69 protein-coding genes and 2 pseudogenes (1 of these 71 only partly in view) are annotated in these 55221 nt (G+C 49.2%); 7 read left to right on the plus strand and 64 right to left on the minus strand.

Features of this window, described 5'->3' with window-relative positions; genetic code table 11:
• A partial coding sequence (locus BN54_RS10015) for an ATP-grasp domain-containing protein (RefSeq protein ID WP_081583819.1) occupies window positions 1-611 on the minus strand: 611 nt, incomplete at its 3' end.
• A 567-nt stretch (window positions 612-1178) separates the two neighbouring features.
• On the opposite strand from BN54_RS10015, the gene BN54_RS04660 reads away from it, so the two are divergent.
• Window positions 1179-2039 carry a TrmH family RNA methyltransferase gene (locus tag BN54_RS04660; RefSeq protein WP_019205997.1) on the plus strand — a complete coding sequence of 287 codons (861 nt, stop codon included), beginning with the start codon at window positions 1179-1181 and terminating at the stop codon, window positions 2037-2039.
• Between the two features lie 107 nt (window positions 2040-2146).
• Here BN54_RS04660 and BN54_RS04665 read toward each other — a convergent pair whose 3' ends face one another.
• Window positions 2147-3022: an alpha/beta fold hydrolase gene (locus BN54_RS04665; RefSeq protein ID WP_019205998.1), complete on the minus strand. Its 876-nt coding sequence runs from the start codon at window positions 3020-3022 to the stop codon at window positions 2147-2149.
• Window positions 3023-3235: 213 nt separating this feature from the next.
• On the opposite strand from BN54_RS04665, the gene BN54_RS10220 reads away from it, so the two are divergent.
• Complete coding sequence (locus BN54_RS10220; protein ID WP_155818282.1) at window positions 3236-3487, plus strand: hypothetical protein; 252 nt, start codon at window positions 3236-3238, stop codon at window positions 3485-3487.
• Between the two features lie 371 nt (window positions 3488-3858).
• Here BN54_RS10220 and BN54_RS04670 read toward each other — a convergent pair whose 3' ends face one another.
• On the minus strand, window positions 3859-4923 hold the full coding sequence (locus tag BN54_RS04670) for a hypothetical protein (RefSeq protein ID WP_019206000.1): 1065 nt from the start codon (window positions 4921-4923) through the stop codon (window positions 3859-3861).
• 414 nt (window positions 4924-5337) lie between these two features.
• Here BN54_RS04670 and BN54_RS10590 point away from each other — a divergent pair.
• Window positions 5338-5478 (plus strand): annotated as a pseudogene (locus BN54_RS10590) (IS3 family transposase); the annotation flags it as partial.
• Between the two features lie 146 nt (window positions 5479-5624).
• Here the strand turns inward: BN54_RS10590 and BN54_RS04675 are convergent.
• Window positions 5625-5939: a helix-turn-helix transcriptional regulator gene (locus tag BN54_RS04675; RefSeq protein ID WP_081583802.1), complete on the minus strand. Its 315-nt coding sequence runs from the start codon at window positions 5937-5939 to the stop codon at window positions 5625-5627.
• On the opposite strand from BN54_RS04675, the pseudogene BN54_RS10025 reads away from it, so the two are divergent.
• Window positions 5896-6075 (plus strand): annotated as a pseudogene (locus BN54_RS10025) (IS30 family transposase); the annotation flags it as partial. The gene BN54_RS04675 and the pseudogene BN54_RS10025 sit on opposite strands and share 44 nt — an antisense overlap.
• Window positions 6076-6371: 296 nt before the next feature.
• Here BN54_RS10025 and BN54_RS04680 read toward each other — a convergent pair.
• The 4 genes from BN54_RS04680 to BN54_RS04695 form a co-directional block, all read right to left on the minus strand.
• Complete coding sequence (locus BN54_RS04680) at window positions 6372-7010, minus strand: Crp/Fnr family transcriptional regulator (protein WP_019206002.1); 639 nt, start codon at window positions 7008-7010, stop codon at window positions 6372-6374.
• 24 nt (window positions 7011-7034) lie between these two features.
• Entirely contained in the window at window positions 7035-7577 is a 543-nt protein-coding gene (locus tag BN54_RS04685; RefSeq protein WP_019206003.1) for a DNA-binding protein, read from the minus strand.
• Window positions 7570-7806 (minus strand): heavy-metal-associated domain-containing protein, encoded by a 237-nt coding sequence (locus tag BN54_RS04690; protein ID WP_019206004.1) that lies wholly within the window; start codon window positions 7804-7806, stop codon window positions 7570-7572. Before BN54_RS04690 ends, BN54_RS04685 begins: the two co-directional genes overlap by 8 nt.
• Window positions 7807-7868: 62 nt before the next feature.
• On the minus strand, window positions 7869-9725 hold the full coding sequence (locus BN54_RS04695; RefSeq protein ID WP_019206005.1) for a heavy metal translocating P-type ATPase: 1857 nt from the start codon (window positions 9723-9725) through the stop codon (window positions 7869-7871).
• Window positions 9726-9892: 167 nt separating this feature from the next.
• Between BN54_RS04695 and BN54_RS04700 the strand changes: the two genes are divergently transcribed.
• Complete coding sequence (locus BN54_RS04700) at window positions 9893-10852, plus strand: IS30 family transposase (protein ID WP_019206006.1); 960 nt, start codon at window positions 9893-9895, stop codon at window positions 10850-10852.
• Window positions 10853-11162: 310 nt separating this feature from the next.
• Here BN54_RS04700 and BN54_RS04705 read toward each other — a convergent pair whose 3' ends face one another.
• The 48 genes from BN54_RS04705 to BN54_RS04935 all read right to left on the minus strand — a co-directional run bounded on the left by BN54_RS04705 (window position 11163) and on the right by BN54_RS04935 (window position 45571).
• Window positions 11163-11777, minus strand: a complete 615-nt coding sequence (locus BN54_RS04705) for a helix-turn-helix domain-containing protein (RefSeq protein WP_019206007.1) — start codon at window positions 11775-11777, stop codon at window positions 11163-11165.
• A gap of 108 nt (window positions 11778-11885) precedes the next feature.
• Window positions 11886-13256: a 23S rRNA (uracil(1939)-C(5))-methyltransferase RlmD gene (gene rlmD / locus BN54_RS04710; protein WP_019206008.1), complete on the minus strand. Its 1371-nt coding sequence runs from the start codon at window positions 13254-13256 to the stop codon at window positions 11886-11888.
• Window positions 13257-13346: 90 nt separating this feature from the next.
• Window positions 13347-14348, minus strand: coding sequence for a diacylglycerol kinase (locus tag BN54_RS04715; protein ID WP_019206009.1), 1002 nt, complete (start codon window positions 14346-14348; stop codon window positions 13347-13349).
• 16 nt (window positions 14349-14364) lie between these two features.
• Window positions 14365-15789 carry an Asp-tRNA(Asn)/Glu-tRNA(Gln) amidotransferase subunit GatB gene (gene gatB / locus BN54_RS04720; protein WP_019206010.1) on the minus strand — a complete coding sequence of 475 codons (1425 nt, stop codon included), beginning with the start codon at window positions 15787-15789 and terminating at the stop codon, window positions 14365-14367.
• Window positions 15790-17262, minus strand: coding sequence for an Asp-tRNA(Asn)/Glu-tRNA(Gln) amidotransferase subunit GatA (gatA, locus tag BN54_RS04725; RefSeq protein WP_019206011.1), 1473 nt, complete (start codon window positions 17260-17262; stop codon window positions 15790-15792).
• A 3-nt stretch (window positions 17263-17265) separates the two neighbouring features.
• Window positions 17266-17571: an Asp-tRNA(Asn)/Glu-tRNA(Gln) amidotransferase subunit GatC gene (gatC, locus tag BN54_RS04730; RefSeq protein ID WP_019206012.1), complete on the minus strand. Its 306-nt coding sequence runs from the start codon at window positions 17569-17571 to the stop codon at window positions 17266-17268.
• Between the two features lie 150 nt (window positions 17572-17721).
• A complete protein-coding gene (locus BN54_RS04735; RefSeq protein ID WP_019206013.1) occupies window positions 17722-18828 on the minus strand; it encodes a CamS family sex pheromone protein in 1107 nt (368 codons plus the stop codon).
• Between the two features lie 3 nt (window positions 18829-18831).
• Window positions 18832-20865, minus strand: a complete 2034-nt coding sequence (gene ligA, locus BN54_RS04740; RefSeq protein ID WP_040469952.1) for an NAD-dependent DNA ligase LigA — start codon at window positions 20863-20865, stop codon at window positions 18832-18834.
• A 2-nt stretch (window positions 20866-20867) separates the two neighbouring features.
• The gene (gene pcrA, locus BN54_RS04745) at window positions 20868-23141 is read right to left on the minus strand and encodes a DNA helicase PcrA (RefSeq protein ID WP_040469732.1); all 2274 of its coding nucleotides are present in this window, start codon (window positions 23139-23141) and stop codon (window positions 20868-20870) included.
• 98 nt (window positions 23142-23239) lie between these two features.
• Window positions 23240-24391, minus strand: a complete 1152-nt coding sequence (locus BN54_RS04750) for an ATP-grasp domain-containing protein (RefSeq protein WP_019206016.1) — start codon at window positions 24389-24391, stop codon at window positions 23240-23242.
• A gap of 2 nt (window positions 24392-24393) precedes the next feature.
• Window positions 24394-24972, minus strand: coding sequence for a xanthine phosphoribosyltransferase (locus BN54_RS04755; RefSeq protein WP_019206017.1), 579 nt, complete (start codon window positions 24970-24972; stop codon window positions 24394-24396).
• Between the two features lie 25 nt (window positions 24973-24997).
• The gene (locus tag BN54_RS04760; RefSeq protein WP_040469733.1) at window positions 24998-25603 is read right to left on the minus strand and encodes a glycoside hydrolase family 73 protein; all 606 of its coding nucleotides are present in this window, start codon (window positions 25601-25603) and stop codon (window positions 24998-25000) included.
• Between the two features lie 203 nt (window positions 25604-25806).
• Entirely contained in the window at window positions 25807-26202 is a 396-nt protein-coding gene (rpsI, locus tag BN54_RS04765; protein WP_019206019.1) for a 30S ribosomal protein S9, read from the minus strand.
• Window positions 26203-26215: 13 nt separating this feature from the next.
• The gene (gene rplM, locus BN54_RS04770) at window positions 26216-26659 is read right to left on the minus strand and encodes a 50S ribosomal protein L13 (RefSeq protein ID WP_019206020.1); all 444 of its coding nucleotides are present in this window, start codon (window positions 26657-26659) and stop codon (window positions 26216-26218) included.
• 106 nt (window positions 26660-26765) lie between these two features.
• Window positions 26766-27536 carry a tRNA pseudouridine(38-40) synthase TruA gene (gene truA / locus BN54_RS04775; protein WP_019206021.1) on the minus strand — a complete coding sequence of 257 codons (771 nt, stop codon included), beginning with the start codon at window positions 27534-27536 and terminating at the stop codon, window positions 26766-26768.
• A 9-nt stretch (window positions 27537-27545) separates the two neighbouring features.
• A complete protein-coding gene (locus BN54_RS04780) occupies window positions 27546-28349 on the minus strand; it encodes an energy-coupling factor transporter transmembrane component T family protein (protein WP_019206022.1) in 804 nt (267 codons plus the stop codon).
• The gene (locus BN54_RS04785; RefSeq protein WP_019206023.1) at window positions 28339-29208 is read right to left on the minus strand and encodes an energy-coupling factor transporter ATPase; all 870 of its coding nucleotides are present in this window, start codon (window positions 29206-29208) and stop codon (window positions 28339-28341) included. The genes BN54_RS04780 and BN54_RS04785 overlap by 11 nt, the downstream gene beginning before the upstream one ends.
• Window positions 29175-30014, minus strand: a complete 840-nt coding sequence (locus BN54_RS04790; protein ID WP_040469735.1) for an energy-coupling factor transporter ATPase — start codon at window positions 30012-30014, stop codon at window positions 29175-29177. Before BN54_RS04790 ends, BN54_RS04785 begins: the two co-directional genes overlap by 34 nt.
• A gap of 214 nt (window positions 30015-30228) precedes the next feature.
• Complete coding sequence (gene rplQ, locus BN54_RS04795) at window positions 30229-30609, minus strand: 50S ribosomal protein L17 (protein WP_019206025.1); 381 nt, start codon at window positions 30607-30609, stop codon at window positions 30229-30231.
• Window positions 30610-30639: 30 nt separating this feature from the next.
• Window positions 30640-31581 carry a DNA-directed RNA polymerase subunit alpha gene (locus BN54_RS04800; protein ID WP_019206026.1) on the minus strand — a complete coding sequence of 314 codons (942 nt, stop codon included), beginning with the start codon at window positions 31579-31581 and terminating at the stop codon, window positions 30640-30642.
• 83 nt (window positions 31582-31664) lie between these two features.
• Window positions 31665-32054: a 30S ribosomal protein S11 gene (rpsK, locus tag BN54_RS04805; protein WP_019206027.1), complete on the minus strand. Its 390-nt coding sequence runs from the start codon at window positions 32052-32054 to the stop codon at window positions 31665-31667.
• A 33-nt stretch (window positions 32055-32087) separates the two neighbouring features.
• Window positions 32088-32453 carry a 30S ribosomal protein S13 gene (gene rpsM / locus BN54_RS04810; RefSeq protein WP_019206028.1) on the minus strand — a complete coding sequence of 122 codons (366 nt, stop codon included), beginning with the start codon at window positions 32451-32453 and terminating at the stop codon, window positions 32088-32090.
• A gap of 26 nt (window positions 32454-32479) precedes the next feature.
• A complete protein-coding gene (gene rpmJ, locus BN54_RS10030) occupies window positions 32480-32596 on the minus strand; it encodes a 50S ribosomal protein L36 (protein ID WP_006916637.1) in 117 nt (38 codons plus the stop codon).
• A gap of 27 nt (window positions 32597-32623) precedes the next feature.
• On the minus strand, window positions 32624-32842 hold the full coding sequence (infA, locus tag BN54_RS04815) for a translation initiation factor IF-1 (protein WP_006500601.1): 219 nt from the start codon (window positions 32840-32842) through the stop codon (window positions 32624-32626).
• 139 nt (window positions 32843-32981) lie between these two features.
• The gene (locus BN54_RS04820) at window positions 32982-33632 is read right to left on the minus strand and encodes an adenylate kinase (protein WP_019206029.1); all 651 of its coding nucleotides are present in this window, start codon (window positions 33630-33632) and stop codon (window positions 32982-32984) included.
• 18 nt (window positions 33633-33650) lie between these two features.
• Window positions 33651-34958 carry a preprotein translocase subunit SecY gene (secY, locus tag BN54_RS04825; protein WP_019206030.1) on the minus strand — a complete coding sequence of 436 codons (1308 nt, stop codon included), beginning with the start codon at window positions 34956-34958 and terminating at the stop codon, window positions 33651-33653.
• Window positions 34958-35395 (minus strand): 50S ribosomal protein L15, encoded by a 438-nt coding sequence (gene rplO / locus BN54_RS04830; protein WP_019206031.1) that lies wholly within the window; start codon window positions 35393-35395, stop codon window positions 34958-34960. Before rplO ends, secY begins: the two co-directional genes overlap by 1 nt.
• 30 nt (window positions 35396-35425) lie before the next feature.
• Window positions 35426-35608: a 50S ribosomal protein L30 gene (gene rpmD / locus BN54_RS04835; RefSeq protein WP_019206032.1), complete on the minus strand. Its 183-nt coding sequence runs from the start codon at window positions 35606-35608 to the stop codon at window positions 35426-35428.
• 11 nt (window positions 35609-35619) lie between these two features.
• A complete protein-coding gene (gene rpsE / locus BN54_RS04840; RefSeq protein WP_019206033.1) occupies window positions 35620-36129 on the minus strand; it encodes a 30S ribosomal protein S5 in 510 nt (169 codons plus the stop codon).
• A 21-nt stretch (window positions 36130-36150) separates the two neighbouring features.
• Window positions 36151-36516, minus strand: coding sequence for a 50S ribosomal protein L18 (rplR, locus tag BN54_RS04845; RefSeq protein ID WP_040469739.1), 366 nt, complete (start codon window positions 36514-36516; stop codon window positions 36151-36153).
• Between the two features lie 47 nt (window positions 36517-36563).
• On the minus strand, window positions 36564-37100 hold the full coding sequence (gene rplF / locus BN54_RS04850; protein WP_019206035.1) for a 50S ribosomal protein L6: 537 nt from the start codon (window positions 37098-37100) through the stop codon (window positions 36564-36566).
• A gap of 28 nt (window positions 37101-37128) precedes the next feature.
• Window positions 37129-37527, minus strand: coding sequence for a 30S ribosomal protein S8 (rpsH, locus tag BN54_RS04855; RefSeq protein ID WP_019206036.1), 399 nt, complete (start codon window positions 37525-37527; stop codon window positions 37129-37131).
• Between the two features lie 32 nt (window positions 37528-37559).
• On the minus strand, window positions 37560-37745 hold the full coding sequence (locus tag BN54_RS10035) for a type Z 30S ribosomal protein S14 (protein ID WP_081583803.1): 186 nt from the start codon (window positions 37743-37745) through the stop codon (window positions 37560-37562).
• Window positions 37746-37760: 15 nt separating this feature from the next.
• A complete protein-coding gene (rplE, locus tag BN54_RS04860) occupies window positions 37761-38303 on the minus strand; it encodes a 50S ribosomal protein L5 (protein WP_019206037.1) in 543 nt (180 codons plus the stop codon).
• Between the two features lie 29 nt (window positions 38304-38332).
• Window positions 38333-38641 carry a 50S ribosomal protein L24 gene (gene rplX / locus BN54_RS04865; protein ID WP_019206038.1) on the minus strand — a complete coding sequence of 103 codons (309 nt, stop codon included), beginning with the start codon at window positions 38639-38641 and terminating at the stop codon, window positions 38333-38335.
• Window positions 38642-38672: 31 nt separating this feature from the next.
• The gene (gene rplN / locus BN54_RS04870) at window positions 38673-39041 is read right to left on the minus strand and encodes a 50S ribosomal protein L14 (RefSeq protein ID WP_019206039.1); all 369 of its coding nucleotides are present in this window, start codon (window positions 39039-39041) and stop codon (window positions 38673-38675) included.
• 58 nt (window positions 39042-39099) lie between these two features.
• Entirely contained in the window at window positions 39100-39366 is a 267-nt protein-coding gene (rpsQ, locus tag BN54_RS04875) for a 30S ribosomal protein S17 (RefSeq protein ID WP_019206040.1), read from the minus strand.
• Between the two features lie 24 nt (window positions 39367-39390).
• Window positions 39391-39597, minus strand: a complete 207-nt coding sequence (gene rpmC / locus BN54_RS04880; RefSeq protein ID WP_019206041.1) for a 50S ribosomal protein L29 — start codon at window positions 39595-39597, stop codon at window positions 39391-39393.
• Window positions 39587-40021, minus strand: coding sequence for a 50S ribosomal protein L16 (rplP, locus tag BN54_RS04885; protein WP_019206042.1), 435 nt, complete (start codon window positions 40019-40021; stop codon window positions 39587-39589). Before rplP ends, rpmC begins: the two co-directional genes overlap by 11 nt.
• Window positions 40022-40024: 3 nt before the next feature.
• Window positions 40025-40672 carry a 30S ribosomal protein S3 gene (gene rpsC / locus BN54_RS04890; protein ID WP_019206043.1) on the minus strand — a complete coding sequence of 216 codons (648 nt, stop codon included), beginning with the start codon at window positions 40670-40672 and terminating at the stop codon, window positions 40025-40027.
• A 12-nt stretch (window positions 40673-40684) separates the two neighbouring features.
• A complete protein-coding gene (gene rplV / locus BN54_RS04895; RefSeq protein ID WP_019206044.1) occupies window positions 40685-41032 on the minus strand; it encodes a 50S ribosomal protein L22 in 348 nt (115 codons plus the stop codon).
• Between the two features lie 15 nt (window positions 41033-41047).
• Window positions 41048-41332 carry a 30S ribosomal protein S19 gene (gene rpsS, locus BN54_RS04900; protein WP_019206045.1) on the minus strand — a complete coding sequence of 95 codons (285 nt, stop codon included), beginning with the start codon at window positions 41330-41332 and terminating at the stop codon, window positions 41048-41050.
• Between the two features lie 31 nt (window positions 41333-41363).
• Entirely contained in the window at window positions 41364-42209 is an 846-nt protein-coding gene (gene rplB, locus BN54_RS04905) for a 50S ribosomal protein L2 (RefSeq protein ID WP_019206046.1), read from the minus strand.
• A 26-nt stretch (window positions 42210-42235) separates the two neighbouring features.
• Entirely contained in the window at window positions 42236-42529 is a 294-nt protein-coding gene (gene rplW / locus BN54_RS04910; protein WP_019206047.1) for a 50S ribosomal protein L23, read from the minus strand.
• Window positions 42529-43152, minus strand: coding sequence for a 50S ribosomal protein L4 (gene rplD, locus BN54_RS04915; RefSeq protein ID WP_019206048.1), 624 nt, complete (start codon window positions 43150-43152; stop codon window positions 42529-42531). The genes rplW and rplD overlap by 1 nt, the downstream gene beginning before the upstream one ends.
• Window positions 43153-43171: 19 nt before the next feature.
• On the minus strand, window positions 43172-43834 hold the full coding sequence (rplC, locus tag BN54_RS04920; protein WP_019206049.1) for a 50S ribosomal protein L3: 663 nt from the start codon (window positions 43832-43834) through the stop codon (window positions 43172-43174).
• Window positions 43835-43890: 56 nt separating this feature from the next.
• On the minus strand, window positions 43891-44199 hold the full coding sequence (gene rpsJ / locus BN54_RS04925; RefSeq protein WP_019206050.1) for a 30S ribosomal protein S10: 309 nt from the start codon (window positions 44197-44199) through the stop codon (window positions 43891-43893).
• 334 nt (window positions 44200-44533) lie between these two features.
• On the minus strand, window positions 44534-45571 hold the full coding sequence (locus BN54_RS04935; protein WP_019206052.1) for a DUF5692 family protein: 1038 nt from the start codon (window positions 45569-45571) through the stop codon (window positions 44534-44536).
• 211 nt (window positions 45572-45782) lie between these two features.
• On the opposite strand from BN54_RS04935, the gene BN54_RS04940 reads away from it, so the two are divergent.
• Complete coding sequence (locus BN54_RS04940) at window positions 45783-46769, plus strand: aldo/keto reductase (protein WP_019206053.1); 987 nt, start codon at window positions 45783-45785, stop codon at window positions 46767-46769.
• A gap of 161 nt (window positions 46770-46930) precedes the next feature.
• Here BN54_RS04940 and glmS read toward each other — a convergent pair whose 3' ends face one another.
• The 5 genes from glmS to murB all read right to left on the minus strand — a co-directional run bounded on the left by glmS (window position 46931) and on the right by murB (window position 53029).
• The gene (gene glmS / locus BN54_RS04945) at window positions 46931-48751 is read right to left on the minus strand and encodes a glutamine--fructose-6-phosphate transaminase (isomerizing) (protein ID WP_019206054.1); all 1821 of its coding nucleotides are present in this window, start codon (window positions 48749-48751) and stop codon (window positions 46931-46933) included.
• 213 nt (window positions 48752-48964) lie between these two features.
• Window positions 48965-50314, minus strand: coding sequence for a phosphoglucosamine mutase (gene glmM, locus BN54_RS04950; RefSeq protein WP_019206055.1), 1350 nt, complete (start codon window positions 50312-50314; stop codon window positions 48965-48967).
• A gap of 52 nt (window positions 50315-50366) precedes the next feature.
• A complete protein-coding gene (locus BN54_RS04955) occupies window positions 50367-51236 on the minus strand; it encodes a CdaR family protein (protein ID WP_019206056.1) in 870 nt (289 codons plus the stop codon).
• On the minus strand, window positions 51233-52063 hold the full coding sequence (gene cdaA / locus BN54_RS04960) for a diadenylate cyclase CdaA (RefSeq protein WP_019206057.1): 831 nt from the start codon (window positions 52061-52063) through the stop codon (window positions 51233-51235). Before cdaA ends, BN54_RS04955 begins: the two co-directional genes overlap by 4 nt.
• A gap of 66 nt (window positions 52064-52129) precedes the next feature.
• Window positions 52130-53029: a UDP-N-acetylmuramate dehydrogenase gene (gene murB, locus BN54_RS04965; protein WP_019206058.1), complete on the minus strand. Its 900-nt coding sequence runs from the start codon at window positions 53027-53029 to the stop codon at window positions 52130-52132.
• Window positions 53030-53175: 146 nt separating this feature from the next.
• Between murB and BN54_RS04970 the strand changes: the two genes are divergently transcribed.
• Entirely contained in the window at window positions 53176-53712 is a 537-nt protein-coding gene (locus tag BN54_RS04970) for a 3'-5' exonuclease (protein ID WP_019206059.1), read from the plus strand.
• Window positions 53713-53758: 46 nt separating this feature from the next.
• Here BN54_RS04970 and BN54_RS04975 read toward each other — a convergent pair whose 3' ends face one another.
• The 3 genes in view from BN54_RS04975 to pta are tightly spaced (at most 10 nt apart) and all read right to left on the minus strand, a layout consistent with a single transcriptional unit that may run on beyond the window.
• Window positions 53759-54259 carry a GNAT family N-acetyltransferase gene (locus tag BN54_RS04975; RefSeq protein WP_019206060.1) on the minus strand — a complete coding sequence of 167 codons (501 nt, stop codon included), beginning with the start codon at window positions 54257-54259 and terminating at the stop codon, window positions 53759-53761.
• Entirely contained in the window at window positions 54252-54710 is a 459-nt protein-coding gene (tsaE, locus tag BN54_RS04980; RefSeq protein ID WP_019206061.1) for a tRNA (adenosine(37)-N6)-threonylcarbamoyltransferase complex ATPase subunit type 1 TsaE, read from the minus strand. The genes BN54_RS04975 and tsaE overlap by 8 nt, the downstream gene beginning before the upstream one ends.
• Window positions 54711-54720: 10 nt before the next feature.
• Window positions 54721-55221: the 3' portion of a phosphate acetyltransferase gene (gene pta, locus BN54_RS04985; RefSeq protein ID WP_019206062.1), read on the minus strand. Its footprint extends 474 nt past the window's final position; only the last 501 of its 975 coding nucleotides appear in the window; its start codon lies beyond the right edge, outside the window; the stop codon is at window positions 54721-54723.

Here is a 55221-nt window from a genome sequence, read left to right on the forward strand (position 1 = left end):
AATAGTGTTTGTCCATCTTTGGTAATGCCAAAGTCAAGTGAATAGCTGGCTGGTTGATCTTGATAATCCTGAAGACAATCTTCAATAACTTGCGGATCATAATGATAGTACCAATCACCAGTATATGGTCGAACACCTTCAATTTGCCCATAACGAACATAAACACGCCATTCAGCCACAAAATCAACAACTTCACTACAAATTACCGTTGGATTTTCATAACTCGATCCTAAGCCAATCAAATCCTTTGGTGTTCGAATTACTTTTCCCGTAATTCGCTTTCCTTCAACAGACTTAACAAATATCGGCCAAGTTTCTGGATGATGGTTAATGGTATTAATTTGTGAATACCAAATTTGACGGCCTAAGTATTGTCGTAATGACTTAGGGTAATTGAGCTCGCTACAATCAATTTTTAAGAATTTCAATCGTTGACAAACACTTCTAAGCCCTCCAACCACAAGATCAACTTGCGTCATGTGTGGCAACACTTCGGTTAATTGTTGAAATGGTACCACTTCAAATCCCATTTGGTGAAAGCCGCTCATCGCCGCATAACAATTAATACTAAGGGGGATATTATGAGAATTACTTTGGATATATACTTTCATTTATACCTCCATTGCGTCGCTCTTTAGCGCCAAATAATTAACACAAAACTAACTAAGAGAAGGAAGCGACTGCACCCAATTTCCTTTTTTTCAGTCGTCAAACTTACATACTTGCTCCAATTTTAACTGCTTAAAACATCCCTGTACAATTTCACCGGTACCAATCCATCATGACGTGGCGTAATATCAAAAATTCGTTGTCAAGATTGCTCCTTAGGATTTTGGTGTTTAGTGAAAGACAAATTATCAAAATTTTCTACTACTTGTTATCATTCTTCTTTGCTAGTTACCACCGGACAGTACACGCTGAAAGTTTTTGCTCGGATACCAAGCCAATTAGTTTAATCATCCACTGGTAAGCAGCCTTGAAATTTTCATTATCGCTTAAATTAATGACCTTCCTTGCATCACAGTGAAAAATCACGGTTTGACGCAATTGTAAATAAACCGTGTATGGTTGAATTGTCCACATAATTACGAAAGTAGCCTCCGAAAGATCCCCCTACAATAGCTTCTTAAATGTGCTACAATGTGACACATTAACAATTAAAGCAAGGTAGACAGCTAATGCACAACTTAATTTTTCTCAATGATCTCACCGCCCCCGAACTTGCGCCTTACGTTAAGTTCAACGAGGCACAACTCTTCCATGCCTTAGAACCACACCCCGGTCTTTTTATCGCCGAAAGTCCTAAGGTAATCGAACGGGCCTTGCGCGCCGGCTATCGTCCCGCTTCACTGCTGGTTGAAGAAAAGGTCCTGGCTCGTGATTTAGCCGAATTAGACCGCGAAATGGCGGCCAATCAAACGACTGGCTTGGGCCAAACCCCGATTTACGTTGCCAAGCGGGAAGTCCTGCAGCACTTGGCCGGCTACAACCTTTTGCGCGGGGCCTTAGCGGCGATGCACCGGATTAAACGGCCGGACCTCACCACCTTCTTAGCGGCCCTGCCTACCCCCCAGCCCCGGATCGCCGTCTTGGAAAGCGTGGTTAACCCCGCCAACATCGGCGCCATTTTCCGCTCGGCGGCCGCACTAGGCATTGATGGGATCATTGTCACCAGTGATTCGGCGGATCCCTTCTACCGGCGGGCCTCCCGGGTGGCAATGGGGACGGTCTTTCAAATCCCGTGGACTTACGTAGACGCCCAGACTTGGTACACCACCGGAATTGAATTGCTGCACCAGGCCGGTTTTCAAACGGCGGCCATGGCCCTACGTCACAATACCATTAAAATTGACGATCCACAGTTACACCAAGTCGAAAAATTAGCCATTATCCTCGGTTCAGAGGGGCCGGGCCTACAGGAAACCACGATCGATCACAGTGACTTTACAATTAAGATTCCGATGACGGCAGGGGTCGATTCCCTGAACGTCGCCGCGGCCTCAGCACTGGCCTTTTGGGAATTGGGCCAGCGACGCTAATCAGTTGCTCAGACTTACCGCCCTCAACGAGGCTAGTTGGGGCGGCTTTTTTTGTACCGGCCAAGGCCCTCCAGTAGCTCAAAGCGGTTAAACTTAGGGCCACTCCGTTACTGTCCCTGTGGTGGCTGGCGAGCACAGTTTTGGTCAAGCCAGTTAACAATATCTTGCTTGACTACCATGGCATTCGCTTCAAACAGAATCTCATGCCGCATGTTCTGATAGCGTTTGAAAGTGAGGTCGTGATAGCCAGCGTTTTGCAATACATGCGCGGTCTGCTTTACTTGGGCCATATTTCCTGCGCAAGGATCATCCGCCCCATTCAGAAATAAGATGGGCACCGGATGTGGACTAGTAAAATGACGTAACTTGCCTAGTTCGCGCATGCCCTCATATAGATCGTGATAACCCTGGCTAGTAAACGGGTGACCACACGCCGCATCATGAATATACGCTTGCACATTCAAACGATTATAACTTAACCAGTCAACATCAGTGAGGGGATGGCTAATCTTTCGGTTAAATCCGCCAATTGTTAGCTTGGTCAAAAGGGGGCTGATGTGCCGAGGACCTTTCCATTGAATCACTATCTTGCTAAGCAATTTACCGCCCCGCCATAATGGATTGTAGTACGGGACGCCGGTCAAGATCATCCCGTCAAAGTCATGATAGTGCTGCAAGTAACTACGAATAACAATCGTCCCCATCGAATGACCAAACAACATCACCCGCTGCCCGGGAAACCGCACATGGGCCTGCTGAACATACTGGTGAAGTTGGTGCACCAGATTCTGCCAACCACTTTGGCCGAAGTAGCCCCGTTCGGCGGCGGGTAATTCTTTCCCATGTCCCAACAGATCATAGCGAAGCGTACTATAACCACAGCCATTCAAATATTTACAAAAGTCCGCATAGCGCTCACTATACTCCTGCATCCCGTGAACCAGGATCACAACCGCCTTGGCCTGTGGTGCTTCTGAAATCAAACCAATTCACCTTCCCGCCTTATCATTGTCACCGCTTTCATAATTGGGTAATTCTTATCTTAACAATTTGCAATTCAAAAAGCAAAATTACCATTGATCAACGCTCTAGCGAGTTCATGTTTAAAGATGGTGAAGGTGTGCGCCAATCCAAGAAAAGGAGAGCAATTGCGATGAATCAAAAAAAGTTGGACATCGATATTGGGATTATTGCTGATGACAGGAGTACAATTTGGCGTAGCGGGGCTAGGAAGTACTATTGTTTGTATGCTTCGAAAAGAGAAATTTAAATCTTTTGGCTTAACGCGAAAAAACATTGTTAAAGCAATTATCGAAACAATTGGATGCTTTCTCCCGTATATATGCTATGTATTTGCATCCGGTCAATTTGACGGCTTCCATCCTTTCCACATTGCCATCACGGATGAAGTAATTGCAAGTGGGATTCCTGCCCCAATTTCGTCTTGAAACTTACAAGGAATTGATAGCCTCAATAAAGGAGTCCTTCAACTTTTACAACCACAAGCGATCTCAAACGCAATTAGGCAGCCGTGCACCCGCCGAATATCGAGCACTGGCTGCCTAAGCGTTTACATAATTCAATTTTCCCCTTGACCGGGACCAGACCAATTCATCCCTGGCTTATTGAAGCGGAGGGATTCTCGCCCATTTACGATAAATTATTTTTTCGTATTCCCACCAACCACAGGCTCCAATATCACTAATTTCTCGTATGAAAAGATTCCCTTAATAAATTTGGACACCAGTAGGGCGATAAAAATATATATTAGCGAATAAACCTCACCTTATCTATAAATTACCTATTTTAAGCACGCTAGTTAATCGTCCTCATCGTCGCGGTAATGTAAATCATCGAATTTGGTGTTCTTATTTTGCTGCGCTTGACTTGGGGTTTGGTAATAGATGCTATCAGTCCATGGTCTAGCACCACTGGCCGCAACTAATACTTTGACTTGCTGGCCATCAATGGTTTCAGTGTGGACTGCGTAATCGACACCAGCACCAGCACTCTGACACCAACCTTCCATGTGAAGCCAGTGTATTCCATCATGATCAAAGAAGTCGGTTCGCCTCCAGTTCTGGGTGGCATCCTGAATCGCCTGATTGGTCATATTACCTTCATCATACATAAATGAGCTATCTTGTTTATAAAGATGGATAACGTCATTAGTAGTATTATCACCGCCATGATATTGCATCGTGTTCTTACCAAAAGTAATGGAAGGAGCATCAGAGGTGTAATCATCAACGGAGTACCAAGTCCCCTGCATCTCATCTGGGACGTTCACTGGACCCTGATTACCATATTTACCAGAAGTATCAGATGCGGAATGACTGTCTGGAGAACTAGTGGCACCGTTACCACGCTTATCATTGACTTGGGCGTTTTGTGCTAGCTGATTAACGAAATCAGCCTGTCCCTGATTATTAACGTCTTTAACCATGTCTGCTCGGCTAACGGTGGTGAGCTTTTTACCACTCTTGCTAGCACTGGCTCCTTGGTAGATATTAACACTATTGCCCTGAATAGTATAAACCAAGTTAGATGACTTACCACTCGCCTTAACGTTGTAAGCAACCCCTTGCCCATCATCCGCTAATTTATAGTTGGATGCGGGATAAAGATCCACCTGAAGACCGTTCTTTTTAGCATCCTTGGCAGTTTGATACCATTGCTGACCATACTTATTGCCAGCATAGGTGGTAACCAGGCTAACCATCTGTTGCGGTGTTAAGTTATCTGCACTAATTTTGGTACTCGACTTGCTAGTCAGTAGGCTTGAGGAATTGCTACTATGATTCGATGAGCTTTGTTGACTACATCCTGCTAACATCAATGCTAACCCTGTAGCAGTTAACACAAGCATGTGCTTTTTATTCATTAGACACCCTCCCAATTATTGATTCTTCTTAATCATACAACGAATCATAGAACGAAAAAAGCGTTCTACGCCTACTCCAACCTATATCTACCAAGGCTTTCCGCTGATTAGCTAGAACTTCCTACCACTTCCCTATTTGTCTGAAGAATGCACATTATCTGTCTGCAGAAACCGATCGACTTAAAGATCACAAGCGCCGATATTTCAACATTCTTTTAAAAAAAGTCATCAAAAAAGAGTCTCCTTTGCGAAAGGTTTCTTCTCAAGTTAGGTACACTCAAAATTTTAATAAAACCCGCCATGACGCGGTTTAGTTAGTTTTCTCCAGGACGGGCACACTCTCCACGTGTCTCGAATGGCAAGTGCATTGACAATGCCCCAATAGAAAGTTTCTGAAATCCCTATAAGGATGAAACCTATTACGATTACAGATTTGAACCTTACGAAGAGTTGATAACCTCAATAAAGAAATATATCGACTTCAATAATCACAGACGATCCCAAACGAAATTAGGCAGCCGCGCACCCGCCGAATATCGAGCACTAGCTGCCTAAGCGTTTATATAATTCAATTCTCCCCCTTGACCGGGACCAGACCAGTACTTCTTACAGTAACAAATAACCGTTACTGAGGGCCCACAGAAGATCCACAGCAACGCCCTCCACTAGCCAACAAAGAATAATTGGTTTTTTATTACTTATCAGGAAAGACAATCCTGTCGAAATTGATGAATGGTTTGCCCAGTCCATATATTAAATGCCCGTTGAAACGAATTCGTTTCCTGATAAGCTAGTAAAAATGCAATTTCATCGGTTGACAAGTTTGTATTAAGCAAATAGTTTTTTGCCAACATTTCACGGGTTTCATTTAATTGTTGTTGAAAGTTGGTTGCTTCTGCTTTTAAATTTCGTTGCAGCGTTCGTTTGCTAATGCCTAATTTCTTGGCCACATCATCAACACCGGCAAAGCCGCGCGGCAGTAATGAAAATCGCAACCGAGTACTACGCCGCTTCATTCCCAAAGGTCAACCGATTGATGAGATTACCGATGATGAATTGATTCAAATTAACTGGTATTTGAATTCCCGACCACTCAAATGTTTAAATTGGCGAACACCGATTGAGATCTTTTTGCGTAATCTGCGTTACTAAATTTATTCAAGTTATTTCTTGCAATCTGCCAAATGAAAAGGAAAAGTATATTATTCCGGCTAAATATAAACGTCCCATCCTTGATGAACTAGCCAAACTAGGCATTGATTACAGTTTCATCTACCCTGAAGATCATGCTAAGAAAGCCGAAATGATTAAAGATAAATATTTAGGGCTATAAGCTATGGCGGCTTGAATGGCTAGCATCCCCCACGGGTGAGTTAAAAATAGGCATTAAGCGTTCAAAACTTTTGAATGCTTAATGCCTTTTGTATGTGTATTGGACTCATTTCCTTTTACAAATGAATAATTTGGATCGTTCGCAAATGACGCGTGAGTTTACTATCCGCTTCCAATTGAGCAAGCGTCCGCGATAATGTTTCGGGGGTTGTCCCAAGGTATGAAGAAAGGTCCTTGAGTTTCAAGGGTAGCTTAACTTCCGAACTCTGTTGATCAACCATCAATTGTTTCAGATAAGTCACTACCCGTTCTTCAATGTTTGGCAGTCCCATCAGCCGTGTTTGCTGACGAAGACTTTCAATCATTGCCGCCTGTCCTGCCATTAGTTTTAAGGCAATTTCGCTTCGGTGGTGAATCAATTGGATAAAGTCTTGCCGATTAAGAATACAGATATCACTGTCTGTAGTCATTTCTACATAACTACTATGGTTGGCAACCCCCAGGAGCCAGGTTTCACCAACATAATCACCTGTCTTCAGCATTCGTTGCACCCGTTCTTCACCATCTTCACTTAGTTGGTACATTCGACCATGGCCACTTTTTACAATCACTAACCGGTCATCCTTGTCTGGACTCACAACAATTGTTCCGCGCTTAATACGCTGGTGATGAACCAGCTGTTCCACTTGGCGCTGGCGTTCTAAACTTAACTGATTAAAGAGCGGAACCAGGTGAACACAAAGTTCTTCTTTCATTAGAGTATCCTCCATCATTTAATGTTAGAAGTCATCATCTTCTTCAGTATACAACCCCGTCCGTAAATCATGCCCCAAGAAGCGCTGGGTTAAAGCAATTTGCTTTTTGATCCATGACAATAATTCCGTTAAATCTACTGCTAATTCAGACCATTCTTCTTTATTGCCAAGAGCAATGGCCTTCGTGATAAAGAGAATCTGCGTGTCAAAATCCTTTACCAAGGCAAATAATTGGTCATCCCCTGGCAAATACTTATCAGCACCACTTTCTTCTAGCATGGTAAATTCACGAAAATGATCCGTCGTCGTTGGGATACTCTCACCATTCTGAACTAGCAGCTGATTCAGGTGATTAAATGCTTCCTGTTCATGCGCAATCCAATCATCGCCATATTGGGATAAAAACAATGCCGCATTCCCTTTCGTAAACAGCTTTGCCTGACTAATCTTTAGTGAATGAATTAATAAGTTGGCAATGATATGACCCGTCATCGCCCCTGCCGTTGGTGTATGGTGATCAATATCGCTCTGTTTTAGTTCCTGTTGATACTGTTCTTCACTAGTCATCTGATAGCTCCTTTACCTTAATTCCCTGAACCGTGTATCCCATTTTTTCAATATTTGCTTGAACATCATCGGGTGAAGCTTTGGCCAAATCTAGTGTAAATTTAACCTTTCCCGCATTGAACAGTACCTTCACGTCATCGGTCCCGTCAATGCTTTCAACACTTTTTTGAATCTTAGCTAGGCATGATGGACAAGTTAAACCATCAAGTTTCATCACTACTTTTTCCATGGTTATCACTCCTTTGTTATTTTCATTGTAATTTAGCCACCGTAAATAAAAATTGATTGTCATCAATTTTGAGAAATTCGTTTCATCAATCGCATACTGTTCAAAATAACAATCAGAATACTAAGCTCATGAATCAGCATTCCTGATGCCATTTCGATATAACCAACAAAAAGTCCAATAAACAATAGCACTACCGTCAGTAAGGCAATCAAGATGTTTTCATTCATATTGGTAATGGTTCGCCGTGCCAAGCGAAAACTGGTGACTAGACTATTCAGATCTGATTTCACAAGTACTAGGTCGGCTACATCCATTGCAACATCAGTACCGGAACCCATTGCTACTGCAACATCAGCTACGGAGAGTGCCGGACTATCATTAATCCCGTCACCAATAAATGCGATCCGATGACCGTCAGCCTGTTGCTGTTTGAGATAGTCAGCTTTCCCTTGAGGAAGCATCGCTGCGTGAACTTCATCGATTGGTAGGTTAGCTGCGATCTGATGAGCGGTTCCTTCATTATCGCCAGTCAACATTATGAGTCGTTTGACCCCTAACGCTTTTAATTGTCGTAACGCCGATTGTGCCTGTGATCGTAACTGATCTTTGATACCAAAGATTGCCAATTCATGGTGATCCATGCTGGCAAAAATAACAATCGAATTTCCATCACTCGTCAGTTGATCAATGAGTTGGTCGAGAGTTGAACTGGTACCTAATAAGTCTTTAATCAGGGTTAGATTACCTAATAAGTACTCACCTTCACCAATTTGCGCTCGGATTCCCTGTCCCTTAATCGTTTGAATATCGGTTGGCTGATAATCGTACTTCCTATCTAGCTTGCTAATTGCTTGTGCCAACGGGTGGTCCGATCGTTGTTCAACTGCTACCGCTTGATCAATAATCGTCTGTCGGTCTCCGTTCAGAACATTGACACTGGTAACTACTGGCTTCCCGACAGTTAAGGTACCCGTCTTATCAAAGGCAATCGCGTCAATATGCTTCATCCGGTCCATGACATCGGAACCCTTAAAGAGAATCCCCTGACGAGCACCATTACCGATTCCAGCAACAGTAGATGCAGGGACACCAATCACAAGCGCACCTGGACAGCCAAGAACCATTACGGTAATTGCTAACCGCACGTCTCGTGTAATCAAGCCAACCATAATTGCTACCAATAGCACAACTGGCGTGTAATAACGTGCGAAGCGATCAATAAAGCGTTGCGTCTTCGCTTGCGAATCCTGAGCTTCTTCCACTAGTTCAATAATTTTACCGAACGTAGTATCTTCGCCTGCCGCGGTAGTATTCACCGTCACCGTCCCATTTTCCAAAATGGTTCCCGCAAAAACTGCATCTCCAGGATGTTTCTTAACTAACCGGGACTCCCCAGTAATACTGGCTTCATTTAGAACGGCAGTCCCAGTCTTGATCGTGCCATCGACTGGAACCTGATTTCCGGTCTTAATCAAGACCATGTCCCCTGGATCAATGAAGTCCACATCCTCGTCACTGGTATTGCCATCTTCATCAATCACCACCGCGGTTTGAGGAGCAAGTTCGGTTAGCTGCTTAATTGCCGACCGTGTCTTCCTTAAAGTAGCGTTTTCTAATACCTCACCAACCATAAAAAGCCAGGTAACAATCGCCGCTTCGTTATATTCGCCAATGATAAACGCACCGATCACCGCAATACTGACGAGAACATCAATCGATATCAGCCGTACCTCTAATGACGAGATGGCTGTGAATAAAATCGGCAATAGACCGATGACCCCTGCAATGGCCATTAGGATCTGATACATTAAGTTATTTGAGCTGATAAAGCGAAAAGCTTCTGCCAGAATTAATAAAACGGTCAAGCCGATCACCAATGCTTGCCGTTGCTCAGTCAGGAATCGTTGTACTTTTACCATATCGGTACCTCCTTTTACTGTCCTTAGTATAAGAAAAGAAGCTAGTAAGTTACTTGACCGTCATCAAGTTTGGTAATTTCGCGGTTTGTAAAATTAAGTTAGAAAAATAAAAAGCCATTTGTGGTAGACTTTTGAATACCCATACATCAAAAGAAAGGACACCACAAATGACCTACCATCATCTTACCATAGACGAACTAACGATGATCGCTAATTTTCGTGACCAAGGAGTAAAAGCCTACCGAGCTGCCAAACTTTTGCACCGGAGCTTAGAAACCGTCTACCGAGTTTATCGCTTTCTGGCCGCCGGCCACACGCTCCAAGAGTATTGCCAACACTATCGTAAAAACAAGGCTCATTGCGGTCGGAAGGCCATTCAATTGCCCACTGATGAGGTAACTTATATCAAAGCCAAGGTGGCTCAAGGCTGGACGCCAGACACAATCATGGGACGCGCTGAACGACCACTCAGCTGTAGTATGCGGACGCTTTACCGCCTTTTTGAGCGGGGTACCTTTGATGTGCGTACTTTGCCGATGAAAGGCAAACGTCGCCCCAATGGTTACGTAGAACGGCGGGGGAAGGCTGGTCAACTTGGCCAAAGCATTCACCAACGGGCTGTTGACTTTCCCAACTTTAACCGTGAATTCGGCCACCTTGAAGCCGACACCGTCCAGGGCAAAGGACATCAGGGCGCCGTTATGACTTTGGTCGAACGGATTTCCAAAGTCGAAGTGATTCTTAACGTCCATAGTAAGACGGCCACCAGTGTGATCCAGCACTTACAGGAATGGCTGGCAAAGTTTCCACCCCACTACTTCAAGTCGATTACCTTCGACAATGGGAAGGAGTTCGCTGACTGGCGAGCAATTGCCAACCAATTTGACCTCCAGACCTACTTTGCCGAGGTGGGGGCACCTAACCAACGGGGGTTAAACGAGAACAACAACGGCCTTCTGTGGCGCGATGGGCTCCACAAAGGTCGCGATCTCCGCCACCTAGCTGATGAAGAGGTTGCTCAAATAATGAGCTACCGGAACAACATTCCTCGCAAGTCATTGGGCTATCAAACACCTTACGAGGTATTCATGAAGTATGTCACTGATGAGCAACTACTTTTTTTCTAACTTAAATTGACATTTTGTGACAAGAAAAAGCGGAAGCTCCTTTTACTCAAAAATGAAATAATTTAGTTATACCTTCTGTTAACTTTTTTAAAAGGTGACCGTACTAAAAGTAATATTTTGGAAGGATCGATTCCCGCTAGGTGGTTATTTTGAGGTGCTAAGTGGTTAGGAAAACCCGCTACCACCCCTACTAAAATGCGTTCCAGATCGACAGGTCCGGCTGTAAGCCAACGGACTTAAGACCCCCAATCCATAAAAAAAGCTCCTCGTCACCAGCTCATTTGCCGGTAGTAAGGAGCCTTAGTCTATCCTAGCCTTCTTTTGTGAGAGCTTTTTTCTGCCAACTTCGTTTTCCACATTCCGGGCATTTCATATACCTTGTCCGTCCCCTATGCATCGCAAGAATTGTCTGCCAGTAAGTAGGGACATATCTGTGGTGGCAATTCTGGCATTCATAATAGCCGGCCGTTTGTTCAATCCCCACGGCGATCAAGGCAACCGTAAGGATAATCACGAGTGCAAACCCGGTGAGTAAAATTCGTAGCCAAACCGGTATCTCTATGAATGCCGCCACTAACACCATGGCCAACCCAGCAATCAGAGCCGGATAAGAAAGCCAGTATTCCATCCTAAGCATCTGGCGGTTCTTTTTCTCAACCTCTTGCCTCATCGCCAGCAGGTTTGCCTCTGCCCGTTTGTCATATGCCTCGGTCATAATTCTTTCGCCCGACAGAAGTTCGTTGACGTTAATCTTTAAAAGATCACAAAGCTCCAACATGAGCCCTGAATCAGGCATCGACTTGCCTGTCTCCCATTTTGATATTGCCCGATCACTAATTCCGAGCTTCTCAGCAAGGTTTGCCTGAGTCATGCCCAATTCTTTTCTACAGGATGCTATGAATTTTCCAATTTTGATTTGATCCATATCGGGCCCTCCTTTCATGACTCAAGCATAACTGGAACCATCGTTTTTTTACACAAACTGTAGGTTGAGTCCGCTAAAATCAGATCTTTTCCAAGGCCTTGAGCGTGACTACTCGTCACGCTCAAGGACAGAAACGCTCTCCACATGGGTCGTTTGTGGAAACTGATCAACGGGCTGAATTGGTTTGGTAACCTGATAGCCCACCGCCGCCAAGCGCTGCAAATCGCGGACCAGCGTGGCTGGATTGCACGAGACGTAAATAATCTTTTTGGGACCCATTTGACCCGCGGCTTCAATCAGACTTTCCGCTAACCCCTTGCGTGGTGGATCAACAATCAAAACATCCGGCTTTAGGCCCGCGGCCTGCCACTTGGCCATTTGTTCTTCCGCCTTGCCCACCACAAATTCAGCGTTATCAATCCCATTTAAGGCCGCATTTTGCTTGGCATCGGCAATCGCGGCCGGTACGATTTCAACCCCGTAAACCTTTTTGGCGTGCTTAGCTACCGCCAAAGAAATCGTCCCGATTCCACAATAGGCATCAATCACGGTCTGACTACCGTCCAATTTGGCTTGCTCAATTGCAGTTTGATACAGCTTTTCGGTTTGTTGGGGATTAACCTGGTAAAAGGATAGTGGGGAGATCTTAAAGTCGATCCCCAAGAGCTGATCATTAATCGTGGCTTGGCCCCATAAGACCCGGTTCTGATCCCCCAACAGCTTATTCGTCTGCTTTTCGTTAATGTTGTGCACCAAACTCTTTAGTTCTGGCACGGCGGCAACAATTTCAGCTGTCAGGGCTTGTTGGGCCGGCAAGTGCTTGGTCTTGGTAATCAAGACCACCATCACCTCGTGGGAATAATACCCCCGCCGCACCATCACCGTCCGGATCACGCCGTGCCCGGTTTGTTCATCATAGGCTGGAATCTGGTGGCGGCGTAAAACATCCCGGACCGCCGCGATCGTTTGGTCAATCACCGGATCTTGAATCAAGAAGTCTTCAATTGGCACCAAATCATGGCTGCCCCGCTTGTAAAACCCGGTCTCTAAGCGTCCCCGGATTAATTTCACCGGCACTTGGGCCTTGTTGCGATAACGCACAGGGGTTTTCATCCCCAAGGTCGGTGCCACTTCCAACGGCAGATGGGCCTTGGCTAGGAGGTCGACCAGCAACTTCTGCTTAAACTTCAGCTGGGCTGGATAACTTAAATGCCCCAAGGGCGCAATCCCGGTCTGCAAGTAGCGCTGATCGGCCAGCTCAACCCGGTCGGCACTCTTGGTTTGCCAAGCCAGCGCCCGCCCCCAAGCAAAGTTCTTACTAACTTTGGTGACGACGTACTCAATCGTTTCCCCCGGCAGGGCGTTCGGGATAAAAATCGGGTAATGGTCAACTTTGATCACCCCGTTGCCTTCGTAGGTCAGATCCGTTACGGTCCCCGTGCGGTGTTCGTTCTTGTGGACCGGTAGCTGTAACTTCATGCGTGGTTCCTCCTGTTTTCCTATGTACGCAAAAGAGCTGGGAAAATCCCAGCCCTTCTATTCTACTAAGTTCCCGGTGGAATGTCCAAACTAGTGGGCCGTTTGATCCGCTAGTTCATCAACCCCGCGCACAAAGTCGTCTTCATACTTCTTCATATCGGCCGTCAAGGCATCATTCGGAATTTCGTCCAGGTTGGCGATCACTTCCAAGTGTTGCTTGAGGTTGACAAAGTGCATTGGCGCATCGCCACCGTACTCGCCATCGAGGTTGATCATTAAGCGATCTTGGTCGTCTAGCGGGGTGACCATGACGTCCTTGGCCTTAGCGTAAATAATCCGCGGATCATCCACGTGCGTTCCCTTTAAAGCCTTGGTCATCAGCTGCAACATCCCCACCAGCGAGCTGTCCTTGACGATAATTAAAGAAAAGTTCCCGTCATCAAGGGAAGCATCGGGAACAATCTGTTCAAAGCCCCCCACCGAATTGGTCAAGGCCAAAAAGATCGTCGAAGCCTTGCCCCGGAATTCCTGGCCGTCGTATTTGATGCTCATCTCAACTGGCTTGATCTGGGGCAATAATTCAGCCCCCTTGGCAAAGTAGGCCGCATAGCCAAACAAAGACTTCATTTGCGACGGAACTTCATAGGTCAACTCCGTTAAAGTTCCCCCCGCCGCAATGTTCATAAAGTAGTTGTCATTGGCCTTGCCGACATCAATCTTAAAACGGTTGTTGGCCTTGAGAATCAACTTCGCGGCCGCAATTGGGTCCTCACGCGGTACCCGCAGGGCCCGCGCATAGTCATTGGTCGTGCCGGCCGGGATCACTGCCAAGGTAGGACGCTGTTTTAACCCCGCAATCCCGTTGATAACTTCGCTTAGGGTCCCATCACCCCCGGCCGCCACAATCAAATCAAAGCCCTCCTTGGCCGCCCGGGTGGCTTCATTTTTAGCCGAATTGGGTTCCGGCGTCGTTGCGTAGGCGCTGGTCTCATACCCCGCCTGTTCGTAAACAGCCAGGATGTCCACCAGGTCGCCACGCAATGCTTCCCGCCCCGAAGTTGGGTTATAGATAATTCGCGCGCGTTTGTGCATGACCATCCCTCGTTTCTTACCGTTCGTTTAAGGCTTGCATCAAGATTTGGTTGACCACCTTCGGATTAGCCTTCCCGCGGGTTTGCTTCATGATTTGACCAACCAAGAAGCCAATTGCCCGGTCTTTCCCGTTCTTAAAGTCAATGATCGATTGTTCATTGTTATCCAAGACCCCATCGATGATTGGCTTTAATTCAGCGGGATCAGACATTTGAACTAAGCCGTGGGCCTTGGCAAAGGCAGCCGGTTCTTCCCCGTCAATAATCCCGGCAAAGACCTTTTTGGCCATCTTCGAAGAAATCGTACCGTTGTCAATCAACTTCACCATCCCGGCCAAGTGGTCCGGCGTCAGCTTAGTGTCTTGCAGATCAACGTGTTCATCATTTAAGTAGGAGTTGACGTCGTTCATCAAGTAGTTGGCAATCCGCTTGGCATCGGCACCAGTAGCCACCGCCGCTTCAAAGAAGTCCGCCATTTCCTTGGTTTGCGTCAAAACCATCGCATCGTAATCCGTCAGGCCCAGGTCGTTGACGTAGTGTTCCCGCCGTTCACCGGGCATTTGCGGCATGGCTTGGCGAATTTCATCAATCCATTCATCAGAAACTTCCAGTGGCGGCAAGTCTGGTTCGGGGAAGTAACGATAGTCATCGCTCCCTTCCTTGGAGCGCATCGAAATGGTTCCCTTCGTGGCTTCATCATACCGCCGGGTTTCTTGGACAATCGTGCCCCCGGAGAGAATCACTGCTTGGTGCCGCTTTTCTTCAAATTCCAGGGCATTGCGCACGTAGTTAAAGGAGTTGATGTTCTTCATTTCCGTCTTGGTCCCGAACTTATCGCTCCCAAATGGCCGCACGGAAATGTTGGTATCCACCCGCATCGACCCTTCTTCCATCTTCACATCCGAAATCCCGGTAAATTGAATGCGTTGTCGCAAGGCTTCTAAGTAGGCCACTGCTTCTTCTGGCGACGCAATGTCGGGCTTAGAGACGATTTCGATCAACGGCGTACCCTGCCGGTTTAAGTCGACGTAGGAATACTGGCCCGTGTGGGTGTTTTTCCCGGCGTCTTCTTCAATATGCATTTCGGCAATCCCGATCTTCTTCTTTTTGCCGTTCACTTCAATTTCAACCCAGCCGTCGTGGGCAATTGGCGTTTCTGATTGGGTAATTTGGTATGCCTTCGGGTTGTCCGGGTAGAAATAGTTCTTCCGGTCAAAGTGCATCTGCTTGGTAATTTCAGCATGCAAGGCCAAGCCGGCCATGATCCCGGCTTTGACTACCCCCTTGTTCAGACTTGGTAAGACCCCGGGGTACCCCCAGTCAATCACATTGGTATTTTCGTTTGGTGCCGCCCCAAAGTTAACCGGGGACGGGCTATAAATCTTGGAGTTGGTCTTTAATTCCACGTGGACTTCCAGACCAATAGTGGTTTCAAAATTCATTTAGTTTTGCCCCCCTAATTGTGGCGTTTGCTTGTGGAAATCAGTCGTTTGTTCAAAGACGTACCCGGCATCGTAAACGGTTTGTTCATCAAAAGCCTTCCCGATAATTTGCAGCCCAACTGGCATCCCGTTAGCCTTAGAGAAGCCAGCCGGAATTGACATCCCCGGCAGACCAGCCATGTTGACGGACACCGTCAGCAGGTCGTTTAAGTACATCTTGGTTGGATCGGTAATTTCCGCACCGACCTTGAAAGCCGTCGAAACCGCCGTTGGCCCCATAATGACGTCATGATCCGCCAAGACCTGGTTAAAGTCATCTGCAATCAAGCGCCGGACCTTCGCCGCCTTGGCAAAGTAGGCATCATATGACCCCGCGGATAAGGAGAAAGTCCCCAGCATGATTCGGCGCTTTACTTCTGGTCCAAACCCTTCGGAACGCGTCTTAACATAAACGTCTTCCAGATTCTTCACATCATCAGCCCGGAAGCCGTAACGAATCCCGTCGAAGCGTTGCAAGTTTGAGGACGCTTCGGAGGAAGCCAAAATGTAGTAAGCAGGAATCCCGTACTTGGTGTGTGGCATCGAGACTTCATCAATCTGGGCCCCTAAGGATTCATAATGGGCCAAGGCCGCCTTGATGACTTCCTTGACGTCTTCATCAATCCCCTCACCTAAGTATTCCTTTGGCACGGCAATCTTGAGCCCCTTAACGTCAGCCTGGGCGAGATTAGCGGCGTAGTGTGGCACGGCCAGGTGCGAACTGGTCATGTCCTTGGCATCAAGGCCGGCAATCGCTTCTAACATGTAGGCGTTGTCCTTAACGCTTTGCGACAACCACCCAACTTGATCAAAGGAGGAACCAAAGGCGATGACCCCCCAACGGGAAACCCGCCCGTAAGTTGGCTTCATCCCCACGACCCCAGTAAAGGACGCCGGTTGGCGAATCGAGCCCCCTGTATCGGTCCCGACGGCCCCTAGCACGTCCCCCGCCGCAACGGCCGCAGCGGAACCACCCGACGAGCCCCCTGGCACCCGGGTCAGGTCCCACGGGTTCTTAGTCGTTTGGAAGGCCGAATTTTCCGTGGACGACCCCATCGCAAATTCATCCAGGTTGGTCTTACCGACGTTGATTACCCCAGCTTGGTGGAGCTTTTCGACGACCGTTGCATCATAAACCGGCTTAAAATCAGCTAACATCTTAGACGCCGCCGTCGTCGTCAGCCCTTTCGTAACAATGTTATCCTTAACGGCCAGCGGAATCCCCGCCAGCATTTGGTCCGGGGCAATCCCCGCTTGGTCTAAGGCAGCGGCTTGCTTTAAAGCCGCTTCTTCATTTAAGGCCAAGAACGCTTTGACTTGATCGTCCGTAGCCTTAATCCGCGCAAACGCCGCCTGGGTCAATTCCGTGGCGCTAACCCGCTTGTTAACCAGGTCATCGTGTAATTGGGTGACATCGGTATCGTAAAAAGCCATCCGTTAATCCTCGCTTTCATCAATAATCGCTGGCACTTTAATCAAGCCTTGCTCCGTTTCTGGGGCATTGGCCAACAGTGCATCGCGTTGGTTGCTTGCGACTGCCACGTCCTCGCGCATCACGCTGACTTCTTGCGTGGGCGAATACATTGGGGTCACCCCCGTTGTATCCATTTGTTGCAGGTCATCAAACAGGTGCATCGTCGCTTCTAATTGGGGCACAAATTGGTCCAATTCCGCATCCGTAAAGGACAGCTTCGCCAATTCTGCCACGTGTTCAGCCGCCTTACGGCCTAACTTCTCAGCCATTCTCCTAACCTCTTTTCCAAATTCTTTACAATATTTTTATTCTATCACAAGCCGCGCTTCGATGCCGCTTTGTCAAGGGATTTCTTGCAAAGCGCCAAGCAGAAAACCGTGACCGAAGCCAAAGGACGATCACGGTTTTGAACCGGGCGGTTAATAGGAGCCGAAAATGTGCGAATTCCACTTGTTGGAACCGGCATCCCGGTAAACCACTGCTTGGATATTCGAATCGGATTGAATCTTGATATCAATTGGGACCCCGTTTGGCAGGTACTTCTTAGCCGCTTGGACGATGTAACCCGTAAAACTGTTGATTTCCGTTTGGCTGTAGAACTGAGTCGTAATCGTCACGTGCATGCCTTGTAAGGTGCCATCTTTTGATTGGGCTTGGGCCGTAACCCCGCTAATGTTCGGGAAAAAGTTTTGCACTTGGCTCTTAAAGTTGGAAAACGAGCCGCTGGTCCCAGTGCTGTTGGAGTTGGCTTCTGCAGCTGAGGTGGCCTTTGGCAAGACCTCATTCTTGTAATTCAACTTTGTCCAACTGCCGACCTGGGCACTATTGGTTTTCGTGTAAGCAAAGAAGGTCCCGCCAACCAAGCTGTCTTGAGGCGCTTGCTTGTATAAAGCGACCACAATCGGGACGTTTTGGAGGTCTTTCTTTTCCCGTAGCCGCTTTACAATCTTCGCGGCAGCGGCCTTACCTTGGGCTTGCACTTCACTATCGGAAATTTTTTTCGTATAGTACGGCCCATCGTTCTTCTTTTGGTATTGATATTCCGAGTTGATGCCGACCCCGATCACCACACCCTTCAATTTTAAGGAATTGCCACTTTGTTGGACATAATCCTGTTCTTCGATTTGTTGAATGTACAAGGGGTTAGGATCACTCTTCTTGCCTTGGGCTGGATTCAAGCCCAACGGATTCTTACTGGTTTGCCGGCCTAACCAATCACCTAAGGTACTGGCACTCAAATATTGGCCTTCCTGAAAAATGTAGTTCTTCGGGGAAAAGAACTTCTTGGCAATCACATTGGTCAAACCATTTTCAAAGCTCTTCAAGTTGTAAGTATTATCATTTTGCTGGACGGCCACTCCCCGCGCCTTACTGGTTTGGTAATGCCCACCCTTAATCACGGCTTGGTAAGTCCCACTGGTACTGCCAGTTGTCGTTACATTGTTGCTTTTCTTATTACCACAGGCCGCTAAGCTGATGCTGACCCCGATGGTGGCCAGGACAACCCACCATTTTTTCCTTTTCACGGTCTAATTTTCCTCCTTCATTGCCTGGTCAAAGCGTTGCTCATCCCAGACTGGAATTTGCAAATCATTGGCCTTTTTCAGTTTACTGCCCGCTTTTTCCCCGGCAATCAACAGATCGGTCTTTTTGGAGACACTCCCGGTCACCGTTGCCCCGCGGGCTTCCAACCACGCCGTTGCTTCCGCCCGGCTAAAGGCACTTAATTTCCCGGTTAAAACGACGCGTTTGTCACGCCAAGTATCGTTCACCATCACCGGGGCGCCTTCGTAGGTCAAGTTGACCCCGACTGCTGCTAACTCGGCCACTAAAGCTTGGACTTTTTCATTCGCAAAGTAGGTAGCCACACTGTCCCCAATTGTTGCGCCGACACCCGGAATAGCCGCAATTTCGGCCGAATCAGCCGCCATGACCGCGGCTAAATCGCCAAAGTGTTGGGCAATCAACTGGGCGACTTTGGCCCCCACGTGGCGAATGCCTAACCCAAACAGCAAACGTTCGACTGAATTATGCCGACTGTTGTCAATTGCTGTCAATAGGTTGGTCGCGGATTTCTCCGCAAATTTAGGTAAAGTTAATAATTGCGCAGCCGTCAAGCGGTACAGGTCGGCGACGTTTTGCACCATTTTACGTTCCCACAGGGCTTCAATAATTTTGGGACCGAGCCCATCAATATTCATGGCGTTGCGGGAGGCGAAGTGAGCGAGTCCTTCCTTGAGTTGGGCCGGACACATCGGGTTAACACAGCGCAAGGCAACTTCATCCGCTAAGTGGACCAAGGCGGCCCCACAAACTGGGCAGTCCTGCGGCGGCTGGTAAGGTTGGCTGGTTGCCGGCCGTTTCGCCATTATTACCCGGGAAATTTCGGGAATAATATCACCGGCCTTATGCAACATGACCGTATCACCTAGGCGAATATCCTTAGCCGCCAAGTAATCCGGGTTATGCAACGAGGCCCGCGCCACCGTCGTCCCCGCCAATTGGACCGGATCCATCACCGCCGTGGGCGTTACATTTCCCGTGCGCCCAACGGTCCACTCAATTTCGCGCACCACCGTCGCCGCTTCCTCGGGCGGAAATTTATAGGCAATTTCCCACCGGGGTACCTTCACGGTATTACCTAACTGGACTTGCGTTGCCAAATCATTAACCTTTTCAACAATCCCGTCGATCCCATACGGTAAATCATCCCGTTGGGCTGTGTATTCCGTTAGGTAAGACTCAATTTCTGCCGGCGTCGTCACCACCCGGGAATGCGGGTTAACCGCAAACCCTAAGGCTTGCAAGCGGGCCAAGGCTTGCGCTTGGGTGGTCACACCCAAGGTGGCAAAGTCGGGAACGTAATAAATAAAGGTGGCCAATTGGCGTTGTTTGGTAATCGTAGGATCCAACTGGCGCAAACTGCCGGCCGCTGCATTGCGGGGGTTGGCAAAGGTTGGCAGGCCCTCGGCTTCGCGTTTTTCATTCAAAGCCAAGAAGGCTGCTTTGGGCATGTAGCATTCCCCGCGAACCTCAATTGACAATGGTTCCGGCAACGTTTGGGGCACGTCTTGGATCGTTTTGACGTTGGCTGTCACATCTTCCCCAATTTGCCCGTTCCCCCGCGTGGATGCTTGGACCAGTTGGCCCGCTTCATAAACCAAGGACAGCGACAAGCCATCAATTTTCAGTTCCAAATTGTAAGCTAAACTGTCAACGGCTAAGCCCGCTTGTTGGCGCGCATTAAAGTCAGCCAATTCCGCCGGGGAAAAAACATCCCCCATCGATAGCATCGGGACTTCATGGGGCACCTTGGCCAGTTGGGTGGCCCCTTGCCCCCCAACTTGTTGGGTGGGCGAATCCGGCGTCACTAACTGCGGAAAGCGCGCTTCGATCTGCACCAAACGTTGGTAAGCGCGGTCATAAACGTAATCTTCAACCGTGGGCTGATCCTGTTCATAATATTCCCGGCCCCACTGCTTCAATTGAGTCCGTAAGGGACCAATTTCCGTTTTGGCTGCCGCCAGATCTAAGGCGGCAACCGGACGTTGTTCTTCGCTCATCATTAATCCTCGACCTTCTTGATTGGAGCAAACGAGGCCAATAAGCGCCGGACCCCTTCGTTCGGAAAGGCAATGTCTAATTCCATATCCGTACCAGTGCCGTTAACGGCAACCACGGTCCCTTGCCCCCACTTCTTGTGCATTACTTTATCGCCGGCTTGCCAGTTGCCTTTTTCGGCGCCAGTCCCTTGGTTGGCAACTTGCTTGGTTGAATGCGTCTGTTTAGCCGCATACGTTGTCGTTGTCGCCAAGCGCGTACTGTGCCCCTGCTTGAGTCGAGTAAACGGGGCTTTCGACCGCACTGCTGGGCTATCTTGTTGCAACAAATCATCACTGATTTCCGTTACAAATTCTGAGGCCGGGTTCCGCTGAATCCGCCCGTACAAGACCCGGGAGTTGGCATTGGTTAAGTAAAGTTTTTGCTTGGCGCGGGTAATCCCCACGTAAGCCAAACGGCGTTCTTCTTCTGCTTCTTCCGGATTTTCCTTCGCCCGGGCCAACGGGAAGATACCTTCTTCCATCCCGATTAAAAAGACCACCGGGAATTCCAGCCCCTTGGCGGCGTGTAAGGTCATCAACGTCACCGTATTGGTTTGGTCTTCTAGCTCATCTTGGGGCGAAACCAGAGCCAGGTCCGTCAAAAATTGGGTCAACTGTTCCTGGGTGGTCGTCACTTCATCGCCATGCTTCTGATCAAATTCTTGGGTGACGGACTTAAATTCTTCCAAGTTTTCCAAGCGGGTCTGGGCTTGCAAATCTTTATTGGCAACGGCTTGGAGACTCGCCCGGTAGCCCGTTTGCGTTAAAATCGCATCCGTCAACTCGGTTAACGTCAGGTTCGCCGCTTGCGTTTGCAGTTGCTGCATTTCTTCTGCAAAGCCAGTCAATTTCTTCTTCACGCTCGGGGAGATTTGGTTGGCCAGTTCCACGTTTTCGGCCGCCTTCATCAACGACCAGCCCATGTCTGCAGCAAACTGGCGCAGCTTGTTCAAACTGGTAGCCCCAATGCCGCGCTTGGGCACGTTCACCACCCGTTCAAAACTCAGTGAATCATCTGGATTAGCAACCAACGTTAAGTAGCCCAGTAAATCGCGAATTTCCATCCGGTCGTAGAACTTATGACCGCCCACCATCGTATATGGAATGCTGGACTTCATAAAGGTTTCTTCAATCAACCGGGACTGCGCATTGGTCCGGTAGAGAATGGCAAAATCACCGTACGCATACCCATGCGCTTGGCGTTGCTTTTCAATTTGTTTGACCACGTAGTAGGCTTCATCGTGCTCACTTTGGGCCCGGTAATAAGAAATTTTGTCCCCCTGGCCATTTTGGGTCCACAACTTTTTATCTTTCCGGTTAACGTTGTTGGCAATCACTTGGTTAGCCGCATCCAAAATCGTTTGCGTCGAGCGATAATTTTGTTCCAACATAATCGTTTGGGCCGTTGGGTAATCCTTTTCAAAGTTCAGGATGTTATTCATGTTGGCCCCCCGCCAACCATAGATACTCTGATCGGCATCCCCCACGACACACAGATTTTCGTACTTCGCCGCCAGTTGGTGGACTAACTGATACTGAGCGTCGTTGGTATCTTGGTATTCGTCAACGTGAATGTAGTTAAACTTATCTTGGTAGTAAGCCAAGGTCTCTGGCTCCGTCTTAAACAATTCAATCGTCTTCATGATCAAATCATCAAAGTCCAAGGTCTGGTTGGCTTCCAATTCTTTTTGGTAGCGCCCATAAGCTTCACCGACCAGTTTACGATATGGATCCTGGTACTTGGCTTGGTAAGCAGCCGGGGTCTCTAAGGCATTTTTGGCGTTGGAAATAGCACTCAAGAAGTTCCGGGGTTCAAATTTCTTGGGATCCAAGTTCATTTCCTTGAAGATGCGCTTCATCAACGTCCGTTGTTCCCCCGGATCGGCAATCGTAAAGGCGGTATTATAGCCTAATTTGTCAATATTGCGCCGCAAAATTCGCACACACAAAGCGTGGAACGTTGAAACCCAAATATCCGAAGCACTTGGGCCTAACAACTTCGTCAATCGTTCCTGCATTTCCCGGGCAGCCTTATTGGTAAAGGTAATCGCCAAAATTTTCCATGGCAACACCCCTTGTTCCTCAATCAAGTAGGCAATTCGGTGCGTTAACACCCGGGTCTTGCCCGAACCAGCGCCGGCCATTACCAACAGCGGGCCCTCCGTTGTCAACACGGCCTGTCGTTGTTGTTCATTCATTCCATCGAGTGCTGATTGCATTTTCACGCCACTGTTCATCCTTTCTCAAAAAAATCAGTCAAGCTCTATTATAACAGGAAGTCCCGCTGGCTGAAACGAAAAAGGCAGCAGGGCCGCCCCCACTGCCACTTACTAAATTATTCAGGTTCCGCCATTGGAGTGGGATCCCAAATTGCGGTCGCTTCCATCTTTTCCGTCAGTTCGCGCAAAGACAGATCCGTCCCACTCAGCCAGGTCAACCCCACAATTTGTTCCGCTTGGGGTTGATTGAGGTTAAAGAAACGGTAGGACCAGTAGTCTTTCAACGGTAGTTGCCGCTGAACCGCCGCTAATTGGTCCCCCCGTACCACCATCATCAAGGTAGATTGCGCCGGGGTGACCACATGGGCCGGTAAGCCAGCTGCCAAGCGAACTTGTTGCGCCGCGAGGCTCACGCTGGCTGCTGTTTCATAAACGTTGCCAGCCGTTAATAAGCCGGGGGCCAACCCTTTGACGTAGAGGCTGCCGCTGGCATTTTCATAAAATTCAACGGTCAGAATCCCTTGGTAACCAAGTTGCTTGACGGCCGCTTGCGCAATCCGGGCCATTTCTCCCGCTAAATCCTGGGCAACATTCAGGGGCGCCTTCACCCCTAAAAGTTGCCGGTCAGGGGTGTATTCCACGCCGGCCACCGGATAAGTCACCACTTGATCACCCTGGGCCGCCACGGTCAACAAGTATTCATGCGCATGGTCAATCCAGGATTCTAACAAGTAGGTCCCGGCCACCATAAAGTTGGCCGCCCGTGCAATATCGGATTCCTTGCGAATCAACATAGTCTCGGCCCCCATCCCCCGTTGAATAGGCTTTAAGACGGCCGGATAACCAATTGAATCAATTGATTGGTAGATGTCTTCCAGGCTGATCACCGTTACATACGGCGCGCTGTTCACGTTTAGTTGGTCGAAAAAGACCCGTTCCATTAACCGGTCCTGCATAATTTCCAAGCCATCGATCCCTTGCGGCACTTGCGTCAACTGACTCAAGTAGTGAAAAACAATCGCATCAATGTTGGGTGTGGTGTAGATTACCACGTCACAGGCTTCCCCAAAAGTCTTTAATTTCTCCTTCGCCCGGTAATTGCCCACAATCGTAAAGTCCGCTTGGCGCGTCAATTCAGGTTGGGGCGTATCAACGTAGGCATAGACCTTTAAGCCCAATTCGTGCGCAGCATTTACCATCGCCAAACTATCAGCGTTAAAGCCCATTATCCCGAGCACCTGGCCCGGCGTTAAAACTGCCCTTGCCATCCTTAATCCTCCTCTGCAAATTCAACTTGCCCGTTTGCCAACGACTTGATTTTCGCCAATGAGACGACCGGGATCCCCTGCTTTTCCAATGCTAAGCGCCCCGGTTGGAAGGTCTTTTCGATCACAATTCCCGCCCCGGTTACGGTCACACCAGCCTGCTTAGCAATAGCCAAGAGCCCACTGACTGCTTGACCATTCGCCAAGAAGTCATCAATGATCAAGACTTTGTCATCCGGGGCCACATACTTTTGAGCAATCGTAATTTTATTGGCCACCTGCTTGGTATAAGAGTAAACCTCCGCCGTATAAAGACCTTCATTTAACGTCAAACTCTTGTGCTTCCGAGCAAAGATCACCGGCACGCCTAACGCTAAGCCCGTCATCACCGCTGGCGCAATCCCCGATGATTCCACAGTCCAGACTTTCGTGATCCCGGCATCGGCAAACCGCGCGGCAAATGCTTGCCCAATCCGTTGCATTAGTCCAGCATCAATTTGATGATTTAAAAAAGCATCAACCTTCAATACATTCCCGGGCAGCACCGTCCCGACTTCTTTAATGCGCGTTTTTAACTCTTCCATCGTGATCCCCCTTTAAACTGGTGTGTTACTGATCATAGCGATCTAATTGGTAAGTCTTGATAACATTAATCAGCTTCGCGGCATAATCCGGATCGGTCGCATACCCGGCCTTTTGCAAGGCCCGGGCGGCTTCTTGGTAGTTCGTTGCGTCAATCACCGCTTGGTAATTTTGCTCGTTATACGCCGTCCCCTTCACCATTAACTGGGTATGATCCTTGATTGACTCCGCCCACGAATCATATACCCGGAAGCGGCCCTTGATGACCACCCATTTGCCATTGGTGTATTCCTTGGTACTCAGCACCTTGGAATTGGTCCCTTCCCCTTTAATGCCAAAGAGGTTGTGGTAATCCGCGGCCAACTTGCTGGAGCCCCAATCCGATTCCAAAATTGCTTGGGCCATGGTAATTGAGGCATAAACATGATACTTGCTTTGCATGGCTTGCGCTTCCGGCGCAATCGCTTGGATAAACAGCCGCTTGGCATTTTGCTCCTTTTTGATAATTTGGGCTTGTTGGTAGCGAACGTAGAAGTGATGGCCGACGTAGACCCCCATAAAGATCACTAACACCGCCAATACTGCTACACCCCACGACCAGCGCTTCCGGCGTCCTTTTCTTTTCCGTGCCAAAACAATTCCTCCCTACCCGCAATGATTTCCTGCGCGGGCTGTTTGCTCATTCCTATTGTTACAATCTTACCGCATCCGCGACCAAATTTTCATGCTTTTCGTGAAGAAAAAGATTAATTTTGGTTAAACCAATTCCGCAGAACTGAGTGTATAAAAAAACACCAGCCGAAGCCGGTGTTTGAAACAAACGTGTCCTCCAAAGATTAACGCTTGCTGAATTGGGAAGCCTTCCGGGCCTTCTTCAGACCTGGCTTACGACGTTCCTTCATCCGTGGGTCCCGCGTTAAGAGACCCGCCTTCTTCAAGGCGTCACGGAAGTCTGGATCAACAACGAGCAATGCCCGTGCAATCCCGTGCCGCGTAGCACCGGCTTGGCCGGCGAACCCACCACCGCGGACGTTTACCAAGACGTCGTATTGACCTTCCGTCTTAGTAGCTGCAAATGGTTGGTTAACGATGGCACGTAAGTTGGCAAACGGAATGTAGTTTTCGATTGCCTTGCCGTTCATAGTGATCTTACCAGAACCTGGCACCAGACGAACCCGTGCAGTTGAGTTCTTCCGACGGCCAGTACCGCTGTATTGTACTTCTTGAGCCAATTCCGTTCCCTCCTTAGATTAAGTTAGTGATGTCAAGTACTTCGGGCTTTTGAGCTGCGTGCTTGTGGTCAGTCCCAGCGTACACGTGCAGCTTCATACCCATCTTGCGACCCAGTGGGGTGTGTGGAAGCATCCCCTTGATAGTCTTTTCAACCATCTTTTCAGGGTCCTTGGCAAGGAAGTCACCTGCCGTCCGTTGCTTCAGACCACCTGGGTGGTTGGAGTGACGGTAGTAGATCTTGCCGCTTGCCTTCTTACCAGTTAACTTAACTTCGGCAGCGTTGATCACGATAACGTTGTCACCAGTATCAACGTGAGGGGTGAAAGTTGGCTTGTTCTTCCCGCGCAAAATAGATGCAACGGTCGAAGCCAGCCGACCCAAAGGAATATCCTTAGCGTCAACGATGTACCACTTACGGTCAACTTCACCTGGTTTTGCCATGTATGTCGTTCTCACGATATAAGTCCTCCAATTTTTGTCTTTCTTTTACAATTAATTGTGTACCGAGTAATTAATGGAAAAGAAATACCAACTAACAGTGTACTCGATCTTGCTAGAAACGTCAATCTTTTTCTGCAGGTTCCCCATAGTCAACTTGGACTAAATACAACCCTTCGGCTGGCGCCGTCATCCGCGCTTCTTGGCGATCCTTGGCCGCGATAACCCGGGCCACATCACTAACTGGCCGTTGTCCATTCCCAATTTCTAACAACAAGGCCACCATAATGCGCACCTGGTTATATAAAAAACCATTGCCGACAAAATCAAAACAGATTTCGTCATTATTGGGATCCCGCCAAACCCGTGCTTCATAGATCGTGCGAACATTGCTCTTGGCTTGCGAGCCGGACGCCACGAAACTGGTAAAATCATGCTCCCCAACCAAGGCTTGGGCAGCTTGGTCCATTGTTGCCACATCCACCGGGTACTTATAGTGGGCCGTGTAATTTCGGCGGAAGGGATTAACAAATTCCCCCTGACTGACCCGGTAACGATACCGTTTCCGGTGCGCATTGTAGCGGGCATGAAAACTTTCGTCCACCAATTCAGCTTGCTTGACCATCACATCTAAGGGCAACTGACTGTTTAGCGCCCGCACCATCGAGGCCGGCGGAATATAGGTGGGAAAGTCAAAGTGGGCCACCTGATTTAAGGCGTGCACGCCCGCATCCGTCCGCCCGGAGCCAATGACGTGCAACGGGGGATTGGGCTGCTTGGCCATCCGGTTAATGATCGTCTTTAAGGTTTGCTCCACCGTCCGCTGGTGGGGTTGGATCTGAAACCCCGCAAAATTAGTGCCATCATAGGCAAAGGTAATTTTGTATCGATACATCATATTTCCTCACTTCACGAATCTTAACGCCACCAGCGCCACCGTTAGCAGGCCCCAAACTACGGTTCCCAAAGTATCGTGCCGTTGCCAATGCAACTGCCGAAACTTGGTCCGAGCCTGGTTGGGATCATACCCCCGCGCTTCCATTGCTACCGCTAATTCTTCGGCTCGCTTAAAAGCCGCTACAAACAAGGGGATCATTACCGGAACGAGTCGCTTGGCCCGGGTAAACAGCGAGCCCGAGCTAAAATCCATCCCCCGGGCCCGCTGAGCATTCATGATCATCCCGACTTCATCCATAATCGTGGGCACAAACCGCAGCGCAATTGACACCATCATCGCCAATTGACTGACGGGAACCCGCAAATACTTCAAGGGCTTCATTAATGCTTCTAAAGCATCCGCCAGTTGCAACGGGGTGGTGGTGACCGTAACGACCGTCGAACTGGTAATAATTAAAAAGAACCGCAAAACCAAAAAACCGGCTTGGGCCACTCCCGCTGACGTTACGGCCAGCCAGCCCCAGTGCCAATAAACTTGTCCCCCACTGGAGAACAGGGCCTGAATTACCGCCGTAAACAGAATAATCCACATTAACGGCCGAATCCCAGCCCAATACTTGCTAAACTTAACCTGGCTCAACCAGATAACCAAGCCTAACGCGCCAATTAAAAGCAAATTAGTCCACCACGTCCGGGCAAAAAAGACTAGGATGACAAACCAAAAACAACCAACCAACTTCAAACGCGGATCCAACCGGTGCATGAGCGAATTGCCCGGCAAATACATCCCAAATAAAACTTTATTGTTCATGGTGGTCCCCCTTAAGTTGGCGGGCCAGGGCGTGGGCCAGTTCGTCAAGTGTCAATGGCAATTGATTAAACTGACTGATCCCGGCCGTTTGCAACTGCTTGGCAAAGGCAACAGCGGCTGGCAAGGCCAACTGCTGGGTCGTTAGAAACTCGGGCTGGGCAAATAACGCCCGTGGTTGACCACTAAATTGCAACTGGCCATGAGCCAAGACCAACACGGTGTCGGCTAATTGGGCAACCTGCTCCATTTGATGCGTGATCAACAGGATCGTTAGGCCCTGGCCTTTCAATCTTTCAACCAACGCTAACAATTCTCGTTGACCATCAGGATCCAACCCTGCGGTAGGTTCATCTAAAATCAACAGTTGGGGGCGCATCGCCAAAACCCCCGCGATCGCGACCCGGCGCTGGTGGCCCCCCGAAAGTTCAAAGGGGGAGCGTTGCCATAAGGCCTCCCCAACCCCTAACTGAACCAGGGCTTGGTGGGCAGCTTTCTCAGCTTGCGCCGGAGTTTGCCCCAGATTCAGCGGACCAAACATCACGTCCGCTAACACAGTCTCGGCAAACAGTTGATGTTCCGGAAATTGAAAGACAAACCCAACTTGACGGTGTAACTGATGGAGGGCTTTACTCTTGGTGCGGGGGGTGATAACTTGCCCTAACACCTCCAATTGCCCTGCGGTAGGGGTTAACAAACCATCCGTTAATTGCATCAAGGTCGATTTGCCGCTCCCCGTGTGGCCGATGACGGCCGTTAGGCGCCCCTTGGGAACCGTAGCCGTAAAATCCTGCAGGGCGGCCGCACCGGCTTCATGATAGCGAAAGGTTACGCCTTGGTAGCTAACTGCCGCTTCAACCATTGCTCTAACGCTCCTTTTGTTAAATATTCTTTTGGTACCGGGACCCCGTAGTGTTGCAAGCGATCCCGCAATTGCATGCTAAAGGGCTGCACCAAGCCGACCTGTTGGACAAGGGCTTGGTCATTCAAGACTACCGCTGGCGTTGCTAACCGCAAAATTTGGCCTTGATCAAGGACCGCAACTTGATCGGCCATCGCCACTTCAACCGGATCATGGGTAATTGAAATGATGGTCAACGCCTGGGCTTGATGAATCTGTTGCAAGCGTTGCAAGACCGTCTGTCGCCCCTGCGGATCCAACATGCTGGTTGCCTCATCTAAAATCAAAATCTGGGGTTGCAAAGCGAGGGCCCCCGCAATCGCAACCCGTTGCTTTTGGCCACCGGACAGTTGCTCGGGCTGATGATGGCGGTAGGCTGTCATCCCGACTTGAGCTAGTGCCTGTTCAATCCGTGGTTCCATTGCTGCTGCTGGCACCTGGCGATTTTCTAGCCCAAAAGCCACGTCGGCTTCAACCGTCGCCCCCACAAATTGATTATCAGGGTTTTGAAAAACAAACCCAATCTGATGGTGTAAGGCCGCCAAGTGCGCTTCATCTACCGGCAGATCGTTCACCCGGATCGTCTGAGCAGGCGTCGGTAACAAGCCCGCAATCAACCGGGCTAAAGTCGACTTGCCACTGCCGTTTTTGCCCACAACCGCCAACCATTGCCCCGTTGGAATCGTCAAGCTTAGCCCTTGTAAAACAGGTTGGTCTTGGCGCGGGTATTGAAAGGTTAAATTAGAAACTTCAATCATCGCCCTCATCCTTTTCCTTTCTTACGGTTATTACAATGCCTTTAATTCTACCAAAGAACGACTAAATTCCCAACTCTGGCAGATCAAAAATTATGTATACAAAAAAATCACTTACAGCTGCGGTGCGCGATTGCTCGCCTTCAAGCTAGACTAGGGTTGCCCCACCATCGTAACGCTCTATACCATCAGCCGTAGTGATTTTATTACGCAGATTTAACCGAAATTAAACCAGTTCCAAGATAACCATTGGTGCACCGTCCCCACGACGAGGCATCGTCTTCAGGATCCGCGTGTACCCACCGTTGCGGTCAGCATACTTTGGCCCAATTTCTTCAAACAGGTTTTGTAAAGCAGATTGAATCTTTACGTCATCGCCGTCTTCCTTAACGTCAGCAACCACGTTCCGAACAAACGCTGCTGCACGCCGCCGGGAAGCCAAGTCGCCCCGCTTTGCCAAAGTGATCATCTTGTCCGCCGTCTTCCGAACTTCCTTTGCCCGGGCTTCCGTCGTCTTGATGGAGCCGTTAACCAGCAAGTCAGTCGTCAAATCGCGTAATAAAGCCTTTCGTTGTGAACTAGTCCGTCCTAATTTACGGTAACTCATGAGTGTCCCTCCTTTAATTGATAAATTTAATTAGTCTTCTTGGCGAAAACCAACGCCAAGGTCAGCTAACTTGAGCTTGATTTCTTCCAGTGACTTTTGACCAAGGTTACGTACCTTCATCATGTCAGCTTCGGTCCGTTCCGTTAAGTCCTTCACGGTTTGGATATCTGCCCGCTTCAGACAGTTGTAAGAACGAACTGACAAATCAAGTTCTTCGATTGTCTTATCCAGTACCTTTTCTTGGTGCGTTTCTTCCCGTTCAACCATCACTTGCGCATCTTGTGCTTCTTGGGTCAGGTTGACAAACATCGTCAAGTGGGAAGTCAAGATCTTAGCGGCTAAACTGATTGCTTCCGTTGGCGTCAAGGAACCATCAGTCCATACGTCTAAGGTTAACTTGTCATAGTCATTGCTTTGACCCACCCGCGTATTTTCCACGGTGTAGTTAACGCGTTCAATTGGGGTGTAGATTGAGTCGATTGGTAAAACACCGATCGCCAGATCCATCCGTGCCTTGTTAACATCAGCCGAGTTGTAACCCCGACCAGTGTCAGCCGTCATCCGCATGTGCAATTCAGCCCCGTCGGCAACGGTAGCAATGTGCAGATCTGGGTTCAAGATCGTCACGTCCCCATCAGCCTGGATATCAGCGGCGGTTACTTCAGCCGGACCCTTAACATCCAATTCAAGGTTCTTGGCGTCTTCGGATTCGATCTTCAAAGCAACTTTCTTCAAGTTCAAGACAATTTGCGTTACGTCTTCCGTAACTCCTTCAACGGTGCTGAATTCATGCAAAACACCGTCAATGTCAATACTCGTAATTGCCGCCCCCGGCAAAGAAGCCAGCATTACACGCCGAAGAGAATTGCCGAGCGTCGTCCCGTAACCGCGTTCTAACGGTTCAACAACAAACTTACCGTAGTTGTCGGTTTCTTCAACTTTGTGAATGTTTGGTTTTTCAAATTCGATCATTCTACTCTAGTACCCCTTTCAAACGCGGATCGTATTTCATAAAAAAGGCATCTGGTCGACAGAAACATCGCCGGTGATGCAAATTAAACACGACGACGCTTTGGAGGACGAGAACCGTTGTGCGGCACTGGAGTTACATCGCGGATAGCAGTAACTTCAAGCCCAGTTGCTTGCAGTGCCCGGATGGCAGATTCACGACCAGAACCAGGACCCTTAACTTCAACTTCAACCGTCTTCATACCATGTTCCATGGCTTGCTTAGCAGCGGCTTCAGATGCCATTTGAGCAGCAAATGGCGTTGACTTCCGGCTCCCCTTGAAGCCCAAGACACCAGCTGAAGACCAAGCTACCGCGTTCCCTTGAACATCGGTGATCATGATCAAAGTGTTGTTAAACGTGGAGTGAATGTGCGCAACCCCAGTTTCGACATTCTTCTTTACACGACGCTTGCGCGTACCCTTTTTGGTTGCCATAAACTAACTAACCTCCTTTACTATATTATATAATTACTTCTTCTTGTTAGCGATCGCAACGGCCTTACCCTTACGAGTCCGGGCGTTGTTCTTCGTGTGTTGACCACGAACTGGTAACCCACGACGGTGACGCATCCCACGGTAAGAACCAATTTCTTGGAGCCGCTTGATGTTTAAGGAAACTTCACGCCGAAGATCCCCTTCAACCTTTAAGTTTTCCACTTGCGAACGGATCTTTTCTTCTTGATCCGGCGTCAAATCACGAACCCGGATATCTTCTGAAACCCCAGCGGCTTCCAAGATCTTGTGCGCAGTAGTGTTACCAATCCCAAAAATGTAAGTTAAGCCGATCACGATTCGCTTGTCACGAGGTAAATCGACACCTGCAATACGAGCCATTATTGCACCTCCTTTAAAAAGTTAAATTACTTGCCTTGACGTTGCTTGTGCTTCGGGTTAGAGCAAATTACCATAACCCGGCCACGACGCTTGACAATCTTGCAGTTATCGCACATCTTCTTTACTGATGGACGTACTTTCATTGTAAATAATCCTCCTAAAATCCAGATTTATTTGAAGCGGAAAGTAATCCGGCCCTTGGTCAGATCATACGGGGACATTTCCACTTTGACCCGGTCCCCAGGCAAGATCTTGATGTAGTGCATCCGAATCTTCCCAGAAACGTGGGCTAAAATCTCAACCCCATTTTCCAATTCAACTTTGAACATTGCGTTGGGTAAGGTTTCAGTAACCTTCCCTTCGACTTCGATTACATCGGCTTTTGCCACTGCGCGGTTCCTCCTTGCCGTTTCTCAGAATTTACGTAAAAAGGTGGGAAGCGGAAATCCGCTACCCACTGCGAGCTAGATAAACCTTGCATAGTTTAACACAGCTTATCCCGTGATGCAAGATAAACCTTTCTTTCGCCTACAGGTTCGTCAAAACTTCCTTGATGGCTTGGTAAACCTTATCGATATCTTGCTCGCCATCGATTTGGTACAGGCAGCCCTGTTTTTCGTAGAAATCAATCAGCGGCGTGTTGAGTTTAATGTTGACTGCTAACCGGTTCTTAACCGTGGCTGGCTTGTCATCGTCGCGTTGGTAGAAGTCGTGGGAACCACACACGTCACAAGTGCCTTCAACCTTGGGCTGATTGTACAACTTGTGGTAGGTTGCCCCACATTCTTTACAAATGTAACGACCACTTAAGCGGTCGACCAACACTTCTGGATCAACGTGAATGTTGATCACGGCATCCAACTTTTTACCGTCCGCTTCAAGCATAGCGTTCAAAGCTTCGGCTTGGGCCAGGTTGCGTGGGAAGCCGTCCAACATGAAGCCATCTTTGACGTCATCTTGGGCTAAGCGTTCCTGAACGATCCCGTTGGTAACTTCATCCGGTACCAATTCACCCTTGTCGATGAATTGCTTGGCTTGCAGTCCCATTGGTGTTTCGTTTTTCATTGCAGCCCGGAAAATATCCCCGGTTGAGATATGTGGAATGTCAAAATCTTTGACAATGTATTGGGCCTGGGTCCCTTTACCGGCACCCGGCAGCCCCATCAATACAAGGTTCATACTCATGATGATTCCCCCTTAAGCTTCTCCATCGTGAATGAAGCCGATGTACTCGCGCTTCATTGTAAGACCATTTAATTGCCGGTTGACGTCCAAAGCGATTTGCACCACGATCAGCAAACTCGTCCCCCCTAAGCCAATTGACTGGCTGAGGTTCCAAATATTGCTGGCCAGCAGTGGAATCAATGAAACCAGCCCTAAGAAAAGTGACCCCACTGAGCTCAACCGCATTAAGAGCCCGGACACATAGTCCTGGGTTCCTTTCCCCGGCCAAACTCCTGTGATGTAACTCCCTTGCTTTTGCAAGTTTTCCGCTAACTTTTCAGGGTTGACTTGAACAAAGGCGTAGAAGAAAGTAAAGATCACAATCAAAAAGATGTACAGGCTGATCCCCGCCGTGGACTGTAAATTAAAGATTTCCGTCATAACTTGATACCAAGTATCGCCACCATGATTCTTCTGGAAAGCCATCAGAATCGTTTGGGGCGTGGAAATAAAGGAGCCGGCAAAAATCACCGGAATCACCCCGGAAACATTTAACTTCAACGGCAGGTAACTGTTCTTTGGTGAAGTCGTGGTCCGTCGGGTGTATTGGATCGGCAACCGCCGTTCCGCTTGTTGCACCCAAGTAACGAACGCCACGATAATCAATAGGGCAACCACAACCAAGGCGATGAACCCAATCCCCATCCAGAGGTCCGTACCGGATTCACCAGTAATTTGGTCGTTCCAGAGTTGGCTGATCCCTGAAGGCATCGAAGCGATGATCCCGGCGAAGATCAGAACGGAAACCCCGTTCCCTAACCCCCGCTCGGTGATCATGTCACCCATCCAGGTGGCAAACATCGTTCCGGCCGTCAGAATCAGACCGATCGTTAAATAGGTTTCAACCCCAGGATTGTTCACCAATTTAATTGTGCTGAGCGCATTAAATCCAGCGGTAATCCCAATTGACTGGACGAAACCTAGAACAATAGTTAACCAACGGGTCGCCTGATTTAACTTCCGACGTCCCACTTCACCTTGTTTGCTCCATTCCACGAACTTCGGTACGATGTCCATTTGCAGCAGCTGGACCACAATTTGGGCCGTGATGTAAGGTGAAACCCCCATTGCAAATAACGAATAATTCTGGAGCCCGCCCCCACTGAACGTATTCAGAATCGACGCTAATCCCGATGAAGAGAGTTGCGTCAAGGCAGCGGCATTAACCCCCGGAACCGTAATTGATGCACCTAACCGGTAAACAACCAACACAAACAAGGTAAAAAGAATCCGCGAACGGATTTCTTTAACCTTGAATGCATTTCTGGCGGTTGAAAACATTAAATCACCTCAGTCGTACCACCGGCTGCTTCAATCGCTGCTTTAGCAGAAGCAGAGAATTGGTGGGCCTTGACCGTTAACTTCTTGGTGAGTTGACCATTCCCCAGAACCTTGATCCCGCTCTTTTGGTTCTTAACGATCCCAGCTGCCATCAAAGCTTCTGGCGTAACTTCAGCCCCGTCTTCAAAACGGGTGTTTAAAGTCGTTAAGCTAACCAAGGCGTAATCCTTGTGGTTCATGCTGGTAAAACCACGCTTTGGCTTTTGACGGTAGAGTGGCATTTGGCCCCCTTCGAAGCCAAGACGCGTCTTACCGTGCGCCTTTTGACCCTTGGTCCCCCGACCAGACGTAAAACCGTGGCCGGATGAAAGACCGCGTCCCTTGCGCAGACGCTTAAAACGAGAACCTTCAGCAGGTTGCAATTCGTTTAACTTCATGTGATAGGCACCTCCTTATTTAGTTTTTAATTACTTAACTTCTTCAATCGAAACTAAGTGAGCGACCTTAAAGATTGCCCCACGAGTAGCCGCGTTATCTGGGAGGATAACGGAGCTGTTAATCTTGCCAAGGCCCAGCGCCTTAACAGTCCGACGTTGAGTTGGTTGGCGGTGGGCAGCACTCCGGATTAAAGTAACTTTAACTTTAGCCATGATATGTCCTCCTATTCTGCCAAGTGGTCAACAGAAACGCCACGCAACTTAGCAACTTCTTCCGCACTCTTCAAGGCCTTCAAACCTTCAAAGGTTGCCCGTACAACATTGATTGGCGTGTTGCTCCCAAGCCGCTTGGAAGTAACGTCGTCAATCCCGGCGAGTTCCATAACGTTACGAACTGCACCCCCAGCAGCAACCCCGGAACCTTCAACAGCAGGCTTAAGCAAAATCTTACCACCGCCGTAAGTACCGATTACTTCGTGAGGAATCGTAGTACCTACTACTGGCACTTCGATCAAGTTCTTTTGTGCTGCGGCAGAAGCCTTCCGAATTGCTTCAGGAACTTCTTGGGCCTTCCCAGTCCCAAAACCAACGTGGCCGTTCTTGTCGCCGACAACAACCAAGGCTGCAAAACGCAGACGACGACCACCCTTAACAACCTTGGTGATCCGGTTGATGGAAACGACTTGATCTTCCAGATCCAACTTAGCTGGATCAATAAATGATGATGATGCCATTACGGGTTATTCCTCCTTTTCTTAGAATTGCAGACCGTTTTCGCGAGCAGCTTCAGCCAAGGCTTGTACCCGACCGTGGTACAGGTAGCCACCCCGGTCGAAAACAACAACGGAAATGTTCTTTTCAACCCCGCGCTTGGCAATCAAAGCACCAACGCCGGCAGCTTGTTCAGACTTGGTCTTGCCACTTACTTCACTGTCCAAAGTTGAGGCACTTGCGAGCGTCACACCCTTTACGTCATCAATCAATTGAGCGTAAATGTTTTTGTTGGAACGGTAAACACTTAAACGTGGGCGCTCTGCAGTACCAGAGATCTTCCCGCGAACGCGCTTGTGGCGACGTTGACGGATCTTGTTCTTATCTGGCTTAGAAATCACAATTTTCACCTCTATAAATTTATTTTATGATTAGTTAACTTGCTAGCAAGTAACGATTACTTACCAGTCTTACCTTCCTTAAGGGAGATGTGTTCGTTTTCGTAGCGAATACCCTTACCCTTGTAAGGTTCTGGTGACCGAACGGCCCGGACTTCAGCAGCGAAGTCCCCAACGGCTTGCTTGTCGATCCCGCTGATTTCGATCGTGGTGTTGTCAGGAACCTTAACGTCCAGGTCCGCTGGCTTGTCCATTTCAACCGGGTTGGAGTAACCAACCGTCAAGATCAGCTTGTCACCCTTGAATTGGGCCCGGTAACCAACCCCGACTAACTTCATGGTCTTCTTGAAGCCGTTCGTAACCCCTTCAACCATGTTGTTGACGTTTGCCCGCGTCGTCCCGTGCAGGGCGCGCGTCTTGTTGTCTTCAGCGGAACGTTCAAATTTCACCACGTTGCCTTCAACGCTCATCTTAATCAATGGTGAAATTTCACGGGAAAGCGTACCCTTAGGACCCTTAACCGTAACCACGTCACCGGCTTGAGTAACTTCTACGTTTTCTGGCAGGTCAATTTCTTTGTAACCAATACGACTCATTTCTACACCTCCTAACCGTTAAATTTGATTACCATACGTAAGCGATGACTTCGCCACCGACCTTCTTGGCCCGGGCAACCTTGTCAGTCACAACGCCGTTGGACGTTGAGATAATGGCAATCCCTAAACCATTCAAGACCTTTGGCACAGCATCAGCCTTGACGTAAGAACGCAGCCCTGGTTTGGAAATCCGCTTCAAACCAGAGATAACCCGTTCGCCGTCCTTGCCGTACTTCAAGAAGACACGGATGATGCCTTGCTTGTTGTCATCTACGTATTCAACATCGCGAATGAAGCCTTCTTGCTTCAAGATTTCGGCGATGTCCTTCTTCATCTTTGATGCAGGTGCTTCAACTGATTCGTGGTGTGCCAAGTTGGCGTTCCGAATACGAGTTAAGAAATCTGCAATTGGATCACTCATAGACATCGTGTTTTTTCCTCCTTTTGTCGTTGATTTGTTTACCAACTAGCCTTCTTCATCCCAGGAATTTGACCATCATGGGCAAGTTCACGTAAGCAAATCCGGCATAAGTGGAATTTACGGTAAACTGAGTGCGGACGGCCACAACGTTCGCAACGCGTGTATTCTTGCGTTGAGAACTTGGCTGGACGGTTGCACTTAGCGATCATTGATTTTTTAGCCAATTGTGGAACCTCCTTTTACTTAGCGAATGGCATACCTAATTGTGCCAATAATTCGTGACCTTCTTCGTCGCTGTTAGCAGTCGTAACAATGACGATATCCAGCCCGCGAACCCGCTTAACGTTATCGTAATCAATTTCTGGGAAGATCAGTTGTTCCCGAACCCCTAAAGTGTAGTTACCGCGACCATCGAAGGACTTGTTGGAAACCCCACGGAAGTCACGCACCCGAGGCAATGAAACGTTGATCAGCTTGTCCAAGAAGTCATACATGCGTTCACCACGCAAGGTAACCTTGGCACCAATTTGCATCCCTTCACGCAGACGGAAGCCGGCGATAGACTTCTTTGCCTTCGTAATTAATGGCTTTTGACCTGAGATCAGACCTAATTCTTCGACAGCTTCGTCCAAGTTCTTGGAGTTTTGCGTAGCGTCACCAACCCCCATGTTCAAGACAATCTTGTCAATCTTTGGGGCAGCCATTACAGAAGAGTAGTTAAACTTTTCGATCAGGCTTGGGCGAACTTCATTTTCGTACTTAGCCTTTAAACGGTTTTCCATAATCTAGTTATTCCTCCTTCCCAGAAAAATTAGTCAATTTGCTTGCCTGACTTCTTGGCAATCCGAACCTTCTTGCCATCAACCACTTGGAAGCCAACCCGAGTTGGTTCGTTGGTGGATGGGTCAATCAACATCACGTTTGAAGCTTGAATTGGAGCTTCGGTGTCCACGATGCCGCCGTTAGGGTTCATGCTGGTTGGCTTTTGGTGCTTCTTAATCATGTTAACACCTTCAACGATCACGCGGTTTTCCTTTGCCAAGGTCTTCTTGATCGTGCCTTCCTTGCCCTTATCCTTACCGGTGATGACGCGAACCTTGTCACCTGTCTTTAAAAACATGTGGTAGTGCACCTCCTTATTTTCGGTAATCTTACAGAACTTCTGGGGCCAGTGAGACGATCTTCATGTAGTCGTCATCACGTAACTCACGAGCGATTGGGCCAAAAATACGGGTACCCTTTGGGCTCTTGTCGTTGTTGATCAAAACAGCTGCGTTTTCATCAAACTTGATGTAAGAACCATCCTTCCGGTGCAGACCGTGCTTAGTCCGTACGACAACTGCCTTTACAACGTCACCCTTTTTGACAACGCCACCTGGTGTTGCTTGTTTTACAGTAGCAACAATAATATCACCAATGTTACCGGTCTTAACCCGAGAACCACCCAAAATCTTGATAACCAAGATTTCGCGGGCACCAGAGTTATCAGCGACCTTCAACCGACTTTCTTGTTGAATCACGGTTAATGTCCTCCTTCCATCTCTAAGTAAGAATTAAGAATACGAATGTGGTTAAGGTTTACAGGATAACGGCCTTTTCAACAACCTTAACAAGACGGAAACGCTTCTTTGCGGACAATGGCCGCGTTTCCATAATTTGAACGGTGTCACCTACGTGAGCTTCGTTGTTTTCATCGTGGGCGTAGAACTTCTTGGAGTACTTAACCCGCTTGCCGTAAATTGGAGCACTCTTGTAAGTGTCAATTACGACAGTAATCGTCTTGTCCATCTTGTCAGAAACGACACGACCTTGGTACACCTTACGTGCATTACGTTCGTCACTCATGCGCTAATCCTCCTTTTCGTATTCTTATTTGTTTAATTCTTGTTGGCGAAGAACCGTCTTAACCCGTGCAATATCCTTGCGAACGCTCTTAAGGCTTGCAGTGTTTTCCAACTGGCCGGTTGCTAATTGGAAACGTAAGTTAAACAATTGTTCCTTCAATTCCTTTTCCCGGTTCAGCAATTGCTCAGTGGTTAATCCATTCAGTTCTTGTACAAAATCTTTAGTCTTCATTAGATTGTCCACCTACTTCCTCACGCTTTAAAATCTTAGTGCGAACTGGCAGCTTTTGACCGGCAAGGCGAAGGGCTTCGCGGGCAACTTCTTCAGGCACCCCGGCAACTTCAAACATAACCTTACCGCGCTTAACTGGGGCAACCCAACCTTCGGGAGCACCCTTACCATTACCCATCCGGACACCAACACCCTTGCTAGTGTATGAAAGGTGTGGGAAGATCTTGATCCAAACCTTACCACCACGCTTCATGTGACGGGTCATTGCAATACGAGCAGCTTCGATCTGACGGTTAGAAATCCAGTGGGAATCCAACGCTTGCAGACCAAATTCACCAAAGCTAACGGTCTTGCCACCCTTAGCTTCACCACGCATGTGGCCACGTTGAACCTTACGGTGCTTTACACGCTTTGGTACTAACATGTTTTACTTCCCTCCATTCTTCTTTTCTGGCAGAACTTCACCGCGGTAGATCCAGGTCTTGATCCCGAGTTGACCGTAAGTGGTCCGGGCTTCATCCCAGGAGTAGTCGATGTCGGCACGCAGGGTGTGCAGCGGAACAGTCCCTTCAGAGTAGGATTCGATCCGTGACATATCTGCCCCGTTCAAACGCCCAGCAACTTGGATCTTGATCCCCTTAGCACCGGCCCGCATAGCGCGTTGGATAGCACCACGCATTGCCCGCCGGAAGGCGATCCGGTTTTCAAGTTGTTCAGCAACGTTAACCCCAACCAAGTGAGCATCTAAGTCAGGCTTCTTGATTTCGATTACGTTGATGTGAACCCGCTTGCCAGTTAACTTGTTCAGTTCCAAGCGAAGTGCTTCAACTTCTGAACCACCCTTACCGATGACCATCCCTGGCCGTGCAGTGTGAATTGAAACGTTGACGCGGTTAGCAGCCCGTTCAATTTCGATGGTTGACACAGAGGCATCAGCAAGTCGCTTTTCGATGTATTGACGGATCCGGAGGTCTTCGTTCAAGTAAGCAGCGTAGTTCTTGTCTGCATACCACTTAGCAGTCCATGGACGAATGACCCCAACACGGAAACCATTAGGATTAATCTTTTGACCCACTATTCATTCCTCCTATTTTTCTGTAACAACCACTGTGATGTGACTGGTCCGCTTGTTGATTGGTGAAGCAGAACCCTTGGCACGAGGACGGAACCGCTTTAAGGTTGGTCCTTCGTTGGCAAAGGCTTCGCTAACAACCAATGAAGCCCGATCCAGGTCAAAGTTGTTTTCAGCGTTTGCAACAGCAGATTTTAATACTTTTTCGACGTCTGAAGCAGCACCGTTTGGAGTGAACTTCAGAATAGCAAAGGCTTCAGCAACCGTCTTGTTGCGAATCGTGTCCAAGACAAGGCGTACCTTGCGGGCAGAGATCCGAACCATCTTGGCAGTTGCCTTAGCTGAAGTAACGTTTTCAGCCATTTCTCAATTCCCTCCTTACTTCTTCTTACCAGTCTTCTTGTCGTCAGATGCGTGACCATGGAAAGTCCGCGTTGGCACAAATTCACCAAGCTTGTGACCGACCATGTCTTCTTGTACGTACACTGGGACGTGCTTGCGACCATCATAAACTGCAAAGGTTAAACCAATGAAGCTTGGGTAAATGGTAGAGCGACGTGACCAGGTCTTGATGACCGTCTTCTTTTCACTGTCAGCTTGTGCTTCAACCTTCTTTAACAGGTGAGCATCAGCGAACGGTCCCTTTTTCAAACTACGAGCCATTTTTGTACCTCCTCTCGGGTAAGTTTAGATATTAACGAGTGTGTGGACCACGCTTGCGACCACGAACGATGAACTTGTTGGAACGAGCCTTGTGTGAACGAGTCTTCTTACCAACAGTCTTCTTACCCCATGGAGACAGTGGTGATGGTAAACCAACTGGTGCCTTACCTTCCCCACCACCGTGTGGGTGGTCGTTAGGGTTCATTACAGAACCACGAACGTGTGGCCGTTGACCAGCGTAACGTGACCGACCGGCCTTCCCCTTGATCAAGAGGGCGTGTTCGTCGTTCCCCATTGCCCCGATCGTTGCCCGGCAAGCAGCCAGGATCATCCGAACTTCACCAGATGAGAGGCGAACCAATACGTACTTTTCTTCCTTACCCAACAGTTGAGCAGAAGTCCCAGCGGCCCGGGTTAATTGACCACCCTTGCCTGGCTTCAATTCAATGTTGTGAATAACAGTCCCAACTGGGATGTTCTTCAGTGGCAGCGTGTTACCAACCTTGATGTCGGCTTCTGGACCGGATTGAACCGTCATCCCAACCTTAAGCCCCTTTGGTGCCAAGATGTAGGACTTGATCCCGTCAGCGTAGACGATCAATGCGATGTTGGCAGTCCGGTTTGGATCGTATTCGATTGCCTTAACCGTTGCTGGAACATCATCCTTGATCCGCTTGAAGTCGATGATCCGGTATTGACGCTTCGTCCCACCACCACGGTGACGAACAGTCATGTGACCGTAGTTGTTACGACCAGCAGTGTGCTTTAATGGTGCCAGTAATGACTTTTCCGGAGTCGTCTTCGTGATTTCAGCGAAGTCGTATCCGTTCATATTCCGGCGACCATTAGTGGTCCCTTTGTACTTACGAATTCCCACTGTGTTTTCCTCCTAACCTTTAAAAATTATTCGTTGTCATCGCTGAACAACTTGATTTCGTTGGAATCAGCGGACAGCGTAACGATGGCCTTGCGACGGCGCTTCGTGTAGCCGACAAACCGGCCTTGGCGCTTTTGCTTGCCCTTAACGTTCATGATGTTAACCTTCACAACCTTTACATCGAAGATTTCTTCGACCGCATTCTTAACTTGCGTCTTGGTTGCTCGTAAGTCAACGTCGAAAGTGTAGCGCTTAGCGTCCATGGCAGCAGTTGATGCTTCCGTAATTACAGGACGTAAAATGATGTCGCGTGCTTCCATTATGCGAGCACCTCCTCTACTTGAGAAAGAGCTGACTTAGTGATGACGATCTTTTGAGCATCGACAACGTTCAAGATGTTAACCCCGGCTGGAGTAACCACCGTCACGTTAGCCAAGTTCCGTGCAGACAGAGCTGCAAACTTGTCATCGTCAGTTACAACGATCAGCGTCTTTTCGTTGACGTTTAAGTTGTTTAATACACCGGCGAATTCCTTCGTCTTTGGTGCGTCAAAGTTCAACCCATCAACAACTACAAAGCTGTTAGCAGCTACCTTTTCCGTCAAAGCAGACTTGATAGCCAGTTGGCGAACCTTGCGTGGCAGCCGGTAGTTGTAGGAACGAGGGGTTGGGCCAAAGACGATCCCACCACCACGGAATTGTGGGGCGCGAATGGAACCTTGCCGAGCCCGACCAGTCCCCTTTTGCCGCCATGGCTTCTTACCACCACCGCGAACGGCAGAGCGGTTCTTAACGGCGTGAGTCCCTTGGCGCAGCGAAGCGCGTTGGCGAAGAATAGCTTCGTATTCTGCGTTTTGGTTAACTTCAACCGCGAAGATCGCATCGTTTAATTCAACAGTACCGTTTTGGCTACCGTCTTGGTTGTATAATGCAACGCTAGTCATATCTTAACTTCCTCCTTTCTTAGTTGTTGTGTTGCTTGCTAAGGCTCTTCTTCGTGTTTGCCTTAACCGAGTTCTTAATCGTTACGTAGGACTTGTTTGCGCCTGGTACGTTCCCCTTGATCAACAGAACGTTGTTTTCCAAGTCAACCTTAACAACCTTCAAGTGTTGCATCGTCCGAGTGTTGTTACCCATCCGACCTGGCAACTTCTTACCCTTGAAGACGTGGTTGATGATCGCACCCAAGGAACCAGGACGCCGGTGGTAACGGGAACCGTGTGCCATAGGCCCACGCCGTTGACCATCTTTGTGAATGTTACCTTGGTAACCATGACCCTTAGTGACACCCGTAACGTCGACCGTTTCGCCTTCTGCGAATACGTCCGCCTTGATTTCGTCACCAACTTTGATGTCGTCTCCTAATTCTGCGTCGCGGATTTCACCGATGAAGCGCTTAGGATTCGTGTTAGCTTTTGCTACATGACCTTGTTCGGCCTTGTTACTCAAGATTTCGCGCTTGTCATCGAAACCGAGTTGAACGGCGTTGTAACCGTCGTTTTCAACCGTCTTGACTTGCAGAACAACGTTTGGCGTTACATCAATAACAGTAACTGGAACCAATTCACCGTTGTCAGTGAAGACTTGAGTCATGCCGACCTTTTTACCTAAGATTCCCTTGGTCATGAGTACACCTCCAATTTAATTTGATTTTAGTTTATTTAATGTAGTTACGTTTAAAATTAAAGCTTGATTTCAATGTCAACACCACTTGGCAAGTCGAGCTTCATCAAAGCGTCAACCGTCTTTGGCGTTGGGTCGATAATGTCGATCAACCGCTTGTGGGTCCGCATTTCAAATTGTTCCCGAGACTTCTTGAACTTGTGTGGTGAACGGATAACCGTGTAGAGAGTCCGTTCAGTAGGAAGCGGGATAGGACCTGAAATTTGAGCACCAGTCCGCTTTGCAGTTTCAACAATCTTGTCAGCTGATTCATCCAAAACGCGGTGTTCGTAAGCCTTTAAACGAATACGAATCTTTTGTTTTGCCATTGTATTCCCTCCTTCGTCAGATTTGAAATTTGACTAGCTCCGTGGAAATTACCGCCACATCCTGTGGCAAAGCAACCGGGTGTGTCGCAACCTTCCACTTCATTGCTTGACCAGCTAAACCGTTGGGGGGAGTGGCTTTCTCGCCCCGGTCGTTCAGCACTTTTTCTATAATACTAGAAAGGGCGCGGGAGATCAAGGTTTTTTCGTCAAAAAAGTAAAAAAACGGTTTCGTGTCACTTAACCGCACAAAAAAGCAGGCCCCGGTTAGCCAACCGGCTAACCAAGCCCTGCTTAAAGCAAACTTCTACATATTATATGCACTTCACTATTGCAACTAAAGAGAACGCGCATAGGCTTCATCGTAGTCCTTGGTGCCCACAAAGACTTCGTGCGTGTATGGGTTGATCCCCAATTGCTTAGCCCGTTTAATGATGATCCCCAAGACGATCACGTTGACTGCCAAGGCAATGATCGCAATCACACCCATCGCCACCGGATCTGCCGCCCCTGGGTGCACCGCCGCATTCATCACGCCATCGCGGTACAGGACGGGCAAAACGGCAAATTTCCCGGTATCTTGGAACAGCGGGAAGACTTGGGCAAACATACACCAAATCGATAAAGTAAAGGCCCGGTTTTGAATCCAGCCTCCCTTGTTCCAAAACGCCGCGGCAAAGGTTGGCGCCAGCAACAGGGCAACCCCACAGTACCAAGCGTGGGTTGGCAAGTTGACGTACGTGTACTCAAAGTTCCACAGATCATAAGCTAAGATAAACAGCCAGGTCATATCAGGCCACAACATATCTTGTTGATTCTTGGAAGAATAAATCGCCCACCAACCAGTCATACAGAAGATGTTTAAAATTCCCGCCAGACCATTGACGATGTTCCACCAGCCGCCATAGAGCCAGACGCCTTCTGAGGACAGCCACCATTGCGATTGGCCGTGTGCCAAGTGCATCAAGCCAGTGATGGCAGATTGGAAGTCACTCCCAACGGCAATTAAGATGTTGATCGCCACGATGACAAACGGGAAGCACTTAAACCAATGCGCTTTGCCCAACCACCAATCGTACTTTAACATCATAAATCCGATACAACCGGCCGTGGCTGCGTACAGTTTAGCATAGTGGAACCAACTGTTCATATGCACATAGGTTTGGTTGTGCAAAGCCCAACTTTGCCCCTGGGCGGCACAAACATAAATCGTAATAAAATAAACCGAAAGAATAGCTGGCAACACCAGGAAGAAGAAAATCCCCCCAGCCTTTGAGCGCCGCGCAATTTCATTGGCTAGTACCAAACCAACAAAGACCATCAACCAACCACAAAATTGCCACAGGGCTCCATCGCCATACACTTGGAATAACATTTTACTCACCCCTCCCTGTTTGTAAGCGTTTTCTTTATACTTATATTATAACAAACGTTAATTTGCGACGCGCGCTCTAATCGGCTACATTCGTCCTCAAGCAGAACAGATTAGAATTTTAATTTCAAATCGGGATAGACTTTGAACCCCCCGCCAAGCGCGGTATAATAAAACCAACTTTTGCAACCGATTTCAAAGGAAGGTGTACGCAATGAGGATTAAACCTGTTACATTTGGTAAATCAGAAGTGGTCGCTAATCCGCTCGGCCTGGGAACCAATGCGGTCGGGGGGCATAATCTTTTTCACGCCCTTGACGACCACGCCGGTAAGCAACTGGTCGACGCGGCCATCGCCAATGGGATTAATTTATTAGATACTGCCTATGTTTATGGCTTAGGGCACTCCGAAGAATTGATTGGCGAAGTCATCCAACATCATCACCGCCCAGACTTGGTGATCGCTACCAAAGGGGCGCATGATTTCTCTAGCGGTGAAGAAGTCATCAATAATGATCCCGCCTTTTTGACCGCCCAAGTTGAAGCCAGCTTGCGACGTCTGCAAACTGATTACCTGGATATCTACTATATTCACTTCCCTGATCATGACACCCCCAAAGCCGAAGCCGTGGGGGCGTTGCAACGCTTAAAAGAGCAAGGAAAAATCCGGGCGATCGGGGTCTCCAACTTCAGTTTGGCCCAAATTAAAGCCGCCAACGCCGATGGTTATGTCGACGTGGTAGAAGACGAGTTTAGCCTCTTGCACCAAGACCACCTGACTGATGGTCTGCTCGATTACTTGCATGACCACCAGATCAGCTTCGTGCCATACTTCCCCCTGGCGTCTGGTTTGCTGACCGGGAAGTATGATCACCTGGTGGAATTTCCGGCCGATGACATTCGCAGCCAGATTGCTGACTTTAAGGAGCCCCGCTTCAGCCAGATTTTAGCGGCAGTGGAGCAAGTCCGGCCAATTGCCGCGGCCCACAACGCCACCGTCACCCAGGTCATCTTGGCCTGGTACTTGCAAAACCCATTGATCAGCGCCGTGATTCCCGGGGCCAAACGGGCTCAGCAAGTCGAGGCCAACGCCCAAGCAATGAACGTTGCCTTAAGCGACGCCGAGTACCAGACGATTACTGCCGCCTTCAAGGGCTTCCAGGCCACCCGGGCGGGCAAGTCGCTTAAGGATCCCGATTAACACACAAAAAGAAGTTGGGAAAAAAGTCTTAAAAATTCAAAAGCGCTAGAAACCACGTTACTGAAAACGTTGATTTCTAGCGCTTTTTTTGTTGCTACTTGCTAAGATTTAGCCGAAAAGATAGTTTCTTAGGTTGTTTTCTATGCGATCAGATCAATAAATTATTGCACCGTCACACTCTTCGCTAAGTTCCGCGGCTTATCAACATCCAAGCCCTTACCCAAGCTGGTGTAGTAGGCCAACAGTTGCGCTGGTACGACACTTAAGAGCGGGGCAATCATTGGATCAACATCCGGCAAGATGATCGCATCGTCTTCCTTGGCTAAGTGGCGCGCAGCGATCGTTAAGACATTGGCCCCCCGGGCCGCCGTTTCTTCTAAGTTGCTCCGGGTCAAGCCGGCCGTACGGTCCTGGGTGATAATCCCGACCACCGGCGTGTCCTTTTCAATCAAAGCAATCGTCCCGTGCTTTAATTCGCCCGAGGCAAAGCCTTCTGCTTGCACGTAGGAGATTTCCTTTAACTTCAGCGCCGCTTCCAGGGAAACCGCCCAGTCAATCCCCCGCCCAATGTAAAAGGCATTGCGTGGCTTAGCCAGCGCATTGGCCGCAATTGCTTCAATCTCTTCCTTGCTGTCAACCAAGGCTTGCATCCCATTGGCAACCTTGGCCAATTCATCCTTGATATCAAAGCTTTGGGCCGCTTGATTGCCCACAAATTCACCTAAGGCCTTGGCTAAGATCGCTTGGACCGCCACTTGAGCCGTGTAGGCCTTGGTGGAGGCCACGGCAATTTCTGGCCCCGCGTACAACAAGAGGGTGTGGGTAGCTTCCCGGGACAGGGTCGACTTATCAACATTGGTAATCGTCAGGCTTGGCCAATGATTTTCGTTGACGTGCACCAGCACTTCCCGGCTGTCCGCCGTTTCCCCACTTTGGGAAAGGAAAATAAAGAATGGGTTATCACTCAACAGGGGTTGTTCATAAGCAAATTCGGATGAAATGTGAACCGTCGTTGGAACATGCGCCAACCGTTCAAACAAGCGGGCCCCAATCAAGCCAGCGTGGTAGCTGGTCCCCGCCCCAATAATGTAGAGGTGGTCGGCAGCCTTCATTTGGGCCAACAGTTCGGTATCAATTTGGGGTTGGCCATCCGCCCCCAGGTATTCTTGAACCAGGCGCCGCATTACCGCTGGTTGTTCATCGATTTCCTTAAGCATGTAGAAGGGGTAAGCGCCCTTGTCGGCCGCATCCGGATCCATGTCGACCGTAAAGGTATCCCGGTGCTTTTCTTCATTCGTGAAACTTTCAATCGTCACGTGATCAGGCTTGACGATGACCAATTCATGGTCTTCGATTTCCATGAATTCATTAGTTTGCTTCAACATCGAAATCGCATCGGACCCCACCATGTTGTAACCTTGGCCAATCCCGACCAAGAGCGGACTCTTATTCTTGGCCACGTACAAGGTATCTGGTTGTTCGCGGTCCATCAGGGCAAACGCGTACGAAGAATCCCGCGAGATCAAACGCAAAACCTTCAACAGGGCCGCCTTGGTATCCATTTCGTAGGCGGTCACAAACTTGTCTACCAATTGGACAATGACTTCGGTGTCAGTTTGGCTCTTAAATTGAACATCACTTAAGTATTCTGCTTTAAGATCCTTGTAGTTTTCAATCACCCCGTTGTGAACCAAGTAGAAGCGTTGGTCCGCCGAGTATTGCGGGTGCGCATTGGCTTGGTTCGGTTCCCCGTGGGTGGCCCACCGGGTATGCCCAATTCCGGCTAAGCCTTGTACTTCAGGCGTTAAGGCCCCTTCCAAGTTGGCAATCCGCCCCGCGCGCTTAATCAAAAAATCATGTCCTGCTTGATCGTTAACGTAAATCCCAGCGGAATCATACCCCCGGTATTCCAAGCGCTTTAAACCATCAATCAGGATGGCGACTGACTTATCAGTCCCCGTAACCCCAACAATTCCACACATAATGCTTTTCCATCCTTTTCTATTGGTATAGATCAGTTCTCCAAACCAATTTGTTTAATTTAATCCACTAACTCTTAGTATATTAGTGGGTTTATTAACGCTTGTCAAATATTCTCCCTCTAATTGGTCTAGCGATGAATGGTCAGGTGGTCTAGGCGCTTGCCCACGAAAAAAGCGGGAAGGCTGCTGCCTTTCCCGCCACATCGGATGGTTTTATTTAAATTCAGCTTCAGCGACCGCCGCAATCCGGCTGACGTAGTCGTGCACCAATTCCTTGGTTGGCGCTTCGGCCATGATCCGCAAGAGCGGTTCCGTCCCGCTTGGCCGCACCAAAATCCGGCCGTCACCGTTCATTTCCGTTTCCACTTCGGCGATAATCGCTTGCAATTGGGGATTGGTCATTGCCGCTTCCTTATCCGCGACCGTGATGTTGACCAATTCTTGCGGATAAGTGGTCACCTCGGCCGCTAAGTCCTTGAGCGTCCGCCCCGTGGACTTAACCACTTGCAGTAATTGCAAGGCCGTTAACATCCCATCCCCCGTCGTATTGTGGTCCAAGAAGATAATGTGACCAGATTGTTCGCCCCCGAGGTTGTAGCCGTGCTTGAGCATTTCTTCGACCACGTAGCGATCGCCCACCTTGGTCTTGACGCTCTTCATCCCGTGCGCTTCTAACGCCTTGTACATCCCCAAGTTGCTCATGACCGTTGTAACGACCGTATCTTGCTTTAAGCGGCCGTTTTCTTCCATGTTCTTGCCGCAAATGTACATGATCTTGTCACCATCAACCAGCTTGCCTTCGTGGTCAACGGCAATACACCGGTCGCCATCCCCATCAAAGGCAATCCCCAGATCAGCTTGGTGTTCAACCACGGCGGCTTGTAAGCTGGCCGGGTGGGTTGAGCCACAATCTAAGTTCGTATTCAAGCCATCTGGTTGATCATGAATCGGAATCAAGTCAACATTCAGGTCAGCAAATAAATTGGCAATAAAGCCGCTCGTTGCCCCATTTGCCGCATCAACGACCACCTTTAACCCGGTCAGATCCGTAGCAATCGTTTGTTCCAAGAAGGACGTATACTTTAAGGCGCCTTCTTTATAATCATCCACGACCCCCAACCCGGCCGCGGCGGGGCGGGGCAGTTCATCGGCGGGCGCATCCAAGAGCTGTTCAATTTCGTATTCTAATTCATCAGAAAGTTTGAAACCGTCACTCCCAAAGTACTTGATCCCGTTATATTCAATCGGGTTGTGCGAGGCCGTAATCATCACCCCGGCATCCGCTTCTTGGGCCCGGACCAAATAAGCTACCCCCGGGGTCGTCACCACCCCTAAGCGCAAGACTTCAATCCCAACCGACAAAAGTCCGGCAATCAGGGCACTTTCCAACATCTCCCCCGAAATCCGGGTATCCCGCGATACTAACACCTGAGGCCGTTTCCGGTCAGAGTGCCGCGTCAGAACGTACCCCCCGGCACGCCCCACCCGAAAGGCCAATTCCGGACTTAATTCTTGGTTTGCAACCCCGCGAACCCCGTCGGTCCCAAAATACTTTAACTTCATTACGAATTTCCTCCAATTCAGCCCCTGCCAAACGACCGGCGGGGCACTTTAATTATTCTTCACTGTTGCTGCTGGCTTTAACACTCGAACTAGTCTGCGTCTTACTGGTTTGGGTCTGATCAGTCGCGGTTTGGTCGGCCGCTGAACTGGCCGACGCCGAGGTCTCACTGGCCGCCTGGCTGCTAGTGCTGGTTTCACTCGCCGCCTTGCCCGCGTCAATCGGGACCGTCACGTTCAAGGTACTTGGCATGACGACCACGTTAACCGTCCGTCCGCGGCGGTCAATCGCCTGCAAGGTCACCTGGCGATGCAAATCACTGGTAGCATCCTTAGGCACATTCACCATGGCAATCACCTTGACCACCCGTTTAACCTCGCTTTTGGCTCCGGTGACTTGCACCGTATTCAAAGCGGCCTTGGGCGTCCCAACCCGGTAGTTGCCATTCACCGTCTTGGCACTCAAGCGCACCTCGACTGGTTTGACCGTCGTCGTGCGCGGTTGAATGTTCACATCGATCGTTGCCGGATTAATCGTAGCGCGCAGCTCGTCGTTTAAGCCCGAGGTCTTCAATTTTACGGTATGCTTGCCACTGCCCAGCTCCCGTAGGTTGGCGTACACCTTAAAGTTTTGGGTGTTGGTCGTCGTCGTCACCAACGCAGCTGGCCCACTGATTTTGACCTTCACGTATTGGGGATACCCCGAAACCACGTAGCGCTGACTGTCAACCGTCAAATCCAACGGCATCTTCATCGTGACGGTCTTATTAGACATTAACGCCGTCGTATTGCCATCCCGTGTCGTTTGCCGCAAAAAGCCATCTTTGCTGCCATTGACGTACATAAACAGCACTAAGGCCAAAATCAAGGAAATAATGCGGTAAAACCAGGTACTATTAAAGAAGCCCTTTTCTTGCTGTTTCACTTGCCAACCCCCTTGAAGCGCGTCAACAAATCCGTCAATAAATTCCGGTTGCCAGCCTCTTCTTTATATAATTGCGCCCGCAAAAACTTCAAGTAATTCTTCTGCGACATGTTGCGCAACAACTCATTATCCTTGGTCAGGGAAACCTCCCCCGTCTCTTCGGAGATTACAATCGTCAACGCATCCGTCACTTCGGAAATTCCCACGGCTGCCCGGTGACGCGTCCCGAGTTCCTTAGGAATCAGTTTACTGTCCGAAAGCGGCAGGTAGGCCGCCGCCACGGCCACCCGATTGTTTTTGATGATCACGGCCCCGTCATGCAACGGCGTATTCGGAATAAAGGTATTGATCAGCAGGGCCCCGGTGATTTCGGCATCCAGGGGAATCCCGGTCTCAATGTATTCCTCTAAGCCGGTCTCCATTTGAATCGCAATCAGCGCCCCAATCCGCCGCTTGGACATGTACTGAATCGCTTGATCCAATTGCTTGATCATTTCCTCTTCAGCTTGATTGGCGACCCGGTTGCGCGTCAACATCGTGCCCCGCCCCAGGTGCTCCAGCCCCCGCCGAATTTCGGGCTGGAAGATAATTACCATCGCAATTACCCCCCAGTTGATCACTTGGTCCATTACCCACGACACCGTTGATAAGCCCACGTACCACGAAATCAACTTGATGACGATAATAATCAAAATCCCTTTGAAGAGTTGCACCGCGCGGGTCCCCTTCAACAGCACCATCAATTCATAGATGACCAGCCAAATCACTAAAATATCAATCAGGCTGATTAAGTTTCGCCACGTGAGGAGTGTCGCAATCCAATCCATTCCACATTCCTCCCTGCTTAATTGTCTGCCCCATTATAGCACTTTTATTGGCCGGGCCAAACCGGGCTAATCACGACCGATAATCCGGACTTCCGTTTCCAAGTCCACGCCAAACTTGGCCTTCACGGTCGCTTGCACATGCCGAATCACCGCTAAGTAATCCGTGGCCGTCCCGTTCCCAATGTTGACAATAAAGCCCGCGTGCTTGGTGGAGACTTGCGCGCCCCCCACCGTGTAACCTTGCAAGCCGGCATCATGAATCAATTTTCCAGCAAAGTAACCCGTCGGGCGCTTAAAGACACTCCCACATGAAGGCAATTCCAACGGTTGCTTGGCCGCGCGCCGCGCATTCAGGTCGTCCATTTCGGCCTTGATCTGGTCAAAGTCCCCCGGCGTCAGTTGGAAATCAGCCGCCAAGACGACCAAGTTGTCGTCTTGCACCGCACTGTGCCGGTAGCCAAAGTCCAGTTCTTGGTTGGACAGGGCCTTGATTTCGCCGGCCGGGGTCAGGACCGTCGCTGACTTCACCACGTGCTTGGTTTCGCCACCATACGCCCCGGCATTCATAAAGACGGCGCCCCCGACACTGCCGGGAATCCCGGCCGCAAATTCCAGGCCACTCAAATGATGATCCCGCGCCACGATCGTCGTATCAATGTAAGCCGCCCCGGCTTGGGCCGTGACGATCGTGTCATGGACTTCAATGTGCTTCATCTTGGTTAAAATCATGACCAACCCAGCAATCCCGCCGTCCTTGACGATTAAGTTGCTGGCGTTGCCCAACACCGTTAATGGAATCTGGTGGTCATGGACATAAGTCACAATTGCTTGCACTTGGGCTACCGTTTCCGGGAACACCAACCAGTCCGCCGGGCCCCCCGTCTTGGTGTGCGTGTACTTGGCCAACGGTTCATTGGCCAACAAGGTCAAGCCCGCAAAAGTGTCTGCCGTTAATTGATAAGTCATGTCTCATTAATTCCTTTCTGTCTGTTCCCACCCGCGCGGGGCAGGATAAGTTTAACCGTTTCATTATATACCATTGCATCCGGTTTGCACTGGCTGGCACCAATGCTTTATTATTAAATTAACGCAATAAAAACGGAGGCGCCCACATGAATTTTATCGCCATTGATTTTGAAACCGCGTCCGGCAAGCGGTTCAGTGCCTGTTCCTTGGCCCTAACCGTGGTCCGGGACAGTCAAATTACGGATCAATTCTATACCTTGATCAACCCGCAAACGCCTTTTTTCTGGCGGAACGTGCAAATCCACGGCATCCATGAACAGGACGTGGCCAATGCGCCGACTTTTCCCGCGGTGTGGGAACACATCCACTCCTTTTTTACCCCGGAAAAACTAGTCGTTGCCCACAACGCCAGCTTTGATAACAGTGTCTTAAAGAACACGTTGGCCCATTATAACCTGGCTCCGGCGCAATACCTGACCTTGGATACATTGCGGACCAGCCAGACCCTGTATCCAGAGCTGGTTAACCACAAGCTCAATACGGTGGCCGATGCCTTGCAAATCGAATTGCACCATCATCATAACGCCTTAGATGATGCCCAAGCCTGTGCCAATATTTTATTAACCCAGGCGCGGCAATTTGGCCCCAAAAAATTAACCCCCTTTATCAAGCCGGTTCACTAAAACAAGAGTAGCGCTGGAAGGCCGCCCCTCCCAGCGCTACTCTTTTTTAAGGATAAACCATCTTGGTGGCCGGCTTGACCTGCCCATCGGCCGCCGGTTCCAGCAGGGTCCCGACCGTCTGAAAGCCAATATCTTGGTACAGCTTTTTCCCCCAGATATTATGATCAAACACCGTCAACATCAATTGGTCCAAGGTACTGTAATTTTCAAACCAGTACTGACCTTCTTCCATCAGCAAGCGGCCAATCCCTTGGTGCCAGTATCGTTTGGCAATTACCAGCCCCATTTCACCGACCCCTGGCGTGGCGGCTAGATTCATGATGGTTAACACCCCGACGATTTCTGGCCCCAAGCAGGCCAATAAAATCAAACAATCGTCGCGATCTGCCACCGCACTTAGCCGCACCGCTTCTTCAGCGACCGTGACGCGGTCCAAGCCGGGCAGCAAAATTGCGTCACTTTCCGGAGCAACGCCTTGCAAAAAGGCCAATAAGGCCGCCGCATCCGCGCGTTGTGCCAGGCGCATCGTGATTTCTGCTTCAGCCATGGAGCCATTCCTCCACCACGTGGGTCAGGCGCGTGCCATGGGGAACCACCATTAACCGCCGCTCATTTTCCGTCGCGGTCCGGGTAAAGGTCAGGGATAAGTATTCGGTTGGCAATTCATCGGCCACAAATTGGGCCCACTCAACCACGCTGATTCCATCCCCATCAAAGTACTCTTCTAAGCCCAAGTCCTGGCCACCGCCCGCTTCCAAGCGGTAAACGTCCATGTGGTAAAGCGGCAAGCGGCCGCCTTGGTACTCACGAATGATGGTAAAGGTCGGACTCTTGATCATCTGTTGGATCCCCAGCCCGGCGGCCAACCCCTTCGTAAAGGTTGTTTTGCCTGCCCCCAGGTCACCATTTAAGACCAAAACGTCCCCAGCTTGCAACAGCGGGGCCAAACGGCGACCCAAGGCCATGGTTGCTTCCCGATTTGCTAATGCGATCTTCACACCCGTCACCCTACTTAACCTGGGCCGCCGTAATCAAAGCGACCTTGTAGACGTCTTCTTCACTCGTGCCCCGGGAAAGGTCGGCAATTGGGGCGTTTAACCCTTGCAAAATTGGGCCCACGGCTTCAAAACCACCAAACCGTTGGGCAATCTTGTAACCAATGTTCCCCGCTTCCAGACTTGGGAAGACAAAGACGTTGACGTGACCGGCAACCTTGGAACCAGGCGCCTTGAGGGCCCCCACTTCCGGAACAAAGGCCGCATCAAATTGCAATTCCCCATCCACCGCTAAGGTTGGGGCTTGGGCTTGCACGAGCTTCGTGGCTTCGGCCACCTTGGTCACCATCTCACCCTTGGCTGAGCCCTTGGTCGAGAAGGACAGCATCGCTACCTTCGGGTCTAAGCCGAAGAGTTCCGCCGTTTCCGCACTTTGCAAGGCCACCGCCGCCATCGTTTCCGCATCCAATTCGATGTTGATGGCACAGTCGGCAAAGATGTAGCGTTCTTCACC

The sequence above is a fragment of the Limosilactobacillus ingluviei str. Autruche 4 genome (assembly GCF_000312405.1).
Classification (GTDB): domain Bacteria; phylum Bacillota; class Bacilli; order Lactobacillales; family Lactobacillaceae; genus Limosilactobacillus; species Limosilactobacillus ingluviei.

Excerpts from the sequence above, each read along its gene's own strand:
- BN54_RS04660 (WP_019205997.1), top strand. The coding sequence starts at position 1,179 with ATGCACAACTTAATTTTTCTCAATGATCTCACCGCCCCCGAACTTGCG.
- BN54_RS10220 (WP_155818282.1), top strand. The coding sequence starts at position 3,236 with ATGACAGGAGTACAATTTGGCGTAGCGGGGCTAGGAAGTACTATTGTT.
- BN54_RS04670 (WP_019206000.1), bottom strand. The coding sequence starts at position 4,923 with ATGAATAAAAAGCACATGCTTGTGTTAACTGCTACAGGGTTAGCATTG.
- BN54_RS04675 (WP_081583802.1), bottom strand. The coding sequence starts at position 5,939 with ATGAAGCGGCGTAGTACTCGGTTGCGATTTTCATTACTGCCGCGCGGC.
- BN54_RS04680 (WP_019206002.1), bottom strand. The coding sequence starts at position 7,010 with ATGAAAGAAGAACTTTGTGTTCACCTGGTTCCGCTCTTTAATCAGTTA.
- BN54_RS04685 (WP_019206003.1), bottom strand. The coding sequence starts at position 7,577 with ATGACTAGTGAAGAACAGTATCAACAGGAACTAAAACAGAGCGATATT.
- BN54_RS04690 (WP_019206004.1), bottom strand. The coding sequence starts at position 7,806 with ATGGAAAAAGTAGTGATGAAACTTGATGGTTTAACTTGTCCATCATGC.
- BN54_RS04695 (WP_019206005.1), bottom strand. The coding sequence starts at position 9,725 with ATGGTAAAAGTACAACGATTCCTGACTGAGCAACGGCAAGCATTGGTG.
- BN54_RS04700 (WP_019206006.1), top strand. The coding sequence starts at position 9,893 with ATGACCTACCATCATCTTACCATAGACGAACTAACGATGATCGCTAAT.
- BN54_RS04705 (WP_019206007.1), bottom strand. The coding sequence starts at position 11,777 with ATGGATCAAATCAAAATTGGAAAATTCATAGCATCCTGTAGAAAAGAA.
- rlmD (WP_019206008.1), bottom strand. The coding sequence starts at position 13,256 with ATGAAGTTACAGCTACCGGTCCACAAGAACGAACACCGCACGGGGACC.
- BN54_RS04715 (WP_019206009.1), bottom strand. The coding sequence starts at position 14,348 with ATGCACAAACGCGCGCGAATTATCTATAACCCAACTTCGGGGCGGGAA.
- gatB (WP_019206010.1), bottom strand. The coding sequence starts at position 15,789 with ATGAATTTTGAAACCACTATTGGTCTGGAAGTCCACGTGGAATTAAAG.
- gatA (WP_019206011.1), bottom strand. The coding sequence starts at position 17,262 with ATGGCTTTTTACGATACCGATGTCACCCAATTACACGATGACCTGGTT.
- gatC (WP_019206012.1), bottom strand. The coding sequence starts at position 17,571 with ATGGCTGAGAAGTTAGGCCGTAAGGCGGCTGAACACGTGGCAGAATTG.
- ligA (WP_040469952.1), bottom strand. The coding sequence starts at position 20,865 with ATGAGCGAAGAACAACGTCCGGTTGCCGCCTTAGATCTGGCGGCAGCC.
- pcrA (WP_040469732.1), bottom strand. The coding sequence starts at position 23,141 with ATGAACAGTGGCGTGAAAATGCAATCAGCACTCGATGGAATGAATGAA.
- BN54_RS04750 (WP_019206016.1), bottom strand. The coding sequence starts at position 24,391 with ATGGCAAGGGCAGTTTTAACGCCGGGCCAGGTGCTCGGGATAATGGGC.
- BN54_RS04755 (WP_019206017.1), bottom strand. The coding sequence starts at position 24,972 with ATGGAAGAGTTAAAAACGCGCATTAAAGAAGTCGGGACGGTGCTGCCC.
- truA (WP_019206021.1), bottom strand. The coding sequence starts at position 27,536 with ATGTATCGATACAAAATTACCTTTGCCTATGATGGCACTAATTTTGCG.
- BN54_RS04780 (WP_019206022.1), bottom strand. The coding sequence starts at position 28,349 with ATGAACAATAAAGTTTTATTTGGGATGTATTTGCCGGGCAATTCGCTC.
- BN54_RS04785 (WP_019206023.1), bottom strand. The coding sequence starts at position 29,208 with ATGGTTGAAGCGGCAGTTAGCTACCAAGGCGTAACCTTTCGCTATCAT.
- BN54_RS04790 (WP_040469735.1), bottom strand. The coding sequence starts at position 30,014 with ATGAGGGCGATGATTGAAGTTTCTAATTTAACCTTTCAATACCCGCGC.
- rplQ (WP_019206025.1), bottom strand. The coding sequence starts at position 30,609 with ATGAGTTACCGTAAATTAGGACGGACTAGTTCACAACGAAAGGCTTTA.
- BN54_RS04800 (WP_019206026.1), bottom strand. The coding sequence starts at position 31,581 with ATGATCGAATTTGAAAAACCAAACATTCACAAAGTTGAAGAAACCGAC.
- rpsK (WP_019206027.1), bottom strand. The coding sequence starts at position 32,054 with ATGGCAACCAAAAAGGGTACGCGCAAGCGTCGTGTAAAGAAGAATGTC.
- rpsM (WP_019206028.1), bottom strand. The coding sequence starts at position 32,453 with ATGGCTCGTATTGCAGGTGTCGATTTACCTCGTGACAAGCGAATCGTG.
- rpmJ (WP_006916637.1), bottom strand. The coding sequence starts at position 32,596 with ATGAAAGTACGTCCATCAGTAAAGAAGATGTGCGATAACTGCAAGATT.
- BN54_RS04820 (WP_019206029.1), bottom strand. The coding sequence starts at position 33,632 with ATGAACCTTGTATTGATGGGGCTGCCGGGTGCCGGTAAAGGGACCCAG.
- secY (WP_019206030.1), bottom strand. The coding sequence starts at position 34,958 with ATGTTTTCAACCGCCAGAAATGCATTCAAGGTTAAAGAAATCCGTTCG.
- rplO (WP_019206031.1), bottom strand. The coding sequence starts at position 35,395 with ATGAAGTTAAACGAATTGCAACCTGCTGAAGGTTCTCGTTTTAAGCGT.
- rpmD (WP_019206032.1), bottom strand. The coding sequence starts at position 35,608 with ATGGCTAAAGTTAAAGTTACTTTAATCCGGAGTGCTGCCCACCGCCAA.
- rpsE (WP_019206033.1), bottom strand. The coding sequence starts at position 36,129 with ATGGCATCATCATCATTTATTGATCCAGCTAAGTTGGATCTGGAAGAT.
- rplF (WP_019206035.1), bottom strand. The coding sequence starts at position 37,100 with ATGAGTCGTATTGGTTACAAAGAAATTGACCTGCCAGAAAACGTAGAA.
- rpsH (WP_019206036.1), bottom strand. The coding sequence starts at position 37,527 with ATGTCTATGAGTGATCCAATTGCAGATTTCTTAACTCGTATTCGGAAC.
- rplE (WP_019206037.1), bottom strand. The coding sequence starts at position 38,303 with ATGGAAAACCGTTTAAAGGCTAAGTACGAAAATGAAGTTCGCCCAAGC.
- rplX (WP_019206038.1), bottom strand. The coding sequence starts at position 38,641 with ATGTTTTTAAAGACAGGTGACAAGGTTCGCGTCATCACCGGTAAGGAT.
- rpsQ (WP_019206040.1), bottom strand. The coding sequence starts at position 39,366 with ATGAGTGACGAACGTAATGCACGTAAGGTGTACCAAGGTCGTGTCGTT.
- rpmC (WP_019206041.1), bottom strand. The coding sequence starts at position 39,597 with ATGAAGACTAAAGATTTTGTACAAGAACTGAATGGATTAACCACTGAG.
- rplP (WP_019206042.1), bottom strand. The coding sequence starts at position 40,021 with ATGTTAGTACCAAAGCGTGTAAAGCACCGTAAGGTTCAACGTGGCCAC.
- rplV (WP_019206044.1), bottom strand. The coding sequence starts at position 41,032 with ATGGCTGAAAACGTTACTTCAGCTAAGGCAACTGCCAAGATGGTTCGG.
- rpsS (WP_019206045.1), bottom strand. The coding sequence starts at position 41,332 with ATGGCTCGTAGTTTGAAAAAGGGACCGTTCGCTGATGCTCACCTGTTA.
- rplW (WP_019206047.1), bottom strand. The coding sequence starts at position 42,529 with ATGGAAGCACGCGACATCATTTTACGTCCTGTAATTACGGAAGCATCA.
- rplD (WP_019206048.1), bottom strand. The coding sequence starts at position 43,152 with ATGACTAGCGTTGCATTATACAACCAAGACGGTAGCCAAAACGGTACT.
- rplC (WP_019206049.1), bottom strand. The coding sequence starts at position 43,834 with ATGACCAAGGGAATCTTAGGTAAAAAGGTCGGCATGACTCAAGTCTTC.
- rpsJ (WP_019206050.1), bottom strand. The coding sequence starts at position 44,199 with ATGGCAAAACAAAAGATTCGTATTCGTTTAAAGGCTTACGAACACCGC.
- BN54_RS04935 (WP_019206052.1), bottom strand. The coding sequence starts at position 45,571 with ATGTTATTCCAAGTGTATGGCGATGGAGCCCTGTGGCAATTTTGTGGT.
- BN54_RS04940 (WP_019206053.1), top strand. The coding sequence starts at position 45,783 with ATGAGGATTAAACCTGTTACATTTGGTAAATCAGAAGTGGTCGCTAAT.
- glmS (WP_019206054.1), bottom strand. The coding sequence starts at position 48,751 with ATGTGTGGAATTGTTGGGGTTACGGGGACTGATAAGTCAGTCGCCATC.
- glmM (WP_019206055.1), bottom strand. The coding sequence starts at position 50,314 with ATGAAGTTAAAGTATTTTGGGACCGACGGGGTTCGCGGGGTTGCAAAC.
- cdaA (WP_019206057.1), bottom strand. The coding sequence starts at position 52,063 with ATGGATTGGATTGCGACACTCCTCACGTGGCGAAACTTAATCAGCCTG.
- murB (WP_019206058.1), bottom strand. The coding sequence starts at position 53,029 with ATGACTTATCAATTAACGGCAGACACTTTTGCGGGCTTGACCTTGTTG.
- BN54_RS04970 (WP_019206059.1), top strand. The coding sequence starts at position 53,176 with ATGAATTTTATCGCCATTGATTTTGAAACCGCGTCCGGCAAGCGGTTC.
- BN54_RS04975 (WP_019206060.1), bottom strand. The coding sequence starts at position 54,259 with ATGGCTGAAGCAGAAATCACGATGCGCCTGGCACAACGCGCGGATGCG.